This is a genomic window from Brevibacterium sp. UCMA 11754, from assembly GCF_021532275.1.
GTDB lineage: Bacteria > Actinomycetota > Actinomycetes > Actinomycetales > Brevibacteriaceae > Brevibacterium.
In genome coordinates, this window is sequence record NZ_JACBOT010000026.1 from 1 (window position 1) to 57,671 (window position 57,671).

General features: G+C 62.9%; 45 protein-coding genes and 2 tRNA genes (1 of these 47 running past the window's edge). 16 read left to right on the forward strand and 31 right to left on the reverse strand.

Translation table 11 applies throughout. The features are described from left to right. Positions 1-1,339: phosphoenolpyruvate carboxykinase (GTP) (locus HX613_RS14760; RefSeq protein ID WP_235346014.1), on the forward strand; the 1,339-nt coding region annotated here is incomplete at its 5' end. 431 nt (positions 1,340-1,770) lie between these two features. Here HX613_RS14760 and HX613_RS14765 read toward each other — a convergent pair. The 3 genes from HX613_RS14765 to HX613_RS14775 all read right to left on the reverse strand — a co-directional run bounded on the left by HX613_RS14765 (position 1,771) and on the right by HX613_RS14775 (position 5,154). Continuing rightward, complete coding sequence (locus tag HX613_RS14765) at positions 1,771-2,004, reverse strand: hypothetical protein (protein WP_235346015.1); 234 nt, start codon at positions 2,002-2,004, stop codon at positions 1,771-1,773. Further along, positions 2,001-3,482, reverse strand: coding sequence for an inorganic phosphate transporter (locus tag HX613_RS14770; protein ID WP_235346016.1), 1,482 nt, complete (start codon positions 3,480-3,482; stop codon positions 2,001-2,003). The genes HX613_RS14765 and HX613_RS14770 overlap by 4 nt, the downstream gene beginning before the upstream one ends. Before the next feature lie 226 nt (positions 3,483-3,708). Continuing rightward, complete coding sequence (locus HX613_RS14775) at positions 3,709-5,154, reverse strand: aspartate aminotransferase family protein (protein ID WP_235346017.1); 1,446 nt, start codon at positions 5,152-5,154, stop codon at positions 3,709-3,711. 184 nt (positions 5,155-5,338) lie between these two features. Between HX613_RS14775 and HX613_RS14780 the strand changes: the two genes are divergently transcribed. Beyond that, positions 5,339-6,994: a PucR family transcriptional regulator ligand-binding domain-containing protein gene (locus tag HX613_RS14780; RefSeq protein WP_235346018.1), complete on the forward strand. Its 1,656-nt coding sequence runs from the start codon at positions 5,339-5,341 to the stop codon at positions 6,992-6,994. 123 nt (positions 6,995-7,117) lie between these two features. Here HX613_RS14780 and HX613_RS14785 read toward each other — a convergent pair whose 3' ends face one another. From HX613_RS14785 to HX613_RS14810, 6 genes are all read right to left on the reverse strand, one after another. After that, the gene (locus HX613_RS14785; protein ID WP_235346019.1) at positions 7,118-8,203 is read right to left on the reverse strand and encodes a proline racemase family protein; all 1,086 of its coding nucleotides are present in this window, start codon (positions 8,201-8,203) and stop codon (positions 7,118-7,120) included. Between the two features lie 33 nt (positions 8,204-8,236). After that, positions 8,237-9,136 (reverse strand): dihydrodipicolinate synthase family protein, encoded by a 900-nt coding sequence (locus HX613_RS14790; protein ID WP_235346020.1) that lies wholly within the window; start codon positions 9,134-9,136, stop codon positions 8,237-8,239. 58 nt (positions 9,137-9,194) lie between these two features. After that, on the reverse strand, positions 9,195-10,445 hold the full coding sequence (locus tag HX613_RS14795) for an FAD-dependent oxidoreductase (protein WP_235346021.1): 1,251 nt from the start codon (positions 10,443-10,445) through the stop codon (positions 9,195-9,197). Positions 10,446-10,750: 305 nt separating this feature from the next. Next, entirely contained in the window at positions 10,751-11,506 is a 756-nt protein-coding gene (locus HX613_RS22730) for a GntR family transcriptional regulator (RefSeq protein ID WP_235346022.1), read from the reverse strand. 56 nt (positions 11,507-11,562) lie between these two features. Next, positions 11,563-12,156, reverse strand: a complete 594-nt coding sequence (locus tag HX613_RS14805; RefSeq protein WP_235346023.1) for a short chain dehydrogenase — start codon at positions 12,154-12,156, stop codon at positions 11,563-11,565. Positions 12,157-12,341: 185 nt separating this feature from the next. Beyond that, positions 12,342-12,430, reverse strand: a tRNA-Ser gene (locus HX613_RS14810). A 751-nt stretch (positions 12,431-13,181) separates the two neighbouring features. Between HX613_RS14810 and HX613_RS14815 the strand changes: the two genes are divergently transcribed. Together HX613_RS14815 and HX613_RS14820 are read left to right on the forward strand one after the other, a co-directional pair. Then, positions 13,182-15,047, forward strand: coding sequence for an LCP family protein (locus tag HX613_RS14815; RefSeq protein WP_235346024.1), 1,866 nt, complete (start codon positions 13,182-13,184; stop codon positions 15,045-15,047). Next, positions 15,044-17,290 (forward strand): FAD/NAD(P)-binding protein, encoded by a 2,247-nt coding sequence (locus HX613_RS14820; RefSeq protein WP_235346025.1) that lies wholly within the window; start codon positions 15,044-15,046, stop codon positions 17,288-17,290. The genes HX613_RS14815 and HX613_RS14820 overlap by 4 nt, the downstream gene beginning before the upstream one ends. 210 nt (positions 17,291-17,500) lie before the next feature. Here HX613_RS14820 and HX613_RS22735 read toward each other — a convergent pair whose 3' ends face one another. Then, positions 17,501-19,909, reverse strand: a complete 2,409-nt coding sequence (locus HX613_RS22735; RefSeq protein WP_235346026.1) for a YhgE/Pip family protein — start codon at positions 19,907-19,909, stop codon at positions 17,501-17,503. Next, positions 19,906-22,767, reverse strand: coding sequence for an MMPL family transporter (locus tag HX613_RS14830; RefSeq protein ID WP_235346027.1), 2,862 nt, complete (start codon positions 22,765-22,767; stop codon positions 19,906-19,908). Before HX613_RS14830 ends, HX613_RS22735 begins: the two co-directional genes overlap by 4 nt. Before the next feature lie 205 nt (positions 22,768-22,972). Between HX613_RS14830 and HX613_RS14835 the strand changes: the two genes are divergently transcribed. Together HX613_RS14835 and HX613_RS14840 are read left to right on the forward strand one after the other, a co-directional pair. Continuing rightward, positions 22,973-23,620, forward strand: coding sequence for a TetR/AcrR family transcriptional regulator (locus HX613_RS14835; RefSeq protein WP_235346028.1), 648 nt, complete (start codon positions 22,973-22,975; stop codon positions 23,618-23,620). A 52-nt stretch (positions 23,621-23,672) separates the two neighbouring features. Then, complete coding sequence (locus HX613_RS14840) at positions 23,673-24,650, forward strand: hypothetical protein (protein WP_235346029.1); 978 nt, start codon at positions 23,673-23,675, stop codon at positions 24,648-24,650. Positions 24,651-24,660: 10 nt separating this feature from the next. On the opposite strand, the gene HX613_RS14845 is transcribed toward HX613_RS14840, so the two are convergent. Both HX613_RS14845 and HX613_RS14850 read right to left on the reverse strand, forming a co-directional pair. Further along, positions 24,661-25,797: a C45 family autoproteolytic acyltransferase/hydolase gene (locus HX613_RS14845; RefSeq protein ID WP_235346030.1), complete on the reverse strand. Its 1,137-nt coding sequence runs from the start codon at positions 25,795-25,797 to the stop codon at positions 24,661-24,663. 34 nt (positions 25,798-25,831) lie between these two features. Then, complete coding sequence (locus tag HX613_RS14850; protein ID WP_235346031.1) at positions 25,832-26,926, reverse strand: MBL fold metallo-hydrolase; 1,095 nt, start codon at positions 26,924-26,926, stop codon at positions 25,832-25,834. A gap of 383 nt (positions 26,927-27,309) precedes the next feature. Here HX613_RS14850 and HX613_RS14855 point away from each other — a divergent pair, with 383 nt between their 5' ends. Then, positions 27,310-28,683, forward strand: a complete 1,374-nt coding sequence (locus tag HX613_RS14855) for an APC family permease (RefSeq protein WP_235346032.1) — start codon at positions 27,310-27,312, stop codon at positions 28,681-28,683. A 59-nt stretch (positions 28,684-28,742) separates the two neighbouring features. Here the strand turns inward: HX613_RS14855 and HX613_RS14860 are convergent. Further along, a tRNA-Ser gene (locus HX613_RS14860) sits at positions 28,743-28,830 on the reverse strand. 102 nt (positions 28,831-28,932) lie between these two features. Then, positions 28,933-31,344 carry a maltokinase N-terminal cap-like domain-containing protein gene (locus tag HX613_RS22275; RefSeq protein WP_268826947.1) on the reverse strand — a complete coding sequence of 804 codons (2,412 nt, stop codon included), beginning with the start codon at positions 31,342-31,344 and terminating at the stop codon, positions 28,933-28,935. Between the two features lie 248 nt (positions 31,345-31,592). Here HX613_RS22275 and ilvA point away from each other — a divergent pair, with 248 nt between their 5' ends. The 5 genes from ilvA (at position 31,593) to HX613_RS14895 (ending at position 35,889) form a co-directional block, all read left to right on the forward strand. Then, positions 31,593-32,879, forward strand: coding sequence for a threonine ammonia-lyase IlvA (ilvA, locus tag HX613_RS14875; protein ID WP_328284965.1), 1,287 nt, complete (start codon positions 31,593-31,595; stop codon positions 32,877-32,879). Positions 32,880-32,950: 71 nt separating this feature from the next. Next, positions 32,951-33,979 (forward strand): NAD(P)H-quinone oxidoreductase, encoded by a 1,029-nt coding sequence (locus tag HX613_RS14880; RefSeq protein ID WP_235346034.1) that lies wholly within the window; start codon positions 32,951-32,953, stop codon positions 33,977-33,979. Between the two features lie 61 nt (positions 33,980-34,040). Further along, a complete protein-coding gene (locus tag HX613_RS14885; protein WP_328284966.1) occupies positions 34,041-34,556 on the forward strand; it encodes a proteasome activator in 516 nt (171 codons plus the stop codon). Beyond that, complete coding sequence (locus tag HX613_RS14890; RefSeq protein ID WP_235346035.1) at positions 34,553-35,071, forward strand: hypothetical protein; 519 nt, start codon at positions 34,553-34,555, stop codon at positions 35,069-35,071. The genes HX613_RS14885 and HX613_RS14890 overlap by 4 nt, the downstream gene beginning before the upstream one ends. Beyond that, positions 35,068-35,889 carry an HAD family hydrolase gene (locus HX613_RS14895; RefSeq protein WP_235346036.1) on the forward strand — a complete coding sequence of 274 codons (822 nt, stop codon included), beginning with the start codon at positions 35,068-35,070 and terminating at the stop codon, positions 35,887-35,889. Before HX613_RS14890 ends, HX613_RS14895 begins: the two co-directional genes overlap by 4 nt. A 21-nt stretch (positions 35,890-35,910) precedes the next feature. Here the strand turns inward: HX613_RS14895 and HX613_RS14900 are convergent, their stop codons facing one another. Both HX613_RS14900 and serS read right to left on the reverse strand, forming a co-directional pair. Further along, positions 35,911-36,759, reverse strand: coding sequence for an HAD family hydrolase (locus tag HX613_RS14900; RefSeq protein WP_235346037.1), 849 nt, complete (start codon positions 36,757-36,759; stop codon positions 35,911-35,913). Positions 36,760-36,787: 28 nt separating this feature from the next. Further along, a complete protein-coding gene (gene serS, locus HX613_RS14905) occupies positions 36,788-38,068 on the reverse strand; it encodes a serine--tRNA ligase (protein ID WP_235346038.1) in 1,281 nt (426 codons plus the stop codon). A gap of 97 nt (positions 38,069-38,165) precedes the next feature. Between serS and HX613_RS14910 the strand changes: the two genes are divergently transcribed. The 3 genes from HX613_RS14910 (at position 38,166) to HX613_RS14920 (ending at position 43,203) form a co-directional block, all read left to right on the forward strand. Next, complete coding sequence (locus tag HX613_RS14910) at positions 38,166-39,281, forward strand: diacylglycerol/lipid kinase family protein (RefSeq protein ID WP_235346039.1); 1,116 nt, start codon at positions 38,166-38,168, stop codon at positions 39,279-39,281. A gap of 225 nt (positions 39,282-39,506) precedes the next feature. Continuing rightward, the gene (locus HX613_RS14915) at positions 39,507-41,609 is read left to right on the forward strand and encodes a hypothetical protein (protein ID WP_235346040.1); all 2,103 of its coding nucleotides are present in this window, start codon (positions 39,507-39,509) and stop codon (positions 41,607-41,609) included. Positions 41,610-41,853: 244 nt separating this feature from the next. After that, complete coding sequence (locus HX613_RS14920; RefSeq protein ID WP_235346041.1) at positions 41,854-43,203, forward strand: hypothetical protein; 1,350 nt, start codon at positions 41,854-41,856, stop codon at positions 43,201-43,203. A gap of 109 nt (positions 43,204-43,312) precedes the next feature. Here the strand turns inward: HX613_RS14920 and HX613_RS14925 are convergent, their stop codons facing one another. From HX613_RS14925 to HX613_RS14960, 8 genes are all read right to left on the reverse strand, one after another. After that, entirely contained in the window at positions 43,313-43,750 is a 438-nt protein-coding gene (locus tag HX613_RS14925) for a heat shock protein transcriptional repressor HspR (protein ID WP_143920824.1), read from the reverse strand. Positions 43,751-43,764: 14 nt separating this feature from the next. Next, positions 43,765-44,787 (reverse strand): DnaJ C-terminal domain-containing protein, encoded by a 1,023-nt coding sequence (locus tag HX613_RS14930; RefSeq protein ID WP_235346042.1) that lies wholly within the window; start codon positions 44,785-44,787, stop codon positions 43,765-43,767. Between the two features lie 145 nt (positions 44,788-44,932). Next, positions 44,933-45,652, reverse strand: coding sequence for a nucleotide exchange factor GrpE (locus HX613_RS14935; protein WP_235346043.1), 720 nt, complete (start codon positions 45,650-45,652; stop codon positions 44,933-44,935). Continuing rightward, on the reverse strand, positions 45,652-47,514 hold the full coding sequence (gene dnaK / locus HX613_RS14940) for a molecular chaperone DnaK (RefSeq protein ID WP_235346044.1): 1,863 nt from the start codon (positions 47,512-47,514) through the stop codon (positions 45,652-45,654). Before dnaK ends, HX613_RS14935 begins: the two co-directional genes overlap by 1 nt. Positions 47,515-48,002: 488 nt before the next feature. Then, positions 48,003-48,554, reverse strand: coding sequence for an SDR family NAD(P)-dependent oxidoreductase (locus HX613_RS14945; RefSeq protein ID WP_235346045.1), 552 nt, complete (start codon positions 48,552-48,554; stop codon positions 48,003-48,005). Further along, complete coding sequence (locus HX613_RS14950; RefSeq protein ID WP_235346046.1) at positions 48,541-48,858, reverse strand: hypothetical protein; 318 nt, start codon at positions 48,856-48,858, stop codon at positions 48,541-48,543. The genes HX613_RS14945 and HX613_RS14950 overlap by 14 nt, the downstream gene beginning before the upstream one ends. 249 nt (positions 48,859-49,107) lie before the next feature. Then, complete coding sequence (locus HX613_RS14955; RefSeq protein WP_235346047.1) at positions 49,108-49,971, reverse strand: NAD(P)-dependent oxidoreductase; 864 nt, start codon at positions 49,969-49,971, stop codon at positions 49,108-49,110. Continuing rightward, positions 49,968-50,843 carry an oxidoreductase gene (locus HX613_RS14960; RefSeq protein ID WP_235346048.1) on the reverse strand — a complete coding sequence of 292 codons (876 nt, stop codon included), beginning with the start codon at positions 50,841-50,843 and terminating at the stop codon, positions 49,968-49,970. The genes HX613_RS14955 and HX613_RS14960 overlap by 4 nt, the downstream gene beginning before the upstream one ends. Positions 50,844-51,000: 157 nt before the next feature. On the opposite strand from HX613_RS14960, the gene HX613_RS14965 reads away from it, so the two are divergent. After that, a complete protein-coding gene (locus tag HX613_RS14965) occupies positions 51,001-51,849 on the forward strand; it encodes a helix-turn-helix domain-containing protein (RefSeq protein ID WP_235346049.1) in 849 nt (282 codons plus the stop codon). Between the two features lie 854 nt (positions 51,850-52,703). On the opposite strand, the gene HX613_RS14970 is transcribed toward HX613_RS14965, so the two are convergent. From HX613_RS14970 to HX613_RS14995, 6 genes are all read right to left on the reverse strand, one after another. Next, entirely contained in the window at positions 52,704-54,107 is a 1,404-nt protein-coding gene (locus HX613_RS14970; protein ID WP_235346050.1) for an MFS transporter, read from the reverse strand. Between the two features lie 44 nt (positions 54,108-54,151). Beyond that, positions 54,152-55,054 (reverse strand): amidohydrolase family protein, encoded by a 903-nt coding sequence (locus HX613_RS14975; protein WP_235346051.1) that lies wholly within the window; start codon positions 55,052-55,054, stop codon positions 54,152-54,154. A 151-nt stretch (positions 55,055-55,205) separates the two neighbouring features. Beyond that, complete coding sequence (locus HX613_RS14980) at positions 55,206-55,436, reverse strand: DUF3500 domain-containing protein (protein ID WP_235346052.1); 231 nt, start codon at positions 55,434-55,436, stop codon at positions 55,206-55,208. A gap of 172 nt (positions 55,437-55,608) precedes the next feature. Next, positions 55,609-56,619, reverse strand: coding sequence for a VOC family protein (locus HX613_RS14985; RefSeq protein ID WP_235346053.1), 1,011 nt, complete (start codon positions 56,617-56,619; stop codon positions 55,609-55,611). Positions 56,620-56,638: 19 nt separating this feature from the next. After that, positions 56,639-57,322: a 4-carboxy-4-hydroxy-2-oxoadipate aldolase/oxaloacetate decarboxylase gene (ligK, locus tag HX613_RS14990; RefSeq protein WP_235346054.1), complete on the reverse strand. Its 684-nt coding sequence runs from the start codon at positions 57,320-57,322 to the stop codon at positions 56,639-56,641. A gap of 54 nt (positions 57,323-57,376) precedes the next feature. After that, positions 57,377-57,671, reverse strand: the 3' end of a protein-coding gene (locus HX613_RS14995) for an amidohydrolase family protein (RefSeq protein ID WP_235346055.1). The gene runs 728 nt beyond the window's last position; 295 of the gene's 1,023 nt are visible here — the last part of the coding sequence; the start codon falls outside the window, past its right edge; the stop codon is at positions 57,377-57,379.

Sequence of the window (57,671 nt, forward strand, 5' to 3'; positions counted from 1 at the left end):
CAAGAGTGCTCTCGACGCGATCGTGGCCAACGGCGGCACCTTCGTCGAGTGCGTGCACTCGGTCGGCGCTCCGCTCGAAGCCGGGCAGGAAGATGTCGCCTGGCCCTGCAACCCCACCAAGTACATCACCCCACTTCCCCGAAGAAACGCTCCATCTGGTCCTTCGCTCGGCTACGGCGGCAACGCACTGCTCGGCAAGAAGTGTTACGCGCTGCGCATCGCCTCGTCGATCGCCCGCGACGAAGGCTGGCTGGCCGAGCACATGCTCATCCTCAAGCTGACGAGCCCGGAGGGCGAGGTCAAGTACATCGCCGCCGCGTTCCCCTCTGCTTGCGGCAAGACCAACCTCGCCATGATCGAGCCCACCATTGCCGGCTGGAAGGCTGAGACTCTGGGCGACGACATCGCCTGGATGCGCTTCGGCGACGACGGTCAGCTCTACGCCGTCAACCCCGAGTTCGGCCTCTTCGGCGTCGCACCGGGCACCGGTTACACCACCAACCCGACCGCGATGCGCGCCATCGAAGCAGGCGGCAACATCTTCACCAACGTCGCACTGACCGACGACGGCGACGTATGGTGGGAAGGCAAGACCGATGAGAAGCCAGCGCACCTCACCGACTGGCGCGGCAACGACTGGACCCCGGACTCGGAGACTCCAGCCGCTCACCCGAACTCGCGTTTCTGCACCCCGATCGCCAACGTCCCGACCCTGGCTCCCGAGTGGACGAACCCGAACGGCGTGCCGATCTCGGCCATCCTCTTCGGCGGTCGCCGCAAGACCACGATGCCGCTGGTGACCGAGACCAAGAGCTGGAACCACGGAGTGTTCATGGGATCGGTGCTCTCCTCGGAGACCACCGCAGCAGCCACCGGCGCCGTCGGCGTCGTTCGCCGCGACCCCATGGCCATGCGTCCCTTCATCGGCTACAACGTCGGTGACTACCTGCAGCACTGGCTCGACATCGGCAAGACCGAGGGTGCCCAGCTGCCGAAGATCTTCTACGTCAACTGGTTCCGCCGCGATGACGACAACTCGTTCCTGTGGCCAGGCTTCTCCGAGAACTCACGTGTTCTCAAGTGGGTCTTCGAACGCGTCACCGGAACCGCCGACGCGGCCGAATCCCCACTGGGCCTGACCCCCGTTGAGGGCGGTCTGGACACCGAGGGTCTCGACTTCACCGACGAGCAGCTGCGTAAGGCTCTCGCGATCAAGCCCGAGGAATGGGAAACCGAGCTCGGACTCATCGAAGAATGGTACGAGCAGCTCGGCGATTCGGTTCCAGCCGAACTCCGCGCCGAGGTCGACAATCTGCGTGACCGTCTGGGTCTCGCCTGAGACAGTGAGACTCTGTCATTGAGTCTCTGAGACCCTGAGTCATTGAGCCTCTGCTGAACGACAGAGAATCCCCCAACCACCGTCGAGGTGGTTGGGGGATTCTCGTATGCAGGGACGCAGTGCCCGCGGTGTTCGGAGCCTGAGGCCCTCGGAACCTGCGCGTGTTCGGAGCCTGCGGTATTCGGCGCGTTCAGTGCTGCGAGGGTGGCTTCGGTGGCGCCAGCGGGGGTCCGAGTCAGCTGCCGAATCGCATCACGTGCCGGGAGCACCAATTCACACTGCGGGAACTGTAGGACGAGATGCTCCGGGGAGGATGTGCGATGCCAACGGTAGTGAATATAACGGACTGCAGTGAATGCGACTACCGATGGTGGGTGGCGCTACCGCAGGCGGTGCCGCAGGCGGTGCGGCAGTTGCGGTCAGAGACGCGCTCAGGCGCCGTGGAGCGCAGGGACGATCAGGTAGACGCCGACGAGCACAACGATGCTGCAGACACCGAACACTGCCCAGTAGCCGACCCTGAGCAGGGGCTTGCTCTGGCCTTCGGCAGCCAAGTCGACGTGCACTGCCCGCATCCGCACAGCGGTGGAGAAGAGTGTGATGACGACGATCGCTGACACCCAGGTCGCGACCGCAACGATGAGGAATGAGCTCCAGTCGATCATTTCGAATCTCCCCTGTCTGCGCGTGTCTCATCGGCTCGTGTCTGATCAGCATCTGTCTCCGCCGCTGAGGTGTGCACGGCGCTGGGGTCGAAGCCGGCATCTACGCCGGTGTCGGAACCGATTCCGGAGCTGGGGCCCGCGTCGGGGCCAGCGCCCGCGTTGGAGTCTGCATCGGCAGCGGCGCCGATGCTCGCCTCAGAGCCTGTTTCGGCAGCTGGACCGACACCGGACTTCGCATCCGCTTTGTCAGAAAGCCGCTGGTCTCGGGCTTCGGCGCGAGCGGCACGCTTCATTGCTGCGCGTTTGCGGTTGCGGTCCTTGCGAATCTTGCGCTTGCGGCCGCGGATGCCGACAGCCTCGCCGACGGTGTCGAAGTTCGAGAGGTCAGTCTGCTTGGCTTTGAGCGAGCTCAGGAAGATCCAGAGGACGGCAAGGACTGCAATGACCGTGTCGATGATGACGCCGATGGTGCCCAGATGCGCGATGCCTGCAGCGATGCCGCCGACGATTCCGGCCGCTGGGATGGTCAGCAGCCAACCCGATGCGATCCGGCCGGCAGTCGACCACTTCACGTCCGCGCCCTTACGGCCCAGACCGGAGCCGACTACCGAACCGGACGCCACCTGCGTCGTCGACAGAGCAAAGCCCAGGTGGGACGAGGCGAGAATTGCAGCGGCAGTCGAGGTCTCGGCGGCCAGTCCCTGAGCGGGCTTGACGGTGGTGAGCTTCGTGCCGAGGGTGTCGATGATTCGCCATCCGCCGACATACGTTCCCAAGGCGATCGCCAGCGCGCAGGCGGTGATCACCCAGATGTGAGGACCGGTTCCGTGATCCTGGAGGTTCGCGGACACGAGCACGAGGGTGATGACACCCATGGTCTTCTGCGCATCGTTGGTGCCGTGTGCCAAAGCCACGAGGGAGGAGCTGAAGATCTGCCCGTATTTGAACGGAGCCCGGTGAGCGGTCTTCCCTTCGCCGTTGCGTCGCGTGATGGCATAGGCCAGGCGCGTGCACAGATAGGCACCCACGCCGGCGATGATCGGAGCGGCGACGGCGGGCAGGACCACCTTGGACACGAAAACGCCGAAGTCGACGGAGTTGAGTCCGGCACCGATGATCGCGGCACCGATCAGTCCGCCGAACAGCGCGTGTGACGACGACGACGGCAGGCCGAAGCGCCACGTCGCCATATTCCAGATGATCGCACCGATGAGGCCGGCAAGGATGAAGTCCGGAGTGATCTGGACTCCCCCACCGCCTTCTTTGATGATGCCCCCGGAGATGGTCTTCGCCACCTCGGTGGACAGAAAGGCACCGACAAGGTTGAGCAATGCTGCCAGGGTGACGGCCGTCTTCGGCTTGATCGCTCCTGTGGCGATCGGAGTCGCCATGGCATTGGCCGTGTCGTGAAAGCCATTGGTGAAGTCGAAGAACAGTGCTAGCACGATGACCAACACAACGACGAAGATGATTTCCACTAAGCGACCTTGAACGTAGACACAATTCGGACCGTGGATGATTTAGCTGGCGGGCAGCGTCCTCAATCGAAAAAAGTCTACCGCCTATTCCGCCGAATCTTCACCCACTGTTCGGTGCAACTCCACTCGTGACACTCTGCGTTCATCCCTGAGCTGGCAGAACACCTCCCCACCAGGCCCGGAATGTATCGACGTTCACAATCGACCTGGTGAGTAGGCGCAATGGTCAGCCGACGAAGCCGTCGGCAATGGTCAGCGCTTCGTCAAGGACCTCGAGACCGAAGCGCACGTCCTCGTCCGGCGTGTTCAGCGGCGGGACGACATGGATTCGGTTGAAGTTGGCGAAGGGAAGCACTCCCCCAGCCTTCATCGCACCGATGACTTGGTTCATCTCCGGCGAGCTGCCGCCGTACGCGGCCAACGGCTCCCTCGTCGTCCGATCCTTGACAAGCTCAACGGCCCATAAGCAGCCCATGCCGCGGACTTCGCCGATCGAGGGATGCCGCTGCGCCATCTCGCGCAGAGCCGGACCGATGATGTCCCGGCCGAGGCGGTCGGCATTCTCGATCATTCCCTCCTCGTCCATCGCATTCATCGTGGCGACCGCTGCCGCACATGCCAGCGGATGACCCGAATAGGTCAGACCGCCGGGATAGACACGGTCGCGGAAGGTCTCGAAGATCGCGTCGGAGATCGCGACTCCGCCGAGTGGCACATAGCCCGAGTTCACGCCCTTGGCGAAAGTGATGAGGTCCGGGGTGACGTCCCAGTGGTCGACGGCGAACCAGCGACCGGTCCGACCGAAGCCGGCCATCACCTCGTCGGCGATGTAGACGATGCCGTAGCGAGCCGTCAGCTCTCGCACACCCTCGAGGTACCCGGCCGGAGGCCCGTAGATCCCGGCAGTGCCCGGCACGGTCTCGAGGATGAGTGCAGCGATGTTGTTCGGGCCCTCGAGCGTGATCATGTCCTCAAGGTGCTGCAGCGCTCGCTGCGTCTCTTCCGCCTCGGTGGTGGAGCCGAAGTAGGAACGGTACTGGTAGGCAGGCATGAAGTGGACGATGCCCTCGGCCGAGTAGTCATTGGCGAAACGGCGCGGGTCACCCGTGACGTTGACGGCCAGCTGGGTGCCGCCGTGGTAGCTGCGATAAGCGGAGAGCACCTTGGTCCTGCCGGTGTGCAGCCGTGCCATGCGGATCGCGTGCTCGTTCGCGTCGGCACCACCGTTGGTGAAGAACACGTGGTCGAGATCGCCTGGAGTCCGATCGGTGATGAGCCTGGCAGCCTCCGAGCGGGCATCGTTGACGTGCTGGGGAGCAATCGTGCAGAGCTTCGCCGCCTGGTCCTGAATCGCCGACACGACCTTCGGGTGCTGGTGCCCGATGTTCGTGTTCACCAGCTGTGAGGACATATCGAGCAGCTTCCGCCCCTCGCCGTCCCAGACATAGGGTCCAGCCGCGTCGACTATCGTCATCGGCTCGAACGGCCCCTGTGCCTGCCAGGAGTGGAAGACGTGCGCACGGTCGAGCTCGTAGGCACGTTGGCCTGCTTGCAGCTGTTCGGCAGTGAACGCCCGCTCGCAGTGGCCACGATCCGCGTTGCTCTCCGAGCCTTCAGTCCTGGAGTCGTTGACCTCACGGTCGAGCTCTTCGTTCGCATTGATCACAGTCATGATGCGCCGTCCTTTCGCAGTTCATTCCATATCGCCGAGGTGGGTCAGACCGCCGAGGTGACCCTGACCTTTCAATGGTGAGCCAGCCGTACAAGAATCGCCATGGACGACCTGTCAACATATGTCCATGCAGACTTACACTGTGTAAACAACGTGGACTGGAGAGGGCGAAGGGAAGCGAACATTGGAAGCTTGGTCGCAGCGAGAACCGGATCTGACGATCGCGAACCTGCTCGACGTCGACGAGATCCGCCACGGTGATCCCGAAGTCGTGACAGGTGGCGACCAGGTGGGGCGTGCAGTGAGATGGGTCCACATCGCCGATTCGGAGAATGTCGCGCAGTTCCTCGAGGGCGGCGAACTCGTGCTCAGCACAGGCTTGTCCTACCGGTCGTCACAGGAGTCGACGGCAAATTTCCTCGATCAGCTCGAATCCGTCTCTGCCGCCGGTGCTGTCATCGAACTCATCCATGACGATGGCCGAGCTGATGACGAAGCCATCGAGAACGTGCGTGCTGCCGCCCGCGGACGCGAGATCCCGATCGTGATTCTGCGTCGCCGGATCAAGTTCGTCCGCGTCACGGAGCTCGCTCACCAGGAACTGCTCGGTCGGCAGCTTGCCCGCGTAGAGCGCGCCCGCACGGTCCACGAGGTCTTCACCCAGTTGAGCCTGGAGAGTGCTGGAGCCCAGGACATCGTCGACCGCACATCGGAGCTGCTGGGCTCACCCGTCATGCTCGAAGATGTCGGACATCGCCTTCTCGCCCACGCCGGCGATATTCCCTCGTCGCGCACTGCTCGGCGTGAAAGCAATGGCTCGGACCACCTCGGCGAGGTCCAGGAACATGAACATGGGCACGGGCACGGGCACGGGCAACGGTGGCTGCAGACTCCGGTGGGACTGCGAGATCGGCGGTGGGGCCGGCTGCTCGCGCCGGGCCGTCTGGAATCCGACGAGGAGGCAGCACAGGTCATAGAGCGCGCCGCGCAGACTCTGACCTTGGCACGGATGGCCGAACGCGACGAACAAGACCTTCTCATCCAGGCTCAGGGCGGACTGGTCCGCGAAATCATCGAATCGGCAGACGTCGACGAGAAGCAGGTCCGAGTTCGGGCGGCGGACCTGGGGTTCGCACCACGAGGGCGCATGATTCCCGTGGTCGTCCGAGTTGATCGCGGTCCGAATACCGACCCGACATCACTCCAGCTGCGGGAACGGTCGTTGCACCGTGCTTTCGTCACTGCAGCAACCGCTCACCACTGCTCCACACTGTCCGCCGGACTGCAATCGGGTTCATTCGGCACCGTGGTGGCGCTCCCCCCAGGCACCGATGGTGATGCGGTCCTCGCGGGGCTCATCGGTGAACTTCCCACCCACGACGCCACAGTCGGAGTCGGGCGGACGAGCAAGTCGATCGTCGACGCTGCCAGCCAGCTCGAATCCGCCAACCAGGTGGCCGAGATCGCGTCGACACTCGAGTTGCGACAACGGCAGTACTACCGATTCTCCGACGTCAGACTGCGCGGACTGCTCTCATCCCTGCGCCATGACCCGAGCGTTCGGGCCTTCGCCGAGGCGGAGCTGGCTCCTCTGCTCGAGGCTGAAGGTGGAAGCGGTGGCGGTGGCGGTGGCGGTGGCGAGGAGATGCTCACCCTCCTCGAACAGTTTCTCTCTCACAGCGGCAATAAGTCAGCGCTTGCCCGCAGCGGCTTCCTGTCTCGTCCGGCACTGTACGCACGCCTGGACAGACTTCAGGCCAAGCTCGGGGTCTCGCTGGAAGATGCGGAATCACGCACCGCACTCCACGTCGCCATTCTGTGGCTGCGCACAAACCGGTGAGGTGAACTGCACGCGATGGATTCACCTCCCGAGCATTGTAAGACATTCACCGACCTTCGAGTTCCATAAGCTGCCCCTTCGCCACGCACTGTCCATTCGCAGTCGGGAGAACTGACATCGAGTTCACTCCCCGGCCGTCATTCGGCCCATCCCCCGTCCCCAGATGTCGCCGACGGTATAGCCGACGGGGAACGGATCGTCGGATTCTACGACGAGCTGGTGGAACCCTGTGATCCACCCGCGACCGCTGATCGTCGGCACGATCCCCGGAAGACCGCCCACGGATGCCGTCTCCTTCACCTCGGCGGTGAAGGTCGTGCCCATCATCGATTCGTGAACGAACTTCTCCCCGACGGCCATCTCTCCCCTGGCAAACATCGCTGCCACACGAGCGCTGGTTCCGGTTCCGCACGGCGACCGATCGAAGGTGCCTGACCAGGTGCTCGGATCATCAAGGTCGACCTCCCCGTTGGGCAGGACCACGGCATTTCGGCCGTGCGTGCCCTCGGTTCGTGCCGGTCCGTGGATCATCGGCAGAGCGATCGAGTCGATCTCGGGGATGAGCGGGTGGACGACGCCGAACGCATCGTCGGCGGCTTTCCTCATCACCGAGGCGGCCCGGATGATCTCCTTCGCATTGCCCGGCTCGAGGTCGATGCCGAGGTGCTCTGCCTTGGCTTGAACGTAGAACTGTCCCCCGAAGACGATATCGACGGGAATCGTTCCGTAGCCGGGAACCTCCAGCGGCAGATCAAGACCATGGACGAATGCGGGCACATTGTCGAAGGTGACCAGTGTGGCCCGGCCCTCTTCCACTCTTGCGCGCACCGTGACGATCCCGACCGCGGTGTCCACGCGCAGAGTGGTGATGGGTTCGAGGACATCGATCGCCCCGGTCTCGATGAGTGCGGTCACCGCACAGATGAGATTCGATCCCGACATGGGTCGGAATCCGCCCTGTTCCATGACGATCATGCCGAAGTCGCAACTGGGATCTGCCGGAGGGACGATCAGAGGCGAGCAGAGCCCGGGATATCCGCGAGGTTCCTGCAGGACCAGGGTGCGCAGGTCATCGAGATGGTCACGACAGTAGCGAAGACGCTCGACCATGGTCGCACCCTTGACTCGCAGACCGGAGTCCATGAGGACTCGGCCCGGTTCACCAGCCGCGTGAACGTCGACCGTCTGAATGAGCTGCCTGTTGGCCATCGTGTCGGTACCTCGTTCGAAAACGGTTGACGCTCAGGCGACGGTCTCGAGGCCTGCGGCGCTGAGGAGGCCTCGAAGTTCCTCGCGATATTCCGTCGCCAGCGGCAGAATCGGCGCGCGCGTCGGTCCTGCTGGCATCCCGACGAGTTCGACCCCGGTCTTCACTCCGCAGGCATAGCTGTGTGATTCGAGGAAGACACATATGGGGTGAATCTTCTCCCACAGATCCCGCGCTCGCGGCATGTCAGTGTCGATGGCCAACGCGTTGTACAGATCGACACACAGTCGGGGAATGAAGCTGGCTGCTCCCCACACACCTGCATTGGTTCCGAGTGCGAGCGCTGCGAAGGTCAAGGTGTCACAGCCGTTGATAGCTTGGATGTCGTCGGACTGGTCGAGATAGACGGAGGTGAACTTCGAGAAGTCACCGCTGGTGTCCTTGTAGCACGCGACTCCTCCTTCCCGACCAAGTCGACCGAACTCTTCAGCACTGACGTCAAGCCCGGTGGCATCCGGAATGTTGTAGAACATGATCGGGATGTCGACGACGCTCGAGACTGCCCGGTAGTGGGCGATGGTCTCTTCGATGGACGGAGTGTCGTAGAAGGGAGGAACGATCATCAGAGCATCGGCACCTGCTTCTTCGGCGTCGCGGCTGAGTTCGATGGTCTCTGCCGTTGAGAGTGCCCCAGTTCCCGCGACCACGGGCACACGCCCACCCGCCGCACGAAGGTAGGCCCGGTTGCAGGCCTTGCGCTCCGCGACAGTGAGTGCGGTGAATTCTCCGGTCGAGCCGCCCGGCACCAATCCGTGGACGCCGTTCGAGATCATATGCTCGACCTGAGCCCCGATACCGGCGATATCGATCTCGCCGCCGTCACGGCTGAACGGGGTAATGCATGCGGCATAGATGCCGGTGAAGGTGAGTGACATGAGTTTGGCCTTTCAACTGGTGGCTGTCGTTCGACATTGGACGAGGAGCGGGAATCGATCAGAATCGCTGTGGTGATATCCGCGCGAGGAGATCGGGACTGAGGTTGGATCTTCGGTCGAGCATGATGTCGGTGAGCACCTTCGCCGAGGCGGGTGCCAGGGTCAGCCCCAACATCGAATGGCCGGAATTCACAAAGACGTTCCTCGCCGTACCCAGGTTGCCAATCACGGGAAGCCCATCCGGTGTCATCGGCCGCGAGCCCGCCCACGGAGCCTGCTCACCGGACTGTGCATCACCCCAGTCACGGAAGGATTGCCTGGCCGCACTGCGAATGGCTTCGACGCGGACATCATTGACTTCGTCATCTCGGCTGCCGAATTCCATCGTCCCCGCCAGCCGAAGCATGCCGTTGAGTGGGGTGACTGCGACCCTTGTGTCTTCGAGAGTCAGTGAGGTTCTCAGTCTTATCGGCGCCGGGGCGTAGTCGATGCTGTACCCTTTGCCCGAATAGATGGGCAGTCTGCGTCCGAGCTCGCCCAGAAGTGCACCGGTCGGCACGCCTGCGGCGACGACGACGGCATCGGCAGCGATGACCTCTGCGTCGGTGGTGACGATCGCAGTGACATTGTCACCGCTGCGCACGAAGCTGCGCACGGTCGCGCCCTCGCGCACTTTCACACCGATGTCGCCCAACTTCTTCAGCAGTCCACGGGTCAGCGAGTTGGGTTCGATCTGTCGATCGGCGGGAAAGAACATCCCGTGGCGAATTCGGTCGCTCAGTGCCGGCTCCGCCTCCAGCAGGTCATCGCCGTGGAGTTCTTCGGCGACGTGACCAGCCGTTGCGAACGCCCTCAGAGTCTGAGCGTGTTCTTCGAATCGAGCGGTGGTCTCAAATGCCAGGAGCACTCCCCGAGCATGCATCTCGAAATCGATGCCCTGGCGCTGATAGTCATCGAAGAGCGCATTCGCGTCTTCACCCATGCGCAGGTGCACGTCGAGACCTGCGTCGAAGTCCTTGGCGTTGCAGTGTTGGGCCATCCGGAGCAGAAACCTCAGGTATCCGGGTGCCAAAGACGGTTTGATCGACAGTGGGCTGTCGGGCCTGAGCATCCATCTGATGCCCTGCAGCAGGACACCCGGCCCGGGAACCGGAGTGCTCTCAGCCAGTGCCACTTTCGCCGCATTGCCATGGGATGCGCCGGCGCCGCACTTTCCTGCTTCGAGAAGCGTGACCTCGCAGCCGGCAGACGCCAATTCATAGGCGCTGGCCAGGCCCACCACTCCACCGCCGACAACGACTGCTTTCATACAGGTCTCCCTCAGTGCCGACCGCGACCGACATTAGTCGCGGCTTCAGGATTGTATGACAATCCCTTGGGGATCACGCTACGCATTCGTGGTGATCGCGTCAATGCTCTTCCGCACAGAGTTTCCCAAGTGCCTGCGCGTCGGACCGGCTGATGCCCCACTGAACTCTGGGAACAGCCGGCCGGTTGGCAAGCCGGCCGGACGGTTGGTCAGTCGGCCGGTCGGTTGGTCAGTCGGCCGGTCGGTTCGCTGGTTGGCCGGCCGGTCGGCAAGTCGGTCTGTCGGTCGGTCGGCAAGTCCGCGAGTCAGTCGCTCGATTCAGGAGTCAGCAATGCGAGCTCCTGGGCGCTGCCCATGGTGTGAACGTCCAGGGCTGTGCGAATCTGCGCAGAATCACCCGTGCGGATCGCGCGCATCAGCGCCGCATGGATGGCATGAGCCCGCGCAGGATTCGTTCGGGTGAATTGGTCATAGGCCAAAACGATCGTCATCTGCGCTTCCATCACCGGCCAGATACGCATGAGCAGGTAGTTGTTCGCCGCTTCCCAGATTCCGCGGTGGAATCGCACGTGCGCCTCATGCAGGGCCAGAGGGTCCGATTCTGCGGTGGCCTTCTCGAACGTCCGCCATGCGTCTTCCAGCGCCTTCATCCTCCGGCCGGTCTTGTCGGCAAGGATCTCGCTGATCGCCTCGGTGTCGAGGGCGACCCGGATTCGAGCGATGTCGAGCAGAGAATCGGACTGAATATCGGCTACCCGAAGGCCACGGTAGGCCTCCTGGATCAGAAAGCCGTCCCTCGCCATCTGATTAAGTGCCTCGCGAGCGGTCGGACGGCTGACGTCGAGAGAAGACGTGAGCTCGGCTTCGATGATGCGCTGCCCCGGTCGGATCTCGCCGACCACGATTCGTCGCTTGATCTCATCAACGACGCGCTGCCGGCGCTCCGTATTGGAAGCAGGAGCCTGCGCCGTGCCGCCGGAGGATTTCTGCGGGGCGCCCGACCTGGGAGCGCCTGCCGTTGCGTGCTCGATATCGTTTTTCGCTGATTCCGATGAGTCCACTCCGACACCTCCTGATCGATATCGATTGCCGAGTCAGTTCAAACTGCCGGACTAGGTCAGACAGAGATGACCCTGCCGGTGACGTTTCCTTCGACGGAGCGCACGAACGCCGCAGCGACCTGTTCGTCGGTCACCGGAACCATCCCCGCGAATGCGTCGTGGAAGTGAGGAGAGTTCGCCAGCACATTTGGGCTGACTGCATTGATACGGATGCCGCGCGGAAGTTCTGGGGCAGCGGAGATGACGAATGATTCGACGGCGCCGTTGACCAATGCGGCCGCAGCTGCTGTCGGCACAGGCTCCCGGCTGAGCACACCGGTGGTAACCGTGATCGATCCGCCGTCGTTGAGATAGTCGAGGCCCTGTGTGACGAATTCAACCTGGCCCAGAGCTTTCGACACAAAGGCGCTCATGTAGTCATCACGCGTGAGCTCTGTGACCGGCTTGAATGCCGCAGAGCCCACCGCCACGACGATGGCATCGATTCGTCCCACCGCCTCGAGCAGCCCGGCAATCGATTCAGGATCCGAGGTGTCGGCTCCAGGCTGAGTGGATCGGGACGCCGAAACGACGCTGTGCCCTCGCGCCTCCAACTCGGCTCGAGCAACCCCTCCGACGTGCCCCGCGGCTCCAACCAGCAAGATCTTCATGACACCGACTCCTCGTAGTTGCTTTGAAATACCACTCAAGATTGACTGACAATCCTGAGCCTAGGGGATGACGAGCAATCGCACCAGGGATGGGGTGCCGCTCACCCCTAGCCCTGAGGTGCGAGCAGACGAAAAACCCCCGTCTGACCGGTGTCTCACTGGTCAGACGGGGGCAATTCACAACGCGGAGTCGGAGGGATTTGAACCCTCGGTCCCCAGTTCAAGGGACTTCACCTTAGCAGGGTGACGCTTTCGGCCGCTCAGCCACGACTCCAAATACTGATTCGACACCTCCCCTCGGAGAGAGTGCCGAACCTGCAGTTTGCACTACGGGGAACAGCCTATGCGAAACCAGCGGCGAAGAGCAAAGCGTACAGACAAAGAGTGGCCTTGATCATAATCCGGCTATAGTCGGACCACCGGAAAAACGGGGATGGCGACCAGGTTCCCCTGCTCGCATACACGCGAATTCCAGCATTCATCAATCTACGGGCGTAAAATCGACCTGAAGTGCTCAGCGGTTTGCTCTCTGACGGGTTTGGGAACGATGCTACGGAGGTGCGCCCTGCGCTGGCATCGATCATGATGCGCGCCGATGGCCAGCATCGTGAGCAACGCACACAGCACGAGATGTAAACCTACGAGGAGTTAAGAACTTGCCAGAGATTCCCCCTGACAAGCAAGGGCCGAATGGGAACGACCCCAATTCTCGCCCCGCTGGTCACCGTCTCCGCGCTTCTTCTCGTCCTCGATTCCGCGGTGATGCAACAGCCAGTGAGGATGAATCGAGCTCACTTCGTCCGTCATCGAATTCGCAGTCGAGGCCGCAGCGGGCCTCCCCTCAGTCGCAGAACTCAACCAGTCAGTCTCAGAACTCAGCCAGGTCACAGAATTCGGCCGATGCACACCGTCCGTCCTCCGCCTCACAGCAGCCGAGCTCCTCGAACAATCAGTCGAAGGCACCCAATCAGTCGAAGGCACCGACGCCTCGTCCAGTAGCTCCACGCACTCGCCGCGAAGCACGGATGCTTCGTGCCGCGGGCGCCAGCGGTGCCTCCGCCGCAGGAGTGGCATCTGCCGCCGAGGCCCAGGAACGCAGTGCCAGCACACCGGAGCAGACCGCCTCCGCACCAGAACCAAGACCCGACAACGCCGCCCGGCCCGCCGATGCACGCAACCGCGGCCCCGCCTCGGCGAGGGCATCAGCAGACAGAGTCGCTGACGATGCAAGCGCAGCACCGCGGCGCAGAGACCGCCGAAGGGACGAAGCGGCAAACGACGCCGAGACCTCGCGCGCACGGCGCCATTCCTCGCGGGTCGGAGAAGCCTTCCCCAGCCTCGTCGGCTGGACCTCACTGAGTACCCTGCTCCCAGGCATCGGTCTGCTGCGCACACGATTCCGACCACTGGGCCTCATCCTGCTCGGCGGATTCGTCCTCACCTTCCTCATCGCACTCGTCTATGTCCTCGTCAAAGGACCGATCCGCGCGTTCGGCACCGTCGTCTCAAGTCCGACGATGCTGACCTTCCTCGCGATCATCCTCGCCATCATCGGCGTGATCTGGGTCCTCGCGATCGTGATCTCCCACTTCGGGCTGCGCAAGGGGCACCGCTATGCCCCGTGGCAGAACAAGATGGCCGGCGTGCTCGTCGTCTCGCTCGCGCTCATCGTCGGCATCCCCCTCGGCGTCGGTTCGGTCTACGCTCGAGTCCAGGGCGATACGGTCTCCAGCCTGTTCGGCGACAGCACAGGAGATTCCAAGAGCGCCGAAGACCTCTGGGCCGATAAGCCCTATATCAACGTCTTCCTCATGGGCCGCGACAACGGCGATGACCGTGAGGGCACGCGCCCTGACACCATGCTCGTCGCCTCGATCGACACGAAGACCGGCAATACCGCACTGATCTCTGTGCCTCGTAACCTCGCGTTCCCGATCTTCCCCGAAGGCAGCGAATTGGACAAGGCCTGGCCCGACGGATTCCGGCCCACGGGTCAATCGTCTGTCGACCTCATCAACTCAGTCTGGCAGTGGGGCGAACAGAACAAGGATGACATCGGCAACACCCATGGCCTGGAACCGGGCATGTTCACCACGATGCAGGCAGTGGAGGGCTCACTGGGCCTCAACCTCGACTACTGGGCTTCGGTGGACATGGGCGGTTTCGAGGACGTCGTCGATGCCATCGGCGGCGTGAAGATCGACGTCGAACGCCCCATCCCGATGGGCGGCGGCAAGTCCATGTCCGGAGCCGCGAACGAGGTCTACGGCTGGGTCGATCCAGGTCCGCAGACGCTCAAGGGCAAGGACGCACTTTGGTACGTGCGCTCACGTGAAGGCAGTGACAACTACGACCGCATGTGCCGTCAGCAGCGCATGATCAAGACGACCCTCGATCAGGTCGACCCCCGCGAACTCGCTACGGCGTACCCCAAGCTCGCGAACTCGGCGACCAAGAACATCGCCACCTCGATTCCGCAGAACGAGGTCCCGGCCTTCATCGAACTTGCGGTCTCGATGCAGAAGGGCGACGTCACGACGGTGCAGATCAACAACGACGTCACCCCCACGTACGACCCCGACTTCGACGTCCTCCACAAGTGGATCCTCGGCGAGGTCAAGGGCGCGTCCAAGGGTGAGGAGTCGCCCAAGCCGACCAATACTGCAGCCCCGGACGAGAAGAAGGACACCGCAGAGGAGGAGCCCACGGAAGGGGCCCCCGACGAGGAGGCAGCGTCCGAGGAGGCACCCGCCGGAGAAGAGGGCGGTGAGCCCACCGAGACCACGAAGCCCGGCGAGCCCAACGCCGAAGGCAAGTGCTACCCGAAGGGTTTCAAGCCCGGCGACGACTTCCCCGGCTACCCAGGCCCGGGAGCCGGAGATGAAGGGTGACGACTTCCTCGCCACAGTCGGGAGCCGGAAGCTCATCTGAGGCGCACTCACCTGCTGCAGACACTCCATACGCGCAGGTCCATTCGGTGTCGATCATCGGAGCCGGACCTCGCGGGATTTCGGTCCTCGAGAGACTCGTCGCCCTCGCCGCCGAACGGTTCTCGGGCGCAGGTACCCCGCCCACGATCGTCATCGACCTCATCGATCCCTATCCTCCGGGCGCGGGAATCGTCTGGCGCACGGATCAGCCCGCGACCCTGCTGATGAACACGACGATCGCCGAGCAGACGATCTTCCCCGACTCCAGCTGTTCGTTCGTCTCCCCCGATGGCGCGTCCGATCGGTACGGCCCGAACATGGCGCAGTGGTACCGAGATGAGGGCGGAACAGACCCCGTCGATGCCACGTTCCCCAGCCGGACTCTCTACGGCCGCTATCTGCGCGACGCCTACGCTCACATCCGCGACACGGCACCTGACTTCATCACGATCGTCGAACATCCGACCAAGGTCGAATCGGTCATCGATCTCCCGCCCGTCGAGCCTTTGGGCCACACGTCCACGGACGCTGAAACCGTGCCGCCGCAGCTGGTCCGCTGCGAGGACGGAACCGCCATCATCGCCTCGGCCGTCGTCCTCGCCGTCGGCCACATCCCCAGCGCGCAGACCGAGGAACGTGCCCGGCTCGCGGCCTTCGCACAGCGCACCGGCGGACTCTACATCCCACAGGGTCTGCCGGCGGAAGCTCCCATCGCCGAGGTGGCACCCGGCAACCGTGTCATCATCCGTGGCATGGGTCTGAACTACTTCGACCTGCAGACACTGTTCACGCATGAACGTGGAGGCCGCTTCGACCCGGATCCCGACATCGCGGGCGAGCTGCGCTATGTGCGCAGCGGTGAGGAGCCTCGCCTGCTGCTCGGCTCACGCCGGGGCGTCCCCTACCGCAGCAAGCCCATCTGCCAGGCCCACCCTCGCTCACCGTGGCCTCTGCGCTACTTCACGCGGGAGAACATCGCCCTGCTGGCAGGCCTCGACGACCTCGACGGTGACCGCAAAGCGGGAGCACGTTTCAACGACCAGCTGTGGCCGCTCATCCTCGCCGACCTTCGTCTCGCCTACTACAGCACCCTGTCCCGGATCCGTCCCGATGCGTTCGCCGGTGACCCTGGACAGCTGCGTGAGGCCATCGCCGAGGCGGTGTCCCGACACCTGACCAGGCGCACCTGGCAGGAGACCCACCCGGACGCACACGAATCCGCCGACTTACATGCTGGGAACGCTGACGCCGCTGCCGAGTCGCGCCAGCACGAAGCCGCCGAGGCTGCGCGCCAGGGCCGTGTCACCCGCGAGGCCTTCGCCTGGTCGGAGATCGAGGTGAGCCTCGTCCCCGACCCCGCTCACCGCATGTCACTGCACGAGCTGCTCAACCCGCTCGAGGGACGAGAGTTCGATAGCCGAGGCCCCAGGGAGGAGAACTCCCTGCACGAGTGGATGCTCGACTTCCTCCGCGCCGACCTCCACGATTCGCTGGCCGGCCCCGAGGGCAGCGCCGAAAAGTCGCTTTTCACCGTGCTCTGGCAGTCTCGGCTGCTGCTCAAAGAGCTCATCGTGGCAGGCCATATCGACCGGGTCAGCATCGACATGGAGATCTGCGGTTGGTTCGAAAGCTTCGTCTCCGGCATCTGCGACGGTCCTCCCCCGCAGCGCATCGCTGAGCTTCTCGCCCTGGCCGAAGCCGGCCTCGTCGAGTTCATCGGCCCGGACATGCGCATCGAGGCGAATCCCGATGTCTCAGCACCTGCCGACGGGAGGCCCGCGGTTGCAGACGGGAGCTCCTCGTATGCAGTCGGGGATCCGTTGCCGCAGATCTTCACGGTCACCTCGGCGCAGGTCGCGGGCGGCATCACGGGCAGCGTCGTCATCGATGCTGCTTCACCGACGAACGCGGTGTCCCGGGCCGCCGATGTGCTGGTGCACGGGATGGTCGAACGCGGCCAACTCACGCCCGCCCGTCTGACCTTGGACGACGGTCGTGAGAAGTTCCTCAATGGACTGGCGCTCACGCCGCGGCCCTACCGCACGATCGATGTCGACGGCACCGTGCACCCCCGCCGTTTCGCACTGTCCATTCAGCTCTCCTCCGTCCAGTGGGGTCTGGCGATCGCCGCGAATCCTCATACGAACGCAGCAACACTGAACGACTCCAACGCCGCAGCCACGGCGATCCTCGACCTCATCTGAGGCACACGTAGGCCCCGAACGCCCTGCTGCGGCGCATGGCGCGAGTTCCCGAGGCTGCGCTGGGGGCTGAGCTCCCCGACTTCGACTATAGAACTCCGCAGCCTGTGGTCCGCCGTGATCCTCAGACGGGAATCAGGCGGCGCAGGCAGTCGGGAGAACGCTCAAGGCTAGGTCGAAGTGGGTCTCACCCACGCAGGTCTCCCCTACCTCCTAGGCTTCGGCCATCTCGAGGGCGGCTTCGGGCTTCGTGGTCCTGGCTCGCACGATCGCGAGCAGGGACATCACGACTCCGATGATCGCCCAGGCCAGCAGGCCACCATAGGCGGCACCCAGTCCCGTGGTTCCGGCGGTGATCGCGGCGAAGCCGTTCATCGCCGGCGTCAGCGGCAGGATCGGGGCAAGGAAGTCGAAGAAGCCGGGCACCGCGCCGATCGTTCGTCCGGCAACTGCGAGGACCACAGCGATCACAGACAGGAACCTGCCCACGCCGCCGAACCACGCCACCAAGGCGAAGTTGAGCACCATGAACACCAGCGCGGAGACGAACGTCAGGACCGCGATGTCGAAGCCTTGGACGGCACCGATGTCCAGCACGCTCACCGCCAGGATCGACAGCACAAGGGCCTGCAGCAGTCCTACGATCACGCCTGGCACCAATCCACGCAGCCAGACTGCCGCTGAGGACTTCGTCGAGAGCAGGGTCGAGGCCGGGATCGGCTTGAGCACCGTGTAGGTGACGAGTCCGCCGACCCACAAGGCGAGCATGATGAGCAGCGCGAGGGTCGACCCCTGCAGCACATCGCCCGCGTCGGAGGAACTCGGCGCCTTGATGTTCTGAGAGGCGACGGTGGAGAGCTTGTCACGCTCCGGGGCCGAATAGGTGGGGACTTCGTCCGCGCCCTTCTTCACACCGTCGGCAAACTTGCCGACGCCTTGCGAATACTTGTCTGTGCCCTCGGACAGGGTATCCAGTCCGCTCGCAAGGTCAGAGGTGCCGGTTGCGGCGGTGGAGACTCCGGTCGTGTACGTGTCGAGTCCGGTGGAGAACTCACCGAGTCCATCGGAGAGCTGTCCTGCACCGTCGTCGAGTTCGCTCGAGCCATCTGCGACCTTGGCGATGCCGTCACTGAGTTCCGGCATACCGTCGGCGAGCTTCTGATTGCCTTCGGCGACACCGGAAGCCCCCTCACGCAGCCCCTTCGAGGCCTCGAGCAGCTTCGGAGCATTCTTCGAGATGTCCTCCATGCCCTTGGTGAGTTCGCCGAGGCCGTCTTCCAGTCCTTTGACGAACTTGCTCATGCCGTCGCTGAGTTCACCGGCACCATCAGCGAGCTTGTCCGCACCGCCGAGCAGCGACTCCCCGTCCTGCTTCTGCTCCAGACCGTCGACGGCGCTGTTCAGCCCGCCCGAGGTGCCGTTGAGGAGCCCCTGAGCGTAGGCCTTCTCGATGCCGGCGCAGACCTCATCCGGTGTGCCGGCAGGGCACATCTGAGCACGTGCCTGATCGGCCTCGTCCTGGGTCATCATGCCCGCCGAAACGAGGTCGTCGAGACCGGTCACGGTGCCGCTCTTGGCGAGCTTATCGGCCTGGTCAGCACCGTCCTGGAGACCGTCGCGGTACTTCCCGAGCCCCGAGGACAGACCCTCGGCACCTTCGGAGACTCCCTTGGCGCCCTTGTCGAGGTCCTTGCCGCCCTTGACGAGGTCATCGATTCCACCCTCGCCGGAGCCCGAGTCACCGGAACCGGCGAAGCCCTTGATGATCTGGTCGATCGACTTCGTGTACTCGTCGACTCCGCCGGAGAGCTCTCCGGCACCGTCGGCCAGTTTCTGCGTGCTGTCGGGCAGATCTGCGGTCTGCTTCTTCATGTCCTGCAGACCGCCGGAGAGTTCGGAGGTGCCCTTCGACAGGTCGCCCGCACCCTTGGACAGGTCTCCGGCGCCCTTGCTGAGTTCGGATCCCGAGGAGTCGAGCTTCTCCATGCCGTCGGAGAGTTCGCCCGCACCACTCGCGGACTTCTTCGTTCCCTTCGCCAGGTCCTCGCCGCCGTCATCGAGTTCACCGGCGGCGTCCCCGAGGTCCTTCATCTGATCACCCATGTCGTTGAAGCCGACATATATGTTGTCGAGATAGGTCTCGGTCATCTGCGTGTTGAAGGTTGTCCGCGCCACCCCGGCAACGGACTGCGCGATCTGGGTGTCGGCGGCCGGAGCCACCCCGGAGACATCGACGTCGAGCTGCGTCTGAGTTGCGGACTTGGCGTCGCTGACCGAGGTCACAGCCCTGGAGAAGCCCTCGGGGATGGTCAGGGTCGCAGCGTAGGTTCCATCGGACATGCCCTTCTCGGCATCGTCTTCATCGGTGATGACCCAATGGATGTTCTTGTCCTCTTCGCCCACGAGCCCACTGGTCAGCTGCCGGCCGATCGGCACGGTCTCACCATCAACCTCAGCGCCGTCATCGTTGTTGACGATCGCGGCCTCGATCGTATCGAGGCGATCGGTGCTGTTGTACGTGGCCAAAATGAATCCAGCGGCCACGATGATCGGGATGAGCACCAGGCCGAAGAGGGACAGCCAGGTCACGGGCCGTTTCGAGTTCGCACGTTCGAGTCTCACGACTGCACGCCTTCCATTTCGCTGCGACCGGCTGCGTGGGCTTGCACGCCGCCGTTGTCATTGTCGGTTCCACGCTCAGCCTCGGGCTTGGCCTCGTCGAGGTCGAGGTGGAAGTAGTTCGTATTCGGGGACAGGACGCCGGTGACGTCGCCGTCGGGCAGGCCCAGCACGATTGCCGTGCCCTCGGCCTGGAGGTCAAAAAGGAGGTCGCGAACGTCCCGGCCACTTTCGCCGGCCAGTGCGCCCGCTTCGCTGATGATGAGCAGATCCGGCGCCGAGGTGCGCAGCTGTGAGAGCTCGCGTGCCCCTGGCATCTTCCCCGGCCCGTTCTTATCGAGGTCGAAGTACGGAACACGACGACGGATCCGTCCCGCATGTTCGGGCAGGACCATGTCTCCGATCTTCATCTCACCGGCGGTCAGCCCGACGCGACCGGAGAGGGCGAGCAGAAGTGCCTTGCGCGCGTGGCCGCTGGCGACGAGGATCTGGCCCGGTGAGAGGGAGATGTCGACCTGGGCGAATCCGCGTCGACCCGAGCTCACAGCGATGCCGCGGCCGTAGACCCGGTACTCGGAGTCCGGTTCCGGCCAGTCCCGCAGAGCCACCTCGTGGGCCAGGCCTTCTCCTTCGACATCGAGTCGGGGCAGGATGCGGTCGAGCCATTTCGGCAGCCACCAGGCCTTGTCGCCGAGCATCTGCATGATGGCAGGCACCAGGGACATGCGCACCAGGAAGGCGTCGACGAAGATGCCGGAGGCCAAGGCGAGTGCGATGGACTTGATGATCGGCTCGCCTGCGGGAACGAAGGCGGCGAATACGGAGAACATGATGATCGCCGCTGCCGAAACCACTCGGGCAGAGGAGGCGAAGCCGGCCTTGATCGCATCCCTGGCTGTGGCCCCATGGACATAGGCCTCGCGCATTCCGGAGACGAGGAACACCTCGTAGTCCATGGCAAGTCCGAAGAGGATGCCCATGAGGATGATCGGGAGGAAGCTGATCACCGGGCCCGTCGAGTCGATGCCCAGCGGACCGGCGAAGAGCCCGTCGTGGAAGACGAGGACCACAGTGCCGAAGGAGGCGAAGACGGACAGGAGGAAGCCGCCGGTGGCCTTGATCGGCACCCAGATCGAACGGAAGACCATCATGAGCAGGATGATCGAGAGTCCGACGACGAAGATGCCGAAGGGCACCAGCGCCTTGCCGAGCTGGTCGGAGACGTCGATCTGGATCGCCGTGGCGCCGGTGACTGCGGTTTCGAAACCGTCCTCGTCCTCGATGTCCGCGCTCAGGTCCCGGAGCCGGTCGACAGTGTCGAGAGTCGCCGGATCTTCGGAGCTGGTGGTGGGGATGATCTGGAACAGAGCGGTCGTCGCATCCCGGTTCGGGGTGGCGAGGACGACCTGGTCGACGCCATCGACGTCTTCGATCTCGTTCTCGATCTTCTCGACATCATCGAGGGGGTCATCGGAAGTCACGATCTCGCTGGTCATCACCAGCGGTCCGTTGAAGCCGGGCCCGAAGTGCTTGTCGATGAGGTCGTAGGTGGTTCGGGCGGGGGTGCCCTCCTCCTGGCTGCCTGCGGTCGGCAGGGAGAGCTGGAGGTTAGAGGCGGGGATCGCGAACAGTGCGAGGCCACCGACGATGATCACGACCGTCAGCAGTGGAATCTTCGTCACCACGCGCAGCCAACCGGCGAAGAACTTGTTCATGATCGTCTTCGGGTACGGTTCACCGGCCTCAGCTTCCGCCTCGGCGGCAAGCGATGACCGGGAGACGGAGTCGTCCGCCTTCTTCTGGGCGGTTGCGAACGCCCGACGGTAGCGCTTCGTCGGTTTGGGGGTGATCTTCTCCTTGACCAGTCCCAGCAAGGCGGGAACCATCGTCAGGGAGATCAGCACGGCGATGATGACGGAGCCGGAGGCGCCGATGCCCATGACGGTGAGGAACGGGATTCCTGCCAGGGACAGGCCGAGCAGCGCAATCATCACGGTCATACCCGCGAAGACGACGGCCGATCCGGCAGTGGCGACGGCCCGTCCGGTGGCCTCGAGCGGGTCGTGGCCCTCGGCCAGGAGTGCCCGGGCTCTGGAGACGATGAACAGCGCATAGTCGATGCCGACCGCCAGGCCCAACATCAGCGCCAACATGATCGATGAGGAGTTGACCGCGCCGAAGGCCGTGGATCCCACGACCAGGAGAACAGAGATGCCGACGCCGATGAGGGCCGTGATCAGGGGCATGCCCGCTGCGCGGAAGGAACCAAGGGTGAGCAGCAGAACGATGAAGGCGATGACGACGCCGATGCCTTCGACCCAAGAGATCGCCACACCGGTGATCTGGAAGAGTTCACCGCCGCCTTCGACCTGGGAGCCGTCCGGCAGGGCGTCGCGGAGCGGATCCAGTTCCTCGAGCAGCTGGTCTGGGGCCGCTTCGCCGACTTCCTGCTGGGTGCCGTCGTACTGCACGGAGATCATTGCGGCGGATTCGTCGCCGCTGATGGCACCTTCGACCAAGTCATCGAAGGGCGAGGTCACGGCATCGACGTGCGGTAGGCCTTCGAGCCGATCGACTTCCTTCTCGATCTCGTCCTTGTACGTGGAGTCCTCAACCGAGTCACCATCGGCGGCGACGACGATGACGTCTGCGGCAACGCCCGAGGCTTCTGGGAAGGTTGCACGCATCGAGTCGAGTGCGACCTGGGCTTCGGACCCGGGGAGGGTGAAGTCGTCGTCGAAGTCCTTCGCGAATGCTGCCACACCGGCACCGACGAGTCCGAAGATCACCAACCACAGAGCGATGAATCGGATGGGAGTGCGATAGGCACGACGGCCCAGGGCGTACAGGAATGTTGACACGAAGACCTCGATACAAAAGTGTATTGGATACAGTACTGTATTGTTGTTGACTCAGTGCCCTCAGCGCAAATGCATCAGGAGTTTCTTGAGGATTCTCATCGGATGCCCAGGCCAACACCGATGCACACGGGCCCCACCAGCACTGCCCCCGCGACAGCAACACCGCCACACCAGCACAGCGACCGCCACGACGATGAAATGTTCGATGAATACAGACAATCTCAGCGCCCGCAGACGGCAGACCCGGTCCACCTTGGTGGAGGCGGGCGTGTCCGTCTTCGCCGTCAAGGGCATCGATGGGGCTTCGATCGAGGAGATCTGCGAGGCCGCCGGGTTCACTCGAGGAGCGTTCTACTCGAACTTCTCCAGCCGCGACGATCTGGTTCTGGCCACGATCGAACAGCGCACCTCCCACGACCTGGACATGCTCGACGCCAGCATCGAACGCTGGCGCGATCGTCTCAACTCCAGTCGCCCCGAGGACATCGAAGGCTTCCTTCGGGAGTTCATCGACGACACCTTCAGCCAGAAGAGGGCCACCGCCGCCGAGGTGATCGCTGAGCATGAGATCCAGTTGTACTGCCTGCGTACGCCTGGCCTTTACCCCAGGTACGCGGAGCTGAGCTCTTTCCAAGGACAGCGGATCCTATCGCTGATCGAAAACGCCATCGACTTCGCGGAAGCCGCATCGACGATTCCGCTCAAGGACCTCATCGAGGCGCTCACGGCCGTCCACTCGCAGGCGTCTCTGCGCGCAGCTGCAGGGAAAAGACTTCACGAGGTCGTCGAGATCGACTCGACGCAGATGGTGCGGATCCTCAGCCGGCTGCTCGACTTCTCGCGGAAGGCCTAGGCTCGCCACCGCGAACGCCCAGGGCCGGCACCTAGGCACTAAAGTGGTGGCCGTGAATGAACTACAGCGCGAATATTACGCCTTCATCAACAACATGGATGTCCGCCTCGGCGCCTTCGTCCTCGCCGACCTGCCCGAGACCTTCGACAAGGAAGACGGGGAGACGGTGCCGTTCCCCAAGGACTTCGGCCCCAAATCCCTGCCGATGCTCGAGTTCTTCGTCCTCTCCCAATTCTCCTCCCCCGACGAGGTGATCGACCCGGAGAACCGCAGATTCGTCGAAGGCCTCATCCGCTACCTCGGCGAGACCTATCTCCGTGCGATCGGTGGAGCCTGGGATCACGACGAGGAGACCGGAAACGGGATGCCCTTCATCCGCCCGGACACGGAAGAGGGTCCACTGAAGGGTGAGCCCATTCCCATCCTGGCGATCATCCTCGCCGCCGTCGATGCCCGGACCGCCGAGGTCTTCACGGCTGTCCTGACCAAGGCCCGCGAGAACCTCGGCGGCGACGGCGAGCCGAAGCGCAGCTGCACCGGCCTGGCGATGGGGATGCTCACCGCTGAGAACTCCAGCGAAGAAGAGGTCGAGTTCCTCTCCCGCTTCATCGGCACCGTGGAACCGGGCATCGCTGCCTGGACCCAGGAGCAGGCCGATCCGTCCTCTTGGGAATTCGGGCGCGAGGCGCTGGTCCGGCTGGGTAAGCAGCTCAAGGCCCGCTACGATTCCCGCGATGAGATGATGACGGAAGACGAGACCGAGTTCGTCGCCGGAGCGATGCGCTTCATCGGCGAGTCCATCCGGCGGATCGGCTTCGGACAGTGGCGCTACGGCGCGAACCTCGAGGCCGATGACCCCCGCAGCAGGCAGCCATTCATCCGTTTCCGCGTGGGCGATCAGAACCTCGACATGGTGCCGTGGCGCCTGGCTCAGACAGCGCTGGATGATTCGAACTCGATCGCCTCCGGCCTCGACACGATCATCTCGATGCGCGAAGAAGAGGCCGCAAGCGAAGCCGCTGATGCCTGACGCTCGTAGCTCAGAGCTGATAGCGGCGGTTGCCCTGCATCCCGTCTGCCGGTGAACCGGGAGCCAGGTCGATCTGCTTGCGCTTCGGGTCGATCTGCACGGTGACCAGTGTCGCCGACCGGTCTCCGTAGGCGGCACCTGGAGCCGGGGTGCAGGACACCGGCGCTTCGTCTGGCCCGGTGGTCAGAAGGTCGATGAGCTCGGCCGGCGACTCGGGACCACCTGAAGTTCCAGCTCGGACGGAGTATTCCTCCAGTCGCCGCTCGAGGTGAGCGTGACGTGCCCGTGAGGTCGAGGTCGCGTTGAGCTCGAGGCTTCCGGGAACGAGGTCGGGGTGGAGGAAGTGGTTCGTGTGCAGCAGGAATCCTGACTCCGAGCCCGGCGATGCGCTGACACCTCCGGCTCGTCGCTCGCGCTTCTGGGCATTGGCGATCTCGACCTGAACCACCTCGTCGGCGGTGACCACCGTGATGATCGACGAGGAGGTGGTGGGCGCCGAGTGGATGATTTCGAGTGCCTCGTCCAGTGTCGTCGCCGTCGACAGGACGCGTTCGAGGATCATGTGGATGGGCACTCCCCCGGCCTCATCGCCCTCGTGCTTGAGGATGTTGAGCAGGACGCCGACGCCGGCTTCGTTGAGTCCGATCTTGCCGAGCATCCCGTATTCGGCGATGCCCACATGACGCAGCTGGCCGGGCACACTACCCACATCGTTGATGTGCCACAGCGTCGAGAAGTCGGCGGCCCAATCCCAGTTCTGCGCCGCAAGTGAGCTTCCCGGGCGAGTGAAGCTCACGGTCGAACACTCCGTCAGCGAGGCCGGCGCCAGGGTCATGATCTCCGTGCGGGCGATGACCTCCATCAGTTCATCCACGGGAACCTGCGCGCCCTCGGCTACGGCCGCGACCTCCTCGGCGGCCTCCGGTGACCACGCCCGGAGACGTGCGTGACTCGACGCGGCAGCGGCACGGACGTCCGCCTCGGCGATGGACAGAAATTCGAAGTAGCGCCGGTAGCCGGCGATCGCGGATTCGATGCCCGTGCGCAGCTCACGCCCGCGCTGGGCACCGCGCTGAACGTGGTCAGCGGCTCGCGACATGAAGGTCTCGGGTCTGACCTCGGCTGCGGGAACGTATTCGGTGCTCATCAGCGTCTCCTCTGCTCACCGGGGCATGCTCGCCTCACGCCTGTGGGACGAGCGACCCCGCTCCGACTTCGATGTCCAGGTAGTGCATGTGGGCGGCGGTCTCTGCCAGGGCGGCGAACAGGTTGAAGTTGTGCAGCGATTCGAATCCGCGCGACCAGTGCAGTCCCTGCGCGATCGAGTAGACGCTGTGGTCCTCGGTGGCGTCCATGCGCGCGGTGATCTCACCCAGTCGCTGCTGATGATGTTCGACGAGTTCACGCTTGCGGTCGTGGAGACCCTGGAAGCGGAACCCGTGCGCCGGCAGGACCGCCACCTCGGCGTCCAGCTGGCCGATTTTGTCCAGAGAGCCCAGATAGTCGCCGAGGCTGTGCGTGATCGCGCCGCTGTCGAGCCCGATGTTCGGGGTGATCGTCGGGAGCACGTGGTCGCCCGAGAACAGCAGCTGGTCCTCATCGCGGATGAAGACCGAGTGGCCGTAGGTGTGGCCCGGTGTCCACAGCGCCCGCAGCGCGTCGGACTCCAGTGGCAGCTCGGAGCCGTCCTCGAGGATGGTGATGGTGTCGGGCATGCTGCTCATCAGCAGCGCGAAGTCGTCCTTGGATCCGGCGCCGCCCTTGTCCTTCTTGCTGCCGTCCTTCTTGCTGATCTGGAGGCTCTCGACCTCGGACCAGCGGTCTTCGGGAACTCCGTAGGCGCGAGCGATGTTGATGCTCGGGTCGACCCCTGTGCCCAGATCCACGCTCTGGGAGAAGAACCGCTTGATCGAGCGCAGATCTTCTCCGTGCATGGCGACCCACATGTCAGGGTTCTTGTGGAGCAGCGCGGGAACCAGCCCGATGTGATCGCGGTGGTAATGGGTGATGGCGATCCCGTGGACGTTCGCGACGGAGAATCCCAGGGATCCCAGCGCCGAGGTGAGCGCCAGGTACTGGTCTTTACCGTCCCAACCGGGATCGATGAGGATCAGACCCGAGCCGTCGGCGATTCCGTAGCAGTAGGTGTAGACGAGTGGGTTGTTGGGGATCGGGACGGGGATCGCCCAGACGCCTTCGGCAACGTTCTCCACTGGGGGCAGAACCCTGTCTTTCCACGCCTTCGACTGCGCCGAGCTGAGTGTTTCGATCGCCATTGTTCGCCGTTGCCTCTCTTCGTCGAGCATCATGGCCGGATCCGTTCGGGACCGAACCATTGCGACCACGTTACTTCTGCGGGCCGACATTGCCAATGCTGATCAACCTACTCTCTTTTCGCTGTTACTGAAAAGTCGTTCGTTAGGCGGGATGAGGGGAAGCGTGGCGGCGCACCACCACTAGTAATCAGCAACCTGGGCTACTGGATTCGTTGCGAATTACACGACACAGGTGAAGTTATCGTTTCATTCCGTGAGATTGATTGCGTTTTCGGTTGTATAGAGGATAGCGTCTATGGCGCAGATCACTTATGCGCTTGTGCCATCGCACGGTCGGGTGGGCGCGCTGCGACATTCGGCAAGACTCATTGGGGAGGATTGATATGGCTGCGTCAGGGTCACTGAAACGCAACCTCGGGCTATGGTCCATCGTCGGGCTCGGTCTCGGATACATGACGCCGACGGTGGTGTTCGATACGTTCGGAATCGTATCGGACGAAACCGACGGGGCGGTGCCCGCCGCGTACCTCGTCGCGCTCATCGTCATGATCTTCACGGCCTTCAGCTACGGAAAGATGGTCAAGGTCTTCCCGACAGCGGGTTCGGCCTACACCTACACTCGAGAAACCATGAGCCCGGGACTCGGCTTCCTGGTCGGCTGGACCTCGCTCATGGACTACCTGCTGCTGCCGATGGTCAACTGCCTCATCGCCCGCCTGTATATGGAGTCGCTGGTTCCCGATGCCCCCGCCTGGGTGTGGGTGGTCCTCTATACCGTGATCATGACCGGCATCGTCACCACCTCCATGCGCGGAACGGCCAACTTCAACGCCGTCCTCCTGGTCTTCGCCGTCACCATGGTCGCTCTCTTCTGCATCATCGCCGTCGTCAATCTGACCAACGGCGAGGGATCCGGAATCGTCTTCAGCGCCGAGCCCTTCATGCATGAGGGCGTGCACATGTCCGCGTTGCTCACCGGCGCCACCGTGGTCTGCTTCTCCTTCATCGGCTTCGATGCCGTGACGATGTACACCAATGAGGCCAAGCATGTGAGCCTCATGCCCAAGGCGATTCTGCTGACAGTGGTCGCCGGTGGACTCATCTTCCTCGTCGCCAGCTACTTCGCTCAGCAGCTCTTCCCCGACAATTCGCAGTTCAGCGTCGTCGACGACCCCCTGCCGGAGATCGGCCTCCTCACCGGAGGGCCCGTATTCATGGGCTTCTTCCTCGCAGCCGCCTTCGCCGCCACAGTGGCATCGGGCCTGGCCTCCCATGCCTCGGTCTCGCGAATGCTGCTGGTGATGGGACGCAATGGGGTGCTGCCGCGCAAGGCCTTCGGCTACATCCACCCGAAGACCCACACCCCGATGTTCAACATCATCCTGGTCGGCGCGGTGTGCCTGTTGGCGATGTCGTTCAGCCTCGAGTTCATCTCCGCGCTGATCAACTTCGGAGCCCTCATCGCCTTCACCTTCGTCAACCTCACGGTCATCGCTCACTTCGCGTTCCGCACCAGACAGGTCGTCGACTTCAAGTCGGCGTTCAACTACGTGGTGATGCCGGCCATCGGCGCAATACTCACCGGCATCCTGTGGGTGAGCCTGCATGAGACCGCACTGATCGGCGGCGCGGTCTGGCTGGCCATCGGCGTCATCTACCTGGCCGTGCTCACTCGTGGCTTCAAGCGCACCGTCCGTAGCTTCGACGACCCTGAGGCCGACGCCGAGATGTCCGAGCCGGAGGCCGCTGCGGAGTAGGGATGTGAAAAGTCCCCGTCGCTGTCGTTTTCACGACGCGAACGGGGACTTTCACTTTGCGGAAGCGGTGGGATTCGAACCCACGGAGCGGGGTTGCCGCTCAATGGTTTTCAAGACCATCTCCTTCGGCCGCTCGGACACGCTTCCAAGGGTTCACAATGAACCACGGCCTGCTCCGCACGAGGCTGAGCCACAACAGTTTCTCACAAACCGATTGTCTTCTGCTAATCGGTTCCCGAGGGACTGGCGTCAGTGCTTAGCTGTGCCGCTGCCCTGCTCAGATGCATCAGTCTGCAACTGCTCGGACATATCGGTCTGTGACTTTTCGGGCTCGTCAGTCTGCGACTGCGCGTGCTGTTCCTCCTGCAGGACGTGTCGACCAGTCGAATCCGAATCCTCCGGGGCGGCACCGCGCGCAGCGAACGTAGCAGGCACGGGCGAGACGACGAACTCGTCCTCTTCGTCCTCGAACTCCTCATCGTCGAAGGCCGACTGCTCGGCGAGGCTTGGGCGACGAATCCTGCTCGGCCTGGCAGCGCCGGTGAACTGCGCCGTCGGTTCCTGCCCGGCTGCACGACGTGGCCGAGGTTCAGCGGACTCTGTGGTCTCGGAGTCCGTGTCGACTGTTGTGTCTGCGTCAGCAGCAGCGTCCGTGTTGATCACAGAGTCGGTGTCGGACGCACTGTCCTTGCCGACCTCGGAGCCGGTGTCGGACGCACTGTCCTTGCCGACCTCGGAGCCGGTGTCGGTCCCAGCGTCCTCGCCGACTTCGGAGTCGGCGTCGGCCCCGGTGTCCGCGTCTGCGAGAGCTTCGTCGGCTTCGACCACGAGCTCGGGCTTCCGCGCTTCATCCGCGTCGTTCGAAACGTCTGCGTCGCCCGGTGCCTCCGCGTCACTCGAATTGTCTTCGTCGTTCGAAGCCACAGTGTCGTTCGAAGTCACAGTGTCGTTCGAAGCCCCCGTGGCACCCGAAACCTCTGCGGCGGTCGCGGGAACGCTGAGTTCCGCCTCGGCGGGGGTGTCACCGGCACGAGCCGGCTTGCCCTTGAGCACCAAGGCCAAGGTCGACAGCGGAACCGAGAGCCAGTTGGGGCGATTGCGCAGTTCGGTGACGACCTCCACAAGGAGCCTGTCGATGAGGGCTGCGCGCAGGACAGGATCGCCGAGACCCAGGCTTTCGCCACGGGCACGAGAATAGCCGCTGAGCAGCGAGTTCTGCACCTGAGAGGCCCAGAGGAATTCCGGGGAATCGTAGATGGCCCGAAGCGCTGACGCGTCACTGCCGAAGCCGTTGACGACCAGGCCGCCGTCCTCCGATTCGAGCTCGCCGGTGCGCTGCAATCTTGCGAATCCGGCCGCGTAGTCGACGCTGCGCAGCAATGCCACAAGGTCGAGTGCCACCGGCTTCGGATCCGAGTTCGTCGAGTCCGTGAACTTCACGACCGAGTAGCCGTCGGTTCCTGAGCTCACTACGTGATCAAGAGTCAATTCGCCATGGATCTTCTGCAGCACACCGATCGTATTCAGCGACTGCAGCTTCATGCGGTGGGCACGCAGCTCGGGCACCAGGGAATCCAGGGCCAGCGGCGCACGGCCCAGTGCCCAGTCGATGCGCTCAATCCACTTCTTGGCCAGAAGCCTCGTCGGCTCGCCGCGACCTTCGACGATGCCGAATTCGGCGGCCATGTCTGAGTGGAGCTCACCGATGCGGCGGCCCATCTCTGCGGCCTGAGCGTTATAGGCACCGATCGATCCGGAATCGACGGCGCAGACGATGTCCACTGCTTCGCGCCAGGCGGCTTCGGCGTCGACGTCCACATGGGACAGCAGCGCCATCGGAGCCTCCATCTCGGTGACCTCGAACATGTCGTACCAGCGACCCGAGCCCCAGCCGATGACTTCGGGAACACTGCGGGAGCCCGCCTCGGTGAGCAGAACCGGGATCGTCAGCGATGACGGCATCCCGTTCTCGAGCACACGGAAGAAGCTGAGCTCCATCGGCTCGTACTCGTCGTGGATGATGACCGTCGATTTGTGGGCGCCGGAGTCGGTGACCTCAATGGGACGGATGTCGATGGGCAGCTCGTCACGAGAGTCCGTGACCAACGCAGCCTTCGATGGCTTCGGTGGGACCACCTCGGCGGGGGAATTGCTGCGGCCCGAGGCTGACCGAGATGCAGCTGATGCCGTCGGCACCGAAGACTGTGCAGGCTGGCTCGCTCGCGATGCTGCTGCCTTCTCCTGGCTGTGGCGCAACGATTCTGTGCTCAGCTGGCCGCCGTCGAAGACCTTGCGCTTGGTGATCGCGTCGGCCATGAGATTGACGAAGACGGGGTCTGCCGCACCGTCATAGACGAATACCGGCCCCAGTGCGAGGTCATCGATCCGACCGATCAGCGACTTGCGCAGGTGCATGTCTTCGACTCCGCGCAGTGAGAGCGGAATGTTGAGCCGACGCAGGGTCGGACCGTCACCGACAGAGATCACGGTCACGAGACCGGCGAAACCACCGAGCTCCTCGGCCTTATAGACAAAGGCACGAGCCACCGACATCGGGGTGATATCGGGGTCGGTTCCGAAGTCTGCGGCGTGCTTCGGAAACCACGACTGCCGAGGTATCCAGCTGGCTAACAGTTGCTCCAGCTCACTGCTGATGGCCATGTCGCCTCCTTGAAGGAATTACGGGCATCTTCCATCCAATCATGTTACGGCCCTCGCGCTGTTCAGGGCGCACCAGAAATCATCAACTCCGCGCCTCATTCCATGGCTTCAGCACCCCATCGCAGTGCTTTCAACGCCCCAGCGCAGTGCCGGTCGGCGGCATCGGAGTGCTGGTAGGGCGGCTTGCCGGGTGTCCTCATTCCGGAACGAGTTGCACAAGGACAACACAGAAGGAGCACAATAGAGTCGTGTTGAAAAAAGACGTATCACCCCAGCAGCAAACACTCGCGAACGAGGTCGAAGCGGCCGCGACGCGAATTGCCGACTCTGTGATCATGTCTCCCCTGCAGATTTCGGAGCGGCTGTCCGCCGCCACCGGCTCCACCGTCTACCTCAAGCGCGAGGATCTGCAGATGGTGCGTTCATACAAGGTCCGCGGCGCCTTCAACTTCATGCTTCAGCTCGACGAGACCGAGCGTGCCCGCGGCGTCGTGTGCGCCTCGGCGGGCAACCATGCCCAGGGCTTCGCCCGCGCGTGCAAGGAACTGGGCATCCAGGGCACCATCTTCGTCCCCAAGACCACGCCGAGGCAGAAGGTCGACCGGGTCCGTCATTTCGGCGGCGACTGGGTCACGATCGAAATCTCCGGCTCCACCTATGACGATGCATCGGCGCTGGCCCACCGGCACGCCGAACGCAATGATGCCCTCCTCGTCTCGGCCTTCGACGATCTTCGCACCATCGCCGGTCAGGGCACGGTCGCTGTGGAAATCGCCTCCCAGCTCGAGGCAGCACCCGACTACATCATCGTGCCCGTCGGCGGCGGCGGAGTGATCTCCGGAATCGCGGCCTATGCGGCTAAGAACCTGCCGGGCACCACCGTCATCGGCGCCGAACCAGCGGGTGCCGCCTCGATGATCGCGGCACTCAAGGCCGGACGTCCGGTCACCTTGGAGAACATCGACCCCTTCGCCGACGGCACCGCAGTCAAGCGCGCCGGGGCACTGACCTACGACATCGTCTCCGACCTCGATGTCGATGTCCGCCCCGTTGCCGAGGGCGCAGTGGCCACAGAGATGCTCGACATGTACCAGGTCGACGGCATCATCGCCGAGCCATCCGGGGCAATCGCCTCGGCGGCCATCGGGAAGCCGGGAACGGGCAAGCCGATCGCCATCGAACCGGGATCGACCGTCGTGTGCCTGGTCTCCGGCGGCAACAACGACATCTCCCGCTACCCGGAGATCCTGGAGCGCTCACTCGTCCACGAAGGCCTCAAGCACTACTTCATCGTCGACTTCCCGCAGGAGCCCGGCGCCCTGCGTCGCTTCCTCAACGAGATCCTCGGCCCCGACGACGACATCGCGATGTTCGAGTACGTCAAACGCTCTGATCGTGAAACCGGCCCTGCCTTCGTCGGCATCGAACTCGGCTATGCCGAGGACCTGCCGAATCTGCTCGAACGCATGGACGCCTCGCAGATCGAGATCGAACGCGTGCATCAGAACTCACCGATGTTCCGTCTCTTCGCCTGAGGCCCTGCGGGCCTGGTCTCGGACGTGAAGTGACCTCGGCCGAATCTCGGCCGAACCACTAGAGTGGAATCATGCGAGCAATCACGATTTCCACTCCAGGCGGTCCCGAAGTCCTTCAGGTCACCGAGGAGCCGACCCCGGACATCGCGGCCGACGAAGTTCTGGTCACAGTGCACGCGGCCGGCGTCAACCGCGCCGATCTGCTGCAGCGCCAGGGCTTCTACGACCCACCGGCCGGTGCCACGCTGATCCCGGGCCTTGAGGTCTCCGGAACGATCGCCGAGCTCGGCTCCGAGGTCACCGGCTGGAAGGTCGGCGACCGAGTCGCCGCCCTCCTCTCCGGTGGAGGATACGCCGAATCAGTCCCTGTTCCCGCAGGTCAGCTGCTTCCAGTCCCCGACAGTCTCGACCTCACCGAGGCTGCTGGCCTGCCCGAGGTTCTGTCGACCGTGCACTCCAACATCGTGGGCAACGCGAACATCCAGGCCGGCGAATGGCTCCTCGTCCACGGCGGCGGATCCGGAATCGGCACGGCCGCCATCCAGATAGCTGCGCACCTCGGCGTGAAGATCGTCGTCACCGTCGGGTCCGAGCGCAAGGCCGAATTCTGCCGCAGCCTCGGCGCCGATGCCGTCATCAACTACCGTGAAGAGGACTTCGTCGAACGCGTCCACGAGATCTGCGTTCGCCCCGACGGTTCCACCGGCGCCGACGTCATCCTCGACATCATCGGCGCGAAGTACCTGAAGTCCAACATCAAGGCTCTGGGCACCGACGGGCGCCTCGTCATCATCGGCATGCAGGGCGGCGCGAAGGCCGAACTCAGCATCGCCTCGCTCATGCAGCCACGCAAGTCGGTCGCGGGCACGACGCTCCGGGCACGGCCCAAGGAGCAGAAGATCGAGATCGTCGCCGAGGTGGCCGCACAGTTGTGGCCGGCAGTGATCTCCGGTGACATCCGCCCGATCGTCCACGAGACGATGCCCTTGTCCGATGCCCCCAAGGCGCATACCGCCTTGGAAGAGGGCGCGAGCATCGGAAAAGTACTGCTCATCGTCGACGAGTCAGTGCCTGCCGCGAAGTCAGAACAGCACGTCTGAGGTTCATCGAGGCTGAGGCCCAGCGTGTCTGAGCTTCAGCGCAGGAAGAAGGTGTCCGAACATGACCAGCACTCCCGAACAGTCGACGGGTCCTGCCGGTGAGTCCGCCGAGGAGTCATCGACCGAGGTCGATGTGTCCTCCCCCGCGAAGGTGATGCGGATCGGGACCATGGTCAAGCAGCTCCTCGAAGAGGTTCGCAGCACCGACCTCGATGAGAAGGGCCGCGAGCGTCTGGCGAAGATCCACCGCCGGTCGATCGACGAGCTCGAGGACGGCCTGTCCAAGGATCTCATCGACGAACTCGAACGCCTCGACCTGCCCTTCGACACGAGCGATGGCCCTCCGACGAACTCCGAGCTGCGCATCGCCCAAGCCCAGCTAGTCGGCTGGCTGGAGGGACTCTTCCACGGCATCCAAACCGCGATCATGGCACAGCAGGCGATGGCGCAGCAGGGTCCTGCCGGGCATGGACAGCTGCCACCGGGAATGGTGGCACCCGGGACCGCTCCGACCGCAGCCGCGAACGGCCAGAAGCAGGACGACACCGACGACCGCCGCACGGGCAACTACCTGTGAAGAACATCTTCTCCGGGCTGCGAAAGCCGGGCGGGTCCTCCTCGCGCAAGGGCCCTGACCAGCAGTTCGGCACCGGGCTCTGGCGCCATAACCGCGACCGGTTCATCCGCGCCGTCGACCGCTACTACACCACCTCGGTGGCCGTCCACGAGCTGTCGGCCGAGGGCCGAAGTCCGTCTGCCGACGCGAATACGATCATCGATGGGACGCAGCGCCTCAACGACCTGGTGCCGATCGTCGACGAGATCACTGCGTGGCTGAACACCCATCACCCGGTCTCCGGGCAGGTCGTTCCCGGCCACACCCGAAATGCTGTCGGTGACACTCCAGAGCTGCTGACCAAGGCCTCGTCGAAGGTCGCCGAGGCGGTGCTCGCGGCATCGATGGCCCGCACCGAGATCATCGCCGGGCGACAGTTCGGCCCAAGCGCGAAGGCGACCGAACGGTTCATCTCCGACGCTGCGCAGCTGCTCGAACGCGTCCAGGAGAACCTGGATGGACGGGGGCAGTCATGACGCCACCCGAGGACTTCGATCTGGGCCTCGTCGCCAGCGATATCGACGGCACGCTTCTGCTTGATTGGAAGCCCATCTCCAAGGCCACGATCGATGCGATCCACCGCTGCCAGGACATGGACATCCCCTTCGTCCTCGTCACCGGTCGGCCGATCAGGTGGCTGGAGGCGATAGCCGCACAGATACCCGACCTCGGTCGTGTCATCTGCCTCAACGGAGCAGTCGTCTATGACATCGCCTCGGCGAGTGTGGTCTCTGCTCACACGATCGAATTCTCCGAAGTTGAGAAGATCATCGCCACGATCACCGCTTCCCACCCGGAGGCGCATTTCGCGTTCGAGACCCTCACCGGCGGACTCGTCGACAAGAACTTCATCTCCCGCAACCCCCGACAGGCCCACGTCATGGAGGACCTGTCGGTGCTGGCCACGCGGGACGTCGTGAAGATCCTCGTCAGCATCGGCTCCGAGGACTCAGCGGCTCTCCACGATCTGCTTGATCCCCTGGTCGCCGCGAACTGCCATGCTTCGTTCTCAGACCCCGTCAACGGTCTCGTCGAACTGGCTCCGGCAGGTGTCACGAAGGCGAAGACGCTCGAGGAACTGTGCGACCACCTCGGCGTGGCCCGTGATCAGGTGATGGCGTTCGGAGACATGCCCAACGACATTGAGATGCTGACCTGGGCCGGCCACGGCGTCGCCATGGGCAACGCGCTGCAGTCGGTGAAGGACTGCGCTGCCACCGTCACCGACGCAGTCGATGAGGACGGCGTCGCACGCTACCTGGGTGCCGTGCTCGACGCGCACGCTGCGCGCTGAGCCTCAGGTGTGCGCTGGGCCTCAGGTGTGGGTGGCGCGGGAACCGCTGAGTGAAAGCACCTCGGGGTCGAGGTCGAAGTAGTCAACGAGAGCGACGGCCAAGCCATCATCGTCAACCGACTTCGTCACGAGCGATGCATGCTGTTTGAGCACGTCCTTCGACTGACCCATGACGATTCCGTGATGGACCCACTCGATCATTTCGATGTCGTTGAGTCCGTCACCAGCGCCGATGCTCAGCTCGTGGTCGATTCCGAGTTCGGATTCGACGAGTTCGAGCCCACTGGCCTTCGACACTCCGTCGGGGGCGATGTCGAGCCAGTTGCTCCAGCCCACCGAATAGCTGACTTCGTGGAGACCGAGACGATCGACAGCCTCGGCGAACTCCTCCGCAGTGCCGTTGACCTCTCGCATGACGATGCGGGTGGCGCGCTTCTGCAGGAGCTGCTCGAAATCGACGATGTCGAGCGTGTCCGATTCCGCGAGCTCACCCGCGGGGAACGGTCCTGAGGCCCACCGGTGCAGGTTGGGGTCCTCAACGAGGAACAGTGCGTTCGGCAGCGCCTCGTGCATCTTCTCCAGAGCGTCCTTGGGGTCGAAGGACACGACGTGGTGCATCTCCCAGCCCAGCGGCGAAGCGGGGTCGAGCTTGACGACGACAGATCCGTTCGAGCAGACGACGAACCCTTGCTTGAGGTCGAGTGCGTGCACGACCTCAAGCGCTCCGGGCAGTGCCCGCCCGGTGGAGATGACGAGGTGATGACCGGCTTCGGCGAGCTGGGTCAGCACCTGGCGGACGGGCTCGGACAGTGATCCGTCGTAGTTGACGATGGTGCCGTCGATGTCGAGCGCGATGAGGTGTTCGGGCAATTTCTCTCCAAGCTTGAGGATCGTGGCTTCAGTAACGCGGGCCCTCTGGTCCCTGGGCGGTCATGCCGCCGAGGTAGGGGCGCAGTGCCGCGGGAACCGTGACCGAACCGTCCGCCTGCTGGTGGTTCTCCAGGATCGGGACGATCCAGCGGGTGTTGGCCATGGTTCCGTTGAGTGTGGCGACGGGGCGGGTGGCTCCGTCGTAGCGTTCGCGGACCTGCAGGCGGCGTGCCTGGAAGGTCGTGCAGTTCGAGGTCGAGGTCAGTTCGCGGTAGGTGCCCTGTGTCGGGACCCAGGCTTCGCAGTCGAATTTGCGTGCTGCGGAGTCTCCGAGGTCGCCGGCTGCGGTGTCGATGACGCGGTAGGGCAGTTCGCACAGACCCAGCATCTTCTCCTGCAGGGACAGCATGCGCTCGTGCTCGGCAGCGGCGTTCTCGACCTCGACGTAGGAGAACATCTCCACCTTCTGGAACTGGTGGACGCGGATGATTCCGCGGGTGTCCTTGCCGTAGGAACCGGCCTCGCGACGGTAGCAGGACGAGATTCCGGCGTAGCGCAGCGGACCGTCGCTCAGGTCGATGATCTCGTCCATGTGGAGTCCGGCCAGTGGCACCTCTGAGGTGCCGACGAGGAACAGGTCATCGGCTTCGAGTCGGTAGACCTCATCGGCGTGTTCGCCGAGGAATCCGGTGCCGCGCATGACTTCGGGCTTGACCAAGGTCGGTGTGATGGTCGGGACGAAGCCGGCGTCTTCGGCCACGTCGCGGGCCAGGTTGAGCAGGGCCATCTCCAGCTTGGCACCGAACCCGGTGAGGTAGTGGAAGCGCGAACCTGAGACCTTGGTGCCTCGGGCAGTGTCGATGGCCTTGAGCGTCTCACCGATCTCCAGATGGTCTGCTGGTTCGAAGCCGTCGGTGCTGAAGTCACGAGGTTCACCGACGGTCTTCAGGGTCACGAAGTTCTCTTCGCCGCCGGAGGGGATGCCTTCGACGATGAGGTTCGGGAGCTTTCCTGCGAGCTTGTCGAATGCGAAGCTCGCCTCTTCGGACTCGGCCTGCAGGGCCTTGACCTTGGCAGACTTCTCCTTGCCCTCTGCGATGAGCGCGGGCTTGTCCTCTTTGGCCGCTTTGGCGATCTGAGAGGAGAAGGACTTCTGATCGGCGCGCGCGTCCTCGTATGCCGTGATGGCAGAGCGGCGTGCGGAATCCGCGGCGAGGACTTCGTCAACGAGGTCAACGGACGAGCCGCGGGCCTCCTGCGATGCTTTGAACAGGGCCGGGTCTTCTCTGAGGAGCGCTAGATCGATCACCCTCTCAGCTTAACGGCCCAGGACTCTTTTCGATATTCGAGCGACACTCATGCGGGTGGCCAGCTCGCACTCAAGAGGGGCACTGTAAATTTGAGACATGACCATCGCATTGGACCCCATGATGACGTGGCTCGTCGTCGCCGGCTTCATCGTCGTGCTGCTCGTCGCGTTCTTCGTCGGCCGCCGCACCGGGGCTCGTCGTGCCCTGAGCCGGCTTCGACAGTACTCCAGAGGCTCCGATCCCGATGGTCCAGACAGCGAGAACTCTGGCCGCTACCGGGCCGCTCTCATCGTCAATCCGACCAAGACCGATGTCAGCAGACTGGCTTCGACCGCCGAGGCGATCTGCCGTTTCGAAGGCTGGAGCGCACCGCTGGTCATCGAGACCACACCCGAGGACTCCGGCGAAGGGGCCACGGCTCGTGCACTTGACGAGGGGGTCGACGTCGTCATCGCTGCCGGCGGCGACGGCACGGTCCGAGCCGTCTCCTCGGCGCTGGTGGGATCAGCGACACCGATGGGGATCGTTCCCTTGGGGACGGGTAATCTCCTGTCGCGAAACCTCGACATCGTGCTCGACAAAACCGAGTGGGCCCTGCGCATCGCCCTGTGGGGCCGCAACCGCAGGATCGACGTCGGGACCGCGAAGACCGCCGAGAATGGGGACACTCACGTCTTCACTGTGATGACCGGGCTGGGGTTCGATGCCGCGGTCATGGCCGATACCAATTCCGATCTCAAGTCCCGTCTCGGCTGGCTGGCCTACGTCGAGGCCGGGTCCAGGAAGCTCGTCGGCCGCCCCAGTCACGTGAAGGTGACTTTCGACGACGACTATCGGGTCTCCGCTCGCGTGCGATCAGTCCTCGGCGGCAACTGCGGGAAGCTGCAGGGCGGCATCCAGCTTCTGCCACAGGCCGTCATCGATGACGGGATGCTCGATGTCCTCATCGTCAGCCCGAAGAACCTGGGCCAATGGGTGGGCGTCCTTGCCTCTGTTCTGGGACGGAAGACGTCGAAGGGCCTGCACACAGACATCAGGAAATGCCAGAAGGTCGTCATCGAATCCGGCGAGGAGCTCGATGTGCAGCTGGACGGGGATCCGATCGGCCAGTCCGGATATCTGGCGATGGAGGTCATGCCTGCGGCACTGACCGTTCGCGTGCCCACAGTTGAGCAGCGCAAGCAGATCAGGGCCGAGGCCTGGCCGGTCTGAGCGCACGGCTGCCAGCTGGTCTTGGAACCGGCATCGGCCGGTAGGTGAGTGCCACTACCGGCCGGTCACATCACGAGAACGTCTCGATGTCGTCGATTCGTTGACCAAAGTGTTACAGCTATTCACCCTGAACTAAACGTACATAAGTAGTTCAGTGCATTCCCTGTATCTAGGATGGCTGTCAGATGTGCACCCCCTCACAATTCCAAGATTGAAGGCACTCCAATGAAGAAGCTCATCCTCGCGCCGGCCGTGGCCCTCGCGTTCACTGGCCTGGTGGCCGCCCCAGTCGCCGCCGCCGAGGCCCCGTCATCGACGCAGTCTGACTCCGCCGAGGCCAAAGCAGAGCAGATCAAGAAGGAAAAGGCCGAAAAGCTCGCCGCCGAGAAGGCTGAGCAGAAGAAGGCCGACGAGAAGGCTGCTGCCGATAAGGCAGACGAAAAATCCGGCGACGACGCGAAGGATTCGAACAAGCCGGCACCTAAGGACGACGATTCCAAGGACTCCAAGAAGGACGACTCCGCAAAGGACGACGACAAGAGCAAGGACTCGAAGGATTCCGAGACTCCTAAGGACGACGTCGAAGAGATCAATGCACAGCTGAAGGTCTCCAACTCCTCGATCACGGCCGAAGACCTCGCAACCAAGGGCGTCAAGGTCACGGTAACCGGCCTGGAGAAGGGCGATAAGCTCTCGACCTCCGGGCTGAGCGCGCCCGCTACGACTGCCGCTGGTTCGACCGCGACTCTGAACGTCAAGTACATTGGCGACGACGAAGATCTCAAGGACGGCAAGAAGTCCTTCAACGTGCAGGTCGCACGCCAAGGAGCGATCACCGAGAAACTCAGTGGCAGCCTCGACATTCAGGCTAAGAAAGTCAGCCCCATCGATGCCTCGCTCAACGTCGATCCGACCCAGATCACGGCAGAGGACCTCGCTAACAAGGACAAGGGCGTCACCGTCACCGTCTCAGGAGTCAAGAAGGGTGACAAGATCACCGACTCCCTGACCGGAGACAATGAGACAGCCGCCGCGGATGGCGACCACAAGCTTCACCTCTACTACCAGGGCAACCCGGACAGTCTCGAAGAGGGCAAGGTGGCATTCACAGTCACCATCGACCGCGAAGGAACCGAGTCGGAGACAATCAACGGCAACATCAACGTCGTCGACGAGGTGTCGGAAGTCGACCCGAAGGTCGCACTCTCAACCAAGGAGATCACGGTCTCCGACTTCAAGAAGGACGGGCTCAAGTTCACCGGCGAGGGCTTCACCCCCGGCGGCACTGTCAGCGTTAGGGGCGAAGCCGTTTCGACACAGCGGGCCGCCGCTCAGGCCGACAAGGTCACCGCCGACGAGGACGGCAATGTCAGCGGAGTTGTGACCGCACCTGAGTCGATCGAAGCAGGCAAGTACTCACTCACGTTCGTCGACGATACGACCAGCGAGGAATCTGCTCCCGTTGAAGTCACGGTCACCGAAGATGACGACGCTGTTGATCCGATCGAGGCCTCGTTGAAGGTCGATCCCAAAGAGATCACAGCGGCGGATCTCGCCAACAAGGACAACGGCGTCACCGTCACCGTCTCGGGCGTCAAAAAGGGTGACAAGATCACCGATTCCCTGACCGGGGACACCGAAACCGCCGACGCTGATGGCGACTACAAGCTCCACCTCTACTACCAGGGAAATCCCGACAACCTCGAAGAGGGCAAGGTGCCGTTCACGGTCACCATCGACCGCGAGGGAACCGAGTCGGAGACGCTCAAGGGCAACATCAATGTCGTCGCCGAAGACAAAGAAGACGGCGATGACGGAGACAATGGAGACGGAGGGGACACTCCCGAGGCTCCCGCAGAAGCGTCGTTCACGGTCTCACCGAAGACGCTTGAAGCCGCCGACTTCGCCAACGAGAAGAAGGGCGTCACCTTGGCAGTCGAAGACTGCGAGCCCGGCTCGGACGTGCACTTCGCGGTCACACCCAAGGGCATCCCGGTCACAGCGTACGAAAACACCGTCAAAGCCGATGACGAGGGCAAGGCTTCGGTCAATGTCTTCGGCACCTCCGACAATATTTCGGCATATGTCGGCGCCTACACAGCCAGCGCAATCTGCGGCGATGACTCGATGAAGGAATCGTTCACAGTCATCGCCGGCGCAGACGGCGGCGGCAGCGACAACGGCGGAAACGATGGCAGCCAGCTGCCACGCACCGGTACAGACCTTGGCGGTCTCGCCTCGGGAGCGCTCCTCCTCCTCATCGGCGGAGCAGCGATCGCCGTGACCGGTCGCCGCAAGAAGGTCGGACAGTCACCGACCGACTTCTGAATAAGAACCGCAGAGTGATCACTCGATGAAACTGATCATGTGAGTGCTTGAATGTGTGTGGCCCCGACTTCGGTCGGGGCCACACACATTTCCAACAAGTCCGCTGTTCAAACTAGCCAACGACACGTGTGACGGATCTGAACAACAAATGTGAACACAACGACCACAACTATGCTCGTTGTATATATTTCATTATTGTTACCTGCGTAGGAAGTCATCCTCAGTTGCTCAGACGAAGGACATCATGAAGAAGCTTGCACTCGCCCCCGCAGTGGCCCTGGCCATCACCGGCCTCGCCGCATCCCCCGTAATGGCTGCACCCACGGCCGACGCTTTCGGACAGACCAACATTCAGCTCAGCCAGAACAGCAACCAGGCAGATGAAACCGAAGCTGCCGAGGACAGCACCGAAGACGGCAACGAGGCTCAGGCCATCGAAGCAGCTGTCACTGTTTCGCCGAAAGAGATCACCCAGACCGATCTCCTCGACCCGGGCTTCACCGTCACAGTCACTGGCCTCGAAGCCGGAGACGTCGTCACGGACAACCTCACTAATGAAGAGGTGACGGCCGAAGGCGACTCCGTGAGATTCACCATCCACAACGTGACCGGCGATCCCGCTGCCATCGATCCGGGCACTCTCAACTTCACGATCTCTGTCGTCCGCGGCGAAGAGACCGAGGAGATCCCTGCGCAGGTCGAGGTCATCGCTGACAACGAAGAGCCAGAGGCTCCCGAGGTCGACCCGAAGGTCACTCTCAACACCGAGAAGATCTCGGCCTCCGACTTCGAGAAGGATGGCCTCGAGGTCACCGGTGAAGGCTTCACCCCCGGAAGCACAGTCAACGTGATGGGGAACGCAACACAGTCGCCCTTCTTCCAAGACGAGGTCAAGGCCGACGAAGACGGCAAGATCAGCACCACGGTCGAAGCGCCCGAAGACGGTCTCGAGCCCGGCAACTACTCGGTCTCCGCAGTCGATGCTGAGTCCGAAGAAGTGTCGAACTTCGCCAAATTCACCGTTACCGAAGACGAGACCGAAGAGCCGAAGCCGACCACCCCGGCCGCTGAAGCCACGCTGACCGTCTCGCCCGAGACCATCGAAGCTGCCGACTTCGTCGTGGAGAACAAGGGCGTCACCCTGGCAGTCGAGAACTGCGAGCCCGGTTCGGACGTTCACTACGTTGTCACCCCCGAGGGCAACTCGAACGTCACCGCCTACGACAACACAGTCAAGGCCGACGACGAGGGCAAGGCGTCCGTCAACGTCTACGGCACCTCTGCCAATGATGCATCGGCCTACCTCGGCGACTACGACGTCAGCGTCACCTGTGGCGACGACGAGATGACCGGAGCCTTCACCGTCAGCGATGACGCCAACGCCGGTGGCAGCGACGGCAATGAAGACGGAAACGAAGACGGCGGCAATGGTGGCGGCGATGACGGCAACGGAAACGGTGGCGGCGACCTGCCTCGCACCGGTACCGAACTGACCGGACTCGTCGGCGGAGCTGCCCTCCTCCTCATCGGTGGAGCCGCAGTCACCATGACCATGCGTCGCAAGAAGGTTGCTCAGGATCCTTCAGAGATCTGATCCCAGGACCTGAACCGGAGTCAGAATCCGGACATGACGAAGGGGCGATTCCGGTTGGAATCGCCCCTTCGTCATGTCGTGATCTGGTTGAGGGCGACGGGCAGTCAGTTCACCGGCGCCGGAACCTGTTGTAGAGAACCATCGCGCCCGGCTCGGGCCGTCCCTGCGGACGCCTGCCGCGCGAGATCGAGACGACATCACCCGCGGAGCCGGCAGCGAAGACGCGAGCTTCGCGTTCCTTCGCAGACATCCGAGACCTGACTTCGGTCTCGAGCTCCTCGTTCCGGGATTTGAGTGCATCGACCTGGTTCTGCAGATCAATGATCTTCTTGATGCCCACCAGGTTCACGCCCTCGTCCTGCGAAAGCTGCTGGATCAACCGGAGTTTGGCGATGTCTCGCCCCGAGTACCGCCGGCCTCTGCCAGCGGTGCGCTCGGGAGTGACGAGACCCAGACGGTCATACTGCCGCAGCGTCTGCGGGTGCATTCCTGCGAGGTCCGCCGCCACCGAAATGACGTACACCGCTGCACTGGTCGATATGTGCATTGTGCTTCACCACCTCAACTGGCCTTGGCTTTGTCGAGCAGACCATCCCGCGGATCCTCGTTCTCGGTCGCGGTGCGGAATGATTCGACAGCTTCTTTGGCTTCTTTCGACAGGTTCTGCGGCACGACGATCTCCGCGGTCACCAGCAGGTCGCCGGTGCCCTTCTTCGATTTCACGCCCTTGCCGCGCAGACGCATGGTCCGTCCCGATGGTGTGCCTGGAGCGATCTTCATCGTCACCGGCATTCCGTCGAGCGTCGGCACCTTGACCTCGGCGCCCAGGGCAGCCTCGTCGAAGCTCACCGGCAGGTCCATCCGCAGATTGTCACCATCACGGGTGAACACGGGGTGCGGCTTGACCTTGATCGTGAGGATCACGTCGCCGGTCTCGCCGCCGTTGGGGCTGGGCTTGCCCTTACCTGCCAGTCGGATCTTCTGCCCATCCTTGACGCCGATCGGCGTCCGCACGGTCAGAGGCTTCCCGCCCGGCATGTTCAGCTTCACCGAGGCGCCGTTGATGGCCTCCGTGAAGGACAGAGTGGTGTTGGACTTGATGTCCCCGCCCTTGACCGGTGGCGAATATCCGCCTCCGAAACCACCTCCGCCGTAGCCGCCGCCACCACCGAAGCCGTTGAGAAGGTCCGCCAGGTCAGGGGGTACGTCTCCCCCGCCTCCGCCGTAAGGTGAACGAGTCCGTTTCCGTCCGCCTCCGCCGAAGAGGTCGGAGAATACGTCATCGAATCCGCCGCTGGCACCGCCCCCAGGCCCGCCGGAACCGGTGAACCTGGCGCCGCCGCCCATGGCGCGGACCTGATCGTACTGTTCGCGAGATTCCTTGTCAGAGAGCACCTGATGGGCCTGGCCGAGCTCTTTGAACTTGTCTTCAGCCTTGGAATCACCGGGATTGGCATCCGGGTGATACTTGCGCGCCAGCTTGCGATAGGCCTTTTTGATCTCTGCGTCGGAAGCATCTTTGGAGACGCCGAGGGTCTTGTAGAAGTCCTTTTCGAACCAATCATTCTGAGGACCGGTATTCACCTGGCACCTCCTTCCGTGTCTTCTTCATCAGTGTATTCAATTGTCTCCTCACAATCCGCAACCCCGGGATCTCGATCCCGGATGATCCGGACCGCCGCCGAGGTGGTGCCACGTTGGCGGGACCACCTCGGCGAGGGTGTGGTTCTCAGTCTTCCGGCTGCTGTACCCCGACGCGCGCCGCGCGGATGATGCGCTCACCCATGCGGTAGCCCGGCTGCATGACCAGGAAGACGGTCGGAGTCTCAACGTCGTCCGAAGGCTGCTGCATGAGTGCCTCATGCAGTCGCGGATCGAACTCGTCGCCGACCTCACCGTACTGCTCGACGCCGACCTTGTTCAGCGAGTCGATCAGCTTGTTCACGTGGGTCTCGAAAGGCCCGGTGACGTCGCCGTTCTCCTGCGCCAGGCGCACCTCGTCGAGCACGGGGATCAGGGCTTCGACAGCCTTGATCGTGCCACCGGTTGCTGCCCGCTCGCGTTCGCGATCGGCCCGCATCCGGTAGGCGGCGTACTCGGCGTTGATGCGCTTGAGGTCGGCCAGGTGCGCTGCGGCCTCGGAACCCGGTGCGGGTTCGGCGGCGTCTTCGCCCTGTGCTGCCTCGGTGTCGTTCAACGTCGAAGCATCGGCTGGAATGTCGACGCCGAGGTCACTGGCATCAGCCAGATTCTCATCGGCATCCTGGACGCCCTCGGCGCCTTCGGCACCGGTTGCGTCGTTCGCGGCATTCTCCTCACCGGCCTCCGCCGAGGCCGACGCTGCGTCGGCCTCTGGGCGGAGCTCGCCGGTGTCCGGATCAATCCGGCGCTTGTCGCTGAAGGTGAAGCCTGGCTCCTCGGACGACGGATCGTTGCCCTCGGCAGTCATTACTTCTTCTCCTCGTCCTCTTCATCGACAACCTCAGCGTCGACGACATCGTCGTCTGCGCTTGCATCGGAATCGCCTGCTGCTTCTTCACCAGCGGCGCCTTCGGCACCTGGCTGGTTGTAGATGGCTTCGCCGATCTTCTGCTGGTTGGCGACGAGCTTGTCGTAGGCCGTCTTCACGGCGTCGTCGTCTTCACCCTTGAGCGCTTCCTTGAGAGCCTCAACGTCCGAGTTGATCTCGGTCTTGACCTCTTCGGGCAGCTTGTCCTCGTTGTCGGTGATGAGCTTCTCGGTCTGGTAGGCGAGGTTCTCCGCATTGTTGCGAGTGTCAGCGGCCTCACGGCGCTTCTTGTCCTCGTCTGCGTGCTCCTCGGCTTCCTTGACCATGCGGTCGATGTCTTCCTTCGGCAGTGCGGAACCGCCGGTGATCGTCATCGACTGCTCGGTGCCGGTGCCCTTGTCGGTGGCCGACACGTGCACGATGCCGTTGGCGTCGATGTCGAAGGCGACCTCGATCTGCGGGACGCCGCGAGGGGCCGGAGCGATGCCGGTCAGCTCGAAGGTGCCCAAGTTCTTGTTGTCGCGAGTGAACTCGCGCTCACCCTGGAAGACCTGGATCGACACGGAGGGCTGGTTGTCCTCGGCCGTGGTGAAGGTTTCCGAGCGCTTGGTCGGGATCGGGGTGTTGCGCTCGATGAGCTTGGTCATCACGCCGCCCTTGGTTTCGAGTCCGAGCGACAGCGGGGTGACGTCGATGAGCAGAACGTCCTTGCGTTCGCCTACGAGGACACCGGCCTGCACGGCTGCGCCGATCGCGACGACCTCATCGGGGTTGACTCCCTTGTTGGGCTCCTTGCCTCCGGTGAGTTCGGTGACGACGGCGGAGACGCCTGGCATACGGGTCGAACCGCCGACGAGAACGACGTGGTCGATCTCGGAGACGGACACGCCTGCGTCCTTCATGACTGCGTGGAACGGAGCCTTGGTGCGCTCGAGGAGGTCCTTGGTCAGGTCCTCGAACTTCGCGCGGGTCAGGGTCTCATCCAAGTGGATGGGTCCGTTCTCGCTCATCGACAGGTACTGCAGCGAGATGTTGGTGCTGGTGGCCGAGGAGAGTTCCTTCTTGGCCTGCTCCGAAGCTTCCTTCAGACGCTGGATTGCTGTCGCGTCCTTGCTCAGGTCGACGCCGTAGCCGTTCTTGACCTCACCGACGAGCCAGTCGACGATGCGCTGATCCCAGTCGTCGCCGCCAAGGCGGTTGTCGCCTGAGGTCGCACGGACCTGAATCGTGGAGAAGTCGTCTTCGTCCTTGCCGACTTCCAGCAGGGAGACGTCGAAGGTGCCGCCACCGAGGTCGAAGACCAGAATGGTCTCGTCTTCCTTGCCGCGCTCGAGGCCGTAGGCCAGAGCTGCAGCGGTGGGCTCGTTGATGATGCGCGAGACATTGAGTCCTGCGATCTCACCGGCATCCTTCGTGGCCTGACGCTCGGCGTCATTGAAGTATGCGGGAACGGTGATGACTGCGTCGGTGACGTCTTCCTGCAGGTATTCCTCAGCGTCGTGCTTGAGCTTCTGCAGGATGCGAGCCGAAACCTCAGGGGCCGACATCTTCTTGCCGCCGATTTCGGTGGACCAGTCGGTGCCCATGTGGCGCTTGACCGAGGCAACGGTGTTCTTGATGTTGGTGACAGCCTGGCGCTTGGCGATTTCGCCGACCAGGGAGTCGCCGTTCTTGTTGACAGCAACGACGGAGGGGGTCGTGCGACCACCTTCCGCGTTCGCGATGACCTTGGGGTCACCGCCTTCGAGGACTGTGACGACGGAGTTCGTGGTTCCGAGGTCGATTCCAACTGCACGTGCCATAACGTTGTCTCCTTACATATCGTGAGTGATCTCGACTCGAATGTGTGCGATCGGGCGGATCCACCACCTGGCTTCTTCCACGGCATTTCCTGCCGCGGGGACGAGTGGTGGACCCACTCGACCGCACACATTGAGCCAACTGCACTCAAGTATTATCTTCGTGATCCGAGCAGTCAAGCTCGGCATCATTAAAGTTGCGTACACCAGACTCAACTTTGCGGAGCGAGGGTTTATTCCACGGGGGAGAAAAAGTTTTTGGGACCATAGAGTTGTCCCTGGGGTCATGTGGGATTCAGGAGTAACCGCTGTCGGCGCAGTCAAGGCACTGCACCGTTTCCGAGCTGGTTGGCGCTCAGCGGGAATGTGGTGCCGGTGAGCTTCTCTGACTCCTCCCACAACCGCCGCGCGTTGTCGACGCTGCGGGCTCTGGCTGCACGTTTGGCAGGTGCTGGCGCCCCGCGCATGCCCATGAAATTGCTCGGGCCGACTTAGCTGTCGCCCGGAATGTCAGCAGTCGCAGCGTAGAGGATCGGAAGTGCCCCCGCCTCGGCGGAGTGCGCAAATGACTGGATGAAGAGTTTCTCAAATCGGTGTCGCAGGCTCTGGCCCTCGGCGTTCATCAGGTTCGTCGTCGCAATCCCCGGATGCGCAGCGACGGACTTCACCGGAGACCCGCGAGCAGTCAGTTGGCGCTGCAGTTCGTGCGCTGACAGATGGTTCGCGAGCTTCGACTGCCCGTACGCCGCATAGGGCTTGTAGTTCCGGGTGCGCCAGTTCAGGTCGGTGAAGTCGATCTTGCCTGTCAGATGTGCTAGCGAGCCTACAGTGACGATGCGGTCGCGCACCTGGGGCAGGAGCAGGTTGGTCAATCCGAAGTGGCCCAGGTGATTCGTTCCAAACTGCGATTCGAACCCGTCGACGGCACGGACCAGCGGCGGGATCGAGATGCCTGCGTTATTGATCAGCACGTCAATCGGATCGGTGAATCTCTCCGCGAACCCCCGAACAGAGGACAGGTCCGCCAGGTCAAGACGACGCACCTCCGTGTCGCCGCCTATGCACTAGCCGGAGAAGGCCGACGTCACGCACGCGGCAGAGAGAGCCTTCGAACTTCTCGTCGATCTGATCCACGAAGGCCAGGACAAGTGCATCATTCAGAAAGGCCCTCACGAGGAGATCGGAATCATCCTCTATGCCACGATCAACGGTCTCACCACTCTGATCAACAACGGACTCGTAGACACGAGGAGACCGGACGAGCTGACCGACACGGCAGTGCATCAGTTCCTGAGAGGAACCGCACCGATCCGCGATCGCCGAGGAGATTATTGAGAATGCCGCCATGCTAAGGCAGCCTTAGGAAAATGTTTAAGAGGTGAGCGCGGCGGCGAGTTTGTCGAATACCTTTCGAACCTGTTGGCCGCCCCATTTTCGTCAGTCCCACAAATGGCGAACCGCTCAGCTATTCGACGTACCCGTCGAATCATCGGTCAAATTGAGCCGCACCTGCAGTCGAGCCGACACTCCGACCGAACCGAAGGTAACCTTCGGAACCATTAGGGAAAGTAGAAGGCATCTCTACAACCGTCTAGCTCATTGGCTGCGTTCGTGCGGGTTGAGCTGGTCAGTAACCTGGCGCAGCCGACTCGCGCCAGAAAGGCCGCGCGCGGTGGTTTCAGTGGGGTCGGCGCCCGTCTCGCGCAGCGCCTGATCGAAGATCGCCATGTCGATTGCCTGTACCTCGCTGAGATGCTCGACAGTGTCCACGGTGATCATTGTATTGAACAGACCGAGTGCGGCACTGTTCGCGCTCCCGAGTTTGAGAGCTTCGACGAGCCGCACGGCATCGGCACCTGCGCTGACCGCGAGTTCCAGGGTGTCAGCGATCGAGGCCTGGTTCATCATGAGCAGGGCGTTATTGAACAGTTTGGCGAGCTGTCCAGCGCCGCTGCCGCCGAGATGGACGATGTTCGTTGCAAAGGACCTCAGCACCGGTTCGACGCGCCGCAGCGCATCTTCCGATCCTCCGACAAGCGTGGTGAGCCTGCGCTCCTCGGCGGCAGTACGGCCACCGGAAACCGGGGCATCGAGGACATCGACACCCCGGTTCGCAAGCAGTTCGGTGAGGCGCTGAGCGTTGCCCGGAGTTCCCGTGCCGTGGTTGATGAGGACTGTCCCGGGGCGTAGCGATGGCAGCATCTGCTTGGTCAGCGTCAGCACGTCGTCATCGGTTGCCACGCACAGGGACACGATGTCGGTGGCTGCGGCCAGGGTCTCCGGGCTCGGCTGCGCAATGTGCGGGGCGTCGCCCAACCTTTCCAGAGAGGCGGTTCGGCGTGCCCACACGTGCAGCTCGAATCCGGCTTCGGCGATGGCGGTGGCCATCGGCAGTCCTTGGTCCCCTAGTCCGAGGAATCCGACCGCGGGGTGGCTGGCGCTCGATTTGGAGTCCGTCATACCCCCACGTCCTCCAATTCTGTGAGCGCGTCCTCTGGCAGCTCGAGTTCGGCTGCGGCTAGGTTCTCGTGCAGGTGAGCGACCTTTGAGGTACCGGGGATCACGACGATATTCGGCGAGCGTTGCAGCAGCCACGCGATCGCGACTGCCTTAGCGGTAGTGCCCAGGCGCTCTGCGACTGTGTCGAGCGCCCCGGACTGGACGGGGTTGAAGCCGCCGAGTGGCCAGAATGCCGTGTATGCGATGCCCTGCTCATTCAGCGAGGCGATCAGCGCCTCGTCTCCGCGGTGGGCGACGTTGTACCAGTTCTGCACAGTCACGATCGGGGCTATGGACCGTGCTTCGGCGACTTGGTCGGCGTCCACGACGGACACGCCGAGGTGTTTGATCTTGCCCTGTTCGCGAAGCTCGGCGAGAGCACCGAACGGCTCGGACAGGGAACCCGGGACAGCGGAGTGGCCGTCAGGGCCGCCGCCGACGCGGAGGTTGACGATGTCGAGAGCCTCGACGCCGAGAGTCGTGAGGTTCGACTCGACTTGTTCTCGCAGTTCCTTCGGGGAGCGGGCGTGCGGCCATCCACCGTTGTCATCGCGGACTGAACCGACCTTCGTGACGATACTCACTCCGTCGTACGGGGCGAGTGCCTCGCTGATGATCTCGTTGGTAGTGTGCGGACCGTAGAAGTCGGCAGTGTCGATGTGATTGACGCCCGCTTCCACGGCGGCGCGCAGCACTCGAACGGCTTCATCGCGGTCAGCTGGCGGCCCCCAAACACGCGGGCCTGCGAGCTGCATCGCACCATAACCCATCCGGGTGAAGGCGATGCCCTGGGAAGAGACGAAGGTACCGCCGAGCGTGTTCTTGGTAACCATAATGGTGATGTCCTTTCATTCATTCTCGGACAGAGGATCTATCCGACGAACCTGAATCAAGATTCTCATTTGCAACAAACAGTGGCCAGAGCCCCCGTGCGCCTAGGAGTGACAGGGACAGTGTCCGTTATGACTCACGCGGAATATCATGGAAGGTATGACGGACACGATGAATTTGTTGGGCGAGTTCCTGCGTGCCCGGCGCGGACTTGTCACACCTGAACAGGTAGGCATCCCCGTATTCGGCGTTCGCCGTGTGCCCGGCCTGCGCCGCGAAGAGGTGGGAATGCTCTCGGGCATCAGCAGCGACTATTATCTTCGCCTCGAACAAGGCCGCGACCGGAACCCCTCTGCGCAGGTGCTCGCGTCGATCGCCCGTGTGCTCCAGCTCGACGAGGCCGGAACCGCGTACATGTTCTCCCTCGGCGGCGGTCAACCACGGCTGGCCCGGCGGCGGCTCCTCAACGAGGATGCCCCCGTTGGCATTCGTGTTCTCATCGACGAAATCGGAATGCCCGCCTTCGTGGAAGGGCGATACTTCGACGTGCTCGCCGCGAACCAACTTGCCGCAGCGCTGTCTCCGCGCCTGGTTCCGGGTGGGAACCGTCTGCGAGACCTCTTCCTGGATCCCGTTGAACAGAGCCTCTACCCCGACTGGGACGAAGTCACCGCGCAAATCGTCGCGGGCTTTCGCGAATCCGTCGGCACCGACGTTGACGATCCCGGGTTCGTAGATCTGGTCGGCAACCTGTCCTTGTCCAGTCCCCGCTTCCGCGAGCTGTGGGGGCGACACGACGTCGCACCGCGAGAGAGCGAGACAATGTCCCTCAACCATCCTGACGTTGGATTACTCGTCTTGTACCGCGAGAAGCTTGCCATCGGTGCTACCGGGCACATGCTCGTGGTTTACCACGCTGAACCCAATAGTGACAATGCAGAGAAGCTCGCTCTAATCAGCTCCTACGCCCTGCAGACCCAGGAATCAAACACCCAGCTCAAGCCCTAAGTGACACGGAACCACAATGGTGTCGAACGATCATCCGCCCACACCAAGCAGTGGAGAGGCTTGGCGACTTGCTGCGACAAGCTCGCGACCGCTCGGCGGCCGCTTCACCCGGATGCTCGACGACGCGGGTGAGCTGCTGCGACGCTACTGCGACAGGAACTTCGATACGTCGAAATTCGCCACTCGCTTGCCCGAGTTCAGCGCAACCACGTACAGGGAGAGCATCTCTGTCCTCCCTGACGAGATGGCTCAATGAAGCTAGGCAGTCGCACCCTGGGGCCGCGAGTTCAACACCACGTGCTCTCGTCACGAGAGTTGGACTGCTTCACGCTCCCTGCCCCCTTTCTGCGCACTGAATTCATTGCGCAGCACCTTACCGCTTGATCCGGACTGAATCCTTGAACCTCTCGGCCGGATTGGGCTGCTCCTTGAGGGTTACGACAAGTTGGCGAGACAGAAGCATCTCATCTACTTATCATTTCCAAGGTCAGAGCCGTACGACCGTGACAAGTACGCTGGGATCCTACACTTTTTGTAGGTTCTCGGATTTCGTGTCGGAATCTCAATTTCATGTCGGAGCGAGGAAGCTACAAGCATGACAACGGAGACGTTGTTGAACACGGACCCGATGGATCTCACCGAGGAGGGCAGCTCCGCAGCTACGACCGTGGGTGGGGCTGTGGACAGCACCCGGCTTTCGAGGTGCCATCTTGTCCGATCCCCCAGACTATATGCACCTCAGCGTAACTACGAACTCGCCAGAGGCCGTTCTGCCTCCGGCGAGTTCGTTCGTCGAATTGGATCGTGTTTTCAAGTGGTCGGGTCGCCCAGAAGACTCAGCCGACTTTTTCCTGTCAGTACTCGTACCTTCCAGTCGTGATAGAGCGGATACTCGCCGAAGCAACCTGCGGCGACTCATTCTCTGGCCCTTGGGCTGAGTGTTCAACCTTGGTCTTGCTGCCGACCAGGGCCAGGACAACGGCACCAATGAACCATGTGCACGCGATGAAGATGAAGACCGAGACATAGCCAGACGAAGTGTAAAGTCCGGCGATAACCAGTGGTCCAACAGCGTTGGAGAGACGACCAACACCATAGGCGATTCCCGTTCCGAGGGACCGCGTTCGAGTGTCGAAAAGCTCGGGGGAATACGCGTAGGCCAACGAGGTGTAGCCACGCTCAAACATGTTGACCAAGAAGCCGAATACAACCACCATAATCGGATTAAACGTCAAGCCGTAGAGAAGACCCGCGATACCGATGGCCGTTCCGAAGATGACGAGCAACCATTTGCGCTCGAACTTGTCGGTGATAAAAGCTGCGAGCAGAGAGCCCAGAGGAGCGCCAATAGTTGCCAGAGCAACGTAGAGGATTGAGTCCTCGACACTGATGCCCTGCTTCGAGAGCAGAGTCGGTGCCCAGCTCGAGTAGCCGAAGAATCCGACGGTCTGAGTTACCCAGAGGACGACAAGGACTAGTAGCGGCATGAGATATCGGCGCTGCATGAGAGTGCGGAAGCCCGACTTCTTCTGCTCCTTGACCTCGGCGACGGGCGGTGCCGGGGCAGAAAGCTGCCCAGCCAGATCAGAGATCTTGGACTCCATTTCGCCGAGCACTGCTTCCGCGCGGCCAAACCGTCGTTTGCTTTCGAGCCAAATCGGCGATTCAGGCAGATGCCGGATCAGGAAGAGAATGACCACGCCGAGGGTCCCCCACAGAAAGACCAGCCGCCATGACCAGTCAGTCAGAGGGACGACTGCGCTGGCGATGAGGTTTGTCACCGGCGTACCGCAGATTCCAACGACCATCGCGTAGGCGAGGTACTTGCCCCGCACTTTGGCGGGGAAGATCTCATTGACATAGATCACGGCGACCACGGTCATCGCCGAGAGGCCTCCGCAGGTGAGGAACCGCAGAACTCCCATCGAGGACATGTTCCACGAGAATATTGTGGCCGCTGAGAACACCGAGAACCACAGCGTCGAGTACAGGAATGCCATCTTTCTGCCGGCCCGGTCTGCCAGCCACCCACCGAGCAGAGAGCCGATGAACATTCCGACGAACGAGATGGAGGTGATGTATGCAACGTGGTTAACATCAAGATCCCAAGCTTGGGCGATCTTCGGCGCTGTCGTCGAAAAGGTGTTGATGTCGGCGAATTCGAAGAAGTAGGCAACCGCGACGACGATGATGATCAGTTTGTGATACCGCGTGATCGGCATCCTGTTGATCCGATTGGCGGAGTTGGTGGTTTCCATGGTGGCAGAAGTTCGCTTCCGTATGAGGCCGGGTCGAGTAGAGCTCAGGCCCAGTACAGGTCGATGGGATTGTCGACCAGGAGTTTGTGGAGCTGGCTGTCCGAATCAGTGATTTGAGCCAGATAGTTGAGCATCGCTGCATCATCCGGCATGTGTGATTTGAGGTTGGGGTGTGGCCAGTCGGTGCCCCACAGCACACGATCGGGCTGCTCTGCAATGAGGCGACGGGCGAAAGGAGCGACGTCTGTGTAAAGCTCCTGCTTCCCCGGTCGTGCCCACGGGCCATCCAGCGTCAATCGCTCGGGGCAGCCGACTTTTACCCACGAATCTGTCCGGTCGACAAAGGAGAGGAAACGGGAGAAATCAGCTCCTGTTGTGCCCGCAGACACGTCAGGTCGACCCATGTGATCGATGACGAGGGGCACTGGAAGTTCGCGGAAGAAGTCCTCAAGGTCCGCGAGATCATGCTGTTCGAAGTAAATCACGATGTGCCAGTCGAACTGTCTGATCTTGTCCGCGATGAGTCTGAGCTCTTTATATGGAGGGTGGTCGACCAGTCTCTTGACGAAATTGAAGCGTACACCTCTGACCCCGAGTTCGTGCATTTCCGCCAGCGCTGACTCATCGATGTCCGACGTCAGTGTGACAACACCGCGGGATGCATCTGGGTCGGACCGGAGCACGTCTAGTAGCGCTGAGTTGTCGGAGCCGTGGCAGGTGGCCTGGACGACGACGCGGCGGGCGAATCCGAGCTCTTGGTGAAGTTCGAACAGGTCAGTTTTGGACGCGTCGCAGGGTGTGTACTTTCGCAGAGGCGAAAACGGGAAAGTGTCGCCAGGGCCGAAAACGTGGCAATGGGCATCGACTGCGCCCGCCGGGAGGATGATCTGCGGTGTTGTGCGCTGCTTCTCCCAGTGGAGCCAACCCGGAGAGGGTGCGAAGGGCATCGTTGCCGCCTTTCTGTCTTTCATCGTCGGTGACTCGGGCCACTTTACATGTTGACATTTTTGTTAACAACCTCAGGGGGATGATAGGAGCGTAGCAACCCGGCCCGCATGAGCCGCTGTTGCGGATCATGCGGGCCACATGCGTTGGCGACTATTCGTCGCCACCCTGCCCCGATACGTCCGACGCCAGGTCCGCGGGCGGATTCTCGCCGTCCTGTGGGGACTGTCTTGCACCATCGGGGAGCTGCGCTCCATCGCCGGGAGCTTCGCCTCCGCCGGGCATCCCCATTCCGGAGCCCTCTTGCTGTTCGACGCTGTCGGCGTAGTCGTTCGAGGGGTCTCCGTAGATCGTGTGGATGTGACCCCACCCGGCGGTGGTCACGCCGTCGACGTCGGCACCGGCAGATCCCTGCTGACCAGGGATGCGCCTGCCCCAGCCCTCGGGTCTGCACTCGAGAGAGGCTTTCCTGCACAGCAGACGGCTCCGCCAGCGGGAAAGCAGAATCCCTGCCGGCGGACCCGTCGTGTGTTTGCGCCTGGCATCCCGGGCCGGACTATGCCTTCAGCCTGTAGGGGCGGCCTTCCATGGCGGCCCGGTCGATCTCTTCCTGGTTCTCGACATAGGGGGTGCCGTGGGTGTGGAAGGTGGGGACGGTCTTCATGCCCCAGGCTTGACCTCTCGCGCGTTCCGCTTCGCTCCATTCGACGACGGGCCAGTCCGGGTCGAGTATGAGGCGGGCTCCGGCGTTGGCGAATTCGATGCGGTTTCCGCCCGGTTCCCAAACGTAGAGGAAGAAGGTCTGATTGATCGCATGTTTGTAGGGGCCGTATTCGATGAAGATCCCGTTCTCGAGGAAGATGTCGGCTGCTTTGAGAATGTCCTCTCTTGTGTCGGGCGAGAACGCGAGGTGGTGGAACCGGCCGCGTTCCTTCGTCCAGTCGTCGGAGTAGACGACGTCGTAGGACTTCTGCTGGAAGCGGTACCACCAGGCCCCGTAGCCGCCGTCGTCGAGGGCGACGCGTTCGGATTCGCGGGCCATCATCACATCTCGCCAGAATTCGCCCGAGGCGGTGACGTCGGCCGCGAGGTAGTTGATGTGGTCGAGGCGGCGTGCATTGATGCCATATCCGGGGAACTTCGCGGCCTGGTTCTTCAGGGCGGGGCGATCCGCGTCGGTGGCCGCGTAGCGTTCGGTGTCGTAGTAGATGGCCATCAGGTGGCCGTCGGGGTCTTCGAATTCGTAGGAGGCTCCGACGCCGACTTCGGGTTTCTTCCACCCGTGGCCGAGTCCGGTGGCTTCGATGGCTGCGACTCTGCGGTCGAGGGCCTCCGGGCTGGAGGCTCGGTAGAGGGTGCGTCCGACGCCGTTGGTGTGGGAGGCGGTGAGTTTGATGGTGTAGAGCTCGTATTCGTCCCAGCAGCGCAGGTAGGCGGAGTCGCCGATCCGGGCGACCTCTGTCATTGCCAGCAGGTCGGTGAAGAAGCTCAGGCTCTCGTCGAACACTGGGGTGAAGAGTTCAACTGCCCCAAGATGGGAAACATCGAAGTTCTCATAGTTCGTCATGGTGGTGCCCCTTTCTGCGTCAGTCGAGGTAAGTCAAGCCAGCCTGGGCAAGGGGCTCACGCATCTTGTAGAGATCGAGACCGAGGGAGCCGTTCTTGAAGTCCTGTCGCTTCTGCGCCTCGTTGTCTGTGCGCTTCTGGGCGGCCTCGGCCACGGCGGAAACTCGCCCCTGAGGGACGACGACGACTCCGTCGTGGTCGGCGACGATGACGTCTCCCGGGTGGATGAGTGCGTTCGCGCATACGACGGGGACGTTGACGGAGCCGAGCGTGGCTTTGACGGTGCCCTTGGCGTTGATGGCTCGGGAGAAGACGGGGAAGTCCATCTCTTCGAGTTCCGTGGTGTCGCGACAACCGCCGTCGATGACGAGTCCCCTGGCTCCGCGGGAGCGCAGTGATGTGGCAAGGAGCTCACCGAAGAATCCGTCTTCCGATTCGGTGGTGCAGCCGGCGACGACGACATCGCCTTCCTGGACCTGTTCGGCCGCGACGTGGAGCATCCAGTTGTCGCCGGGCTGGAGCAGCACGGTGACTGCGGGGCCGCACATTTTGGCCTGCGGGTAGATGGGGCGAATGTATGGGCGCATGAGGCCTACGCGGCCCATGGCTTCGTGGACGGTGGGGACGTCGAATCGGCTGAGTCGCTCGACGGCAGCTGGGTCAGGACGGTCGATCGTGGTGTGAACGATTCCGAGATCGAACATGGTGCCTACTTTCTGATGAGTGTGATTCTTGTGCGGTCCGCGCGGGTGACGGTGTCAGAGTCCTTGGGCCTGCAGGTGGGCATCGAGGCGTGGATAGACACGGCGGACATTGGTTTCGAAGATCTCGGAGCGAGTCTCTTCTGAGATGTCGGCGGCGTTGATGTATCGAACTGTGTCTTCGTAGTAGTGGCCGGTCTCCGGGTCGACTGTGCGTACGGCACCGATCATCTCTGATGCGAAGAGCACGTTCTCCGTGGGTATGACAGTCAGCAGTTCGTCGATGCCGGGCTGGTGGTAGACGCAGGTGTCGAAGTACAGGTTTCCCAGCAGGTGCTCGCTCAGGTCCGGC

Coding starts and splice junctions, on each gene's coding strand:
- HX613_RS14935 (WP_235346043.1), bottom strand. CDS start 45,652: ATGACTGCCGAGGGCAACGATCCGTCGTCCGAGGAGCCAGGCTTCACC.
- HX613_RS14855 (WP_235346032.1), top strand. CDS start 27,310: ATGGCTGCGTCAGGGTCACTGAAACGCAACCTCGGGCTATGGTCCATC.
- HX613_RS14970 (WP_235346050.1), bottom strand. CDS start 54,107: ATGGAAACCACCAACTCCGCCAATCGGATCAACAGGATGCCGATCACG.
- HX613_RS14960 (WP_235346048.1), bottom strand. CDS start 50,843: ATGGTTACCAAGAACACGCTCGGCGGTACCTTCGTCTCTTCCCAGGGC.
- HX613_RS14815 (WP_235346024.1), top strand. CDS start 13,182: ATGCTTCGTGCCGCGGGCGCCAGCGGTGCCTCCGCCGCAGGAGTGGCA.
- dnaK (WP_235346044.1), bottom strand. CDS start 47,514: ATGGCACGTGCAGTTGGAATCGACCTCGGAACCACGAACTCCGTCGTC.
- HX613_RS14845 (WP_235346030.1), bottom strand. CDS start 25,797: ATGAGCACCGAATACGTTCCCGCAGCCGAGGTCAGACCCGAGACCTTC.
- HX613_RS14975 (WP_235346051.1), bottom strand. CDS start 55,054: ATGCCCTTCGCACCCTCTCCGGGTTGGCTCCACTGGGAGAAGCAGCGC.
- ligK (WP_235346054.1), bottom strand. CDS start 57,322: ATGTTCGATCTCGGAATCGTTCACACCACGATCGACCGTCCTGACCCA.
- HX613_RS14985 (WP_235346053.1), bottom strand. CDS start 56,619: ATGACGAACTATGAGAACTTCGATGTTTCCCATCTTGGGGCAGTTGAA.
- HX613_RS14790 (WP_235346020.1), bottom strand. CDS start 9,136: ATGTCACTCACCTTCACCGGCATCTATGCCGCATGCATTACCCCGTTC.
- HX613_RS14835 (WP_235346028.1), top strand. CDS start 22,973: ATGAATACAGACAATCTCAGCGCCCGCAGACGGCAGACCCGGTCCACC.
- HX613_RS14955 (WP_235346047.1), bottom strand. CDS start 49,971: ATGACGGACTCCAAATCGAGCGCCAGCCACCCCGCGGTCGGATTCCTC.
- HX613_RS14805 (WP_235346023.1), bottom strand. CDS start 12,156: ATGAAGATCTTGCTGGTTGGAGCCGCGGGGCACGTCGGAGGGGTTGCT.
- HX613_RS14910 (WP_235346039.1), top strand. CDS start 38,166: ATGACCATCGCATTGGACCCCATGATGACGTGGCTCGTCGTCGCCGGC.
- HX613_RS14795 (WP_235346021.1), bottom strand. CDS start 10,445: ATGAAAGCAGTCGTTGTCGGCGGTGGAGTGGTGGGCCTGGCCAGCGCC.
- HX613_RS22275 (WP_268826947.1), bottom strand. CDS start 31,344: ATGGCCATCAGCAGTGAGCTGGAGCAACTGTTAGCCAGCTGGATACCT.
- HX613_RS14880 (WP_235346034.1), top strand. CDS start 32,951: ATGCGAGCAATCACGATTTCCACTCCAGGCGGTCCCGAAGTCCTTCAG.
- HX613_RS14850 (WP_235346031.1), bottom strand. CDS start 26,926: ATGGCGATCGAAACACTCAGCTCGGCGCAGTCGAAGGCGTGGAAAGAC.
- HX613_RS14895 (WP_235346036.1), top strand. CDS start 35,068: ATGACGCCACCCGAGGACTTCGATCTGGGCCTCGTCGCCAGCGATATC.
- HX613_RS14785 (WP_235346019.1), bottom strand. CDS start 8,203: ATGGCCAACAGGCAGCTCATTCAGACGGTCGACGTTCACGCGGCTGGT.
- HX613_RS14765 (WP_235346015.1), bottom strand. CDS start 2,004: ATGATCGACTGGAGCTCATTCCTCATCGTTGCGGTCGCGACCTGGGTG.
- HX613_RS14925 (WP_143920824.1), bottom strand. CDS start 43,750: ATGCACATATCGACCAGTGCAGCGGTGTACGTCATTTCGGTGGCGGCG.
- HX613_RS14950 (WP_235346046.1), bottom strand. CDS start 48,858: ATGGCGGCATTCTCAATAATCTCCTCGGCGATCGCGGATCGGTGCGGT.
- HX613_RS14775 (WP_235346017.1), bottom strand. CDS start 5,154: ATGACTGTGATCAATGCGAACGAAGAGCTCGACCGTGAGGTCAACGAC.
- HX613_RS14965 (WP_235346049.1), top strand. CDS start 51,001: ATGACGGACACGATGAATTTGTTGGGCGAGTTCCTGCGTGCCCGGCGC.
- HX613_RS14920 (WP_235346041.1), top strand. CDS start 41,854: ATGAAGAAGCTTGCACTCGCCCCCGCAGTGGCCCTGGCCATCACCGGC.
- HX613_RS14915 (WP_235346040.1), top strand. CDS start 39,507: ATGAAGAAGCTCATCCTCGCGCCGGCCGTGGCCCTCGCGTTCACTGGC.
- HX613_RS14885 (WP_328284966.1), top strand. CDS start 34,041: ATGACCAGCACTCCCGAACAGTCGACGGGTCCTGCCGGTGAGTCCGCC.